The following is a 46424-nucleotide window of genomic DNA, read 5'->3' as shown; positions in this document are numbered from 1 at the left end:
TACTAAATCCGCACCTAACGACTTCACAAATTCAGTGTTATTTTCACTAGCAGTAGTAGCAACAAAAGCGCCAAATATTTTTGCTAATTGGATTGCAAAGATACCTACGCCACCTGCACCACCCTGGATAAGTATTTTTTGACCAGCTTCTAAATTGAGTTGTCTTAACATTTGTAAAGCTGTTAAGCCTGCCAGAGGAACTGCAGCTGCTTCTTCGAAACTAATATTTTCAGGCTTCAACGCTAGTTTATCCTCTTTTACAGCCGTATATTCTGCATAAGATCCGTTCGTACCAATAGGATCTATATCTGGCCGAGCAAATACCTCATCTCCAATTTTAAAGCCTTGTACTTTATCTCCCAAAGCAACAATTTTTCCAGCTAAGTCCCAACCTAATACTACTGGAAATTGCCATTTAAACATTGATTGAAGTAAACCTTGACGAGCTTTATAATCAATCGGATTTATACTACTAGCAAAATTTTTTACTAACACCTCATCCTCTTTTAGGATAGGCTTATCTATATCAGTAACCTCAAGTTGAGTTACATCACCATATTCTTTAATAATAGCTGCTTTCATTATTATTCTCCTAAGCTAAATACTGGGCAATCATAGGCAACAAGATACCAGAATGTGTCGGAAAGGCAAAAATTTGATTTTGAATATCTTCAGAAGTGTATTGATGATTTATTACCTGAACAAGATCATTAATGATCTCTGGCGCGAAATCGCCAATTATCGAAGCACCTACTAATCTTTTGTCTTTATTGAGAATAATTTTTATCTTGGCATTTTCATCATTCAAAGTCTGAAAACGCATAAGTTTACCATATGGTATTTCGTATATCTTTAATTGTTGGTCATTTTTTGCCATACCAACTGTGACACCAACTTGAGCTAATCGCGGCAGGGTAAACGCAACCGATGGCACAACAGGATATTTTATAGGATTAGAATCACCTAATAAAATTCTAGCAATGTAGTTTGATTCAAACGTTGCAGTTGGTGTAAGGCGCGGTATTAATTTATCTATAACGTCGCCACTAGCATAAATATTTACATTAGACGTTTGTAGATAGTCGTTAACAGCGACACCATGATTGTTATATTCAACGTTAGCAGCATCTAATCCAAGATTTTCAATATTAGGTATACGTCCAGTTGTATCCATCACGTATTCAGTCGTGTACTTTTTTCCTTGAGCTGTTTCAAGAATATACTGATTATTTTCTGTCGAAATTACTTGAGAAACACGCTGATTAAAGTCAAATTTAATACCCCTATTAATCATATCTCTCACAACTTCTTGCGAATATTCACTATCAAAACCAGAAAGTGCATGATCACTATATTCAACTATAGTCACCTCACTACCGGCAGCACGAGCAATTGATGCAAATTCCATTGCAATATACCCTGCACCGATAAACACAATTGAATGTGGCATTTCTGATAATTCCAAAAAATCAGTACTATCATGTAATAATTCATTACCAGGAATAGGTAATTTTGCAGGTTTTTGTCCTGTAGCAATAACAAATTTATCTGCTTGGTATGTTATATCATTTACCATCAATGTTTTTACATCCGTAAATTTGGCATGTCCTGAAATAATATCAATACCATCTACTGAAAGCATATGTGCAAGGCCTTCGGACAACGGATCAATTACCTTATGTTTGTATGCCATTAATTCTGGCCAAATAATATTTGGTGTTTCATCAATTCCTATTCCATGATAGTGATGCAAATGATGGATTAATTCTGCTGGACCATCTAGCAAGATTTTAGCGTTACATCCAAAGTTGGTACAAGTACCAGCAACTTTATTTTCTTCTACCAAGGCAACTCTTTTACCAGCTCTTGATAAGGTTTGTGCTCCGTGCCATGCTGCATGACCACTCCCAATAAATATTACATCATAGTTATCCATTTAATTGATCCTCCCGTTTACGAGCTAAAATCATTTTCTGTAATGTCTCGTTTAAAACTTTATTTTCAGAAATAATTGTAGATACTGGTTTGGTACTAGTTGCAATCAATTCATCTCGTATAATTGCAATATTCAATAATATTTGTTCAAAAACTAAACGCTTTGATTCTGATATTTTCAAATATTTTACACGTCGATCCACTTCACTAGGTACCTTGATAAGCCATTTTTTACTAACCAATCTATCAATTACTGGTGTAAGTGTATTACTTGATAGATCTAATGCTTTACCGACATCCATTAACTTAGCAGATTTATTTTTATAAACGATAAGCAATGACATATACTGCAAGTAAGACAAGTCATAATCTCCTAGAACCTCTCCATATAAATGATGAAAATAACGATTTGTAGTATATACAGACAAACACAATTCATCATACAGTGTATCTTTATTAGACATATATGATCTCCTTTCTGATAATTATATCGTACACGACATAATCATCAATATCAACTTTGTAACAAACCGTTCTTATAATTATTTAAAATGCTTATCTGATTTCTTCTAAAAATACTGATATTTAATATCTTCTTATAAAAAAAAGCCCACTAAGTCATTCTTTCAGAATAACCTAGTGGGCTTGATTTTATTTAACTTCAGTTAGTGTTCCTGCATCCTCCCACACGTTGCCATAACGTGTTCCAAATGCAATTCCGTTCTTATCAACACCAAGTACTTCAATCCGATCAGAATGTAGTCGGAAGTAATCGCCAACTGCCAATTTTTGACTAGCAGTTTTCTTACCATTCTTGTCGACCTTATCGACTGATGCAACGCCTAGTCCATTAGTGATCCAATTGATATCCTTACCGCCAGCAAGTTCATAGTTAACAACCTGCCACATACCATTGACATATTTCATGGCATCTACTCGATATGCAGGACGACCCTTGAAATGCTCACCAACATGTAAGACCTGATCGGGCTGGTTCACAGTTGGCTTAGCACCTGGTTTTGTAGTCGCTTGCGCCTGAACAGTTTTTTCTGACCAATCAAGAAGCAATGTTGAACCGTCCAGTCCTAATGACTTCCAATTGTTAGTGTATTGCCAAGCAATCACCCCGTCTACTGATGGGAAGTAGTTAAAATCTGGATATGACGTTCCAGGATAACCAGCTATCCAAGTTACATTAGGAAATGCTTTATTAACGGCAGCATGGTTAACATGTTCATTAATGAAGTACTTACCAGTGTAGAACCATGGAATAAAGCCAGCATTCTTAACGTCTTGCATAAAAGCAATAATTGCATTGGCATTGGCGTTCTTATTGGTACCGGTTGTGGCAGCATCTTCATAGTCCAGCGCCAAGATTGAGCCCTGAGCTAGTCGTGCCTTTGCTTGTGTAAGGAAATACTTAGCTTCAGCATGAGCATTTGCAACATTGCAACCAAACATTGCGTAATGATAACCGGCAGTTTTTAGTCCTGCTTGATCAGCGTGATTCACTTGATTAGTTGCTTTAGGGTTAATGTAGCCTGTCCCCTGTGTAATTTTGACAATTGCTGCACCAGAGCCCTTAGCTTTCAATCCTTGGAAGTAAGCCAATGTATCGGGTTGATAATTTGCCACATCATTAAATTCAAATTTAGTCATTAGTCTTACCTCCATGTAATGTTGAAACTGCCAATTCAATTACTGCATCCAATTGCTTACTATCAAATTTTAATCCCAGCTTATTAGCATTCAGTTTGTTAGTTAAGAAATTCAAAGCAGATTGTTTCTTTTCTGCTGATCCTTGTAAATGTGTTTCTGCATATTGCACCGCCTGCATTGCCCACTCGTTCAATAGTAACAAATTTTTATTTTTCGTATGGGCAACAAAAAAACGGCTTGCTGCGTGTGCAACTGCCGTTAATACTCCCGTGCTCCAAAGAGCTAACACCCATTCACTAATATGATTAATGTTCATTTTCTAACTTATCCTCCAATTCTTTAATGCGTTGCGTCAATTTTTCAATAGATGCATGTGCTTTTTGCAACTCTGCTGTTAGTTCAGCATTTTGTTCAATCAGCTTATTGTTTGATTTCATCAACTCGTTATACATCGTAATAAAATCTTTATCAGCTGAGACAGTTTTAGCGACATTCATTTTCCAAATGGCCAACACTCCAGCCACTGAGGCGGAAAGAAAGCCCAATAAAGCTGTCCAAGTAGCTTGACTCATTAACCTACCTCCGTACTTTAAACAATGTATTGTCAGTCAACAAATCAATCAGTATTCTGACTAATAGAAACATCAAACCAAGCGGAACCAATGTAATGTGAAGTATGTTCAGATCACTCAACAAAAATGCACTCATCATCATGCCCACGACGCCTGCTGCAGCTAATCGTGTCACTTCACGGATGTAGTACCAAGTAATGTCCCAAACCGATTGCACTATCATTGCTACACCAATTGCTATAACTATTAAACGAAAGCTAGGTTGCGCCACCAATTGAAATGATGCTGGAATATGGACATCCAATACAGAAAAACCGATACTAAACATAAACGCAACGGTTATCAGCTCAGCACCGGTTATTATCCAGAATCTATTTTTTATAATATGTTTAATCATCAAATTAAATGTTCCTTTCATGTTACTTGATCCAATACGTCGAAGCTCTTGGCTCGGTCCATAAATTGTTAAATGCATCAGTCTTATTAGTTAATGTATGACCGGCGTAAATGCCAACTTCACCATTTGTATCGAACACGAAATCAACATGTACTCCAGTGTTGTTTGTCACTTTATCTACACCAGAAGATGATGCAGATGAAGCATAAGTTATAATACCTGGATTAGTAATATTGCTAGGAATGTTACCAATTTTAAGGTATGTAGCTCGACTTTTTGCAGTTAAATTGTCAAACGCACCATGTATCGATACCTGTACGCCAACAGCTGTTTCATAGAATTCAACAATGACGGATTGATATTTAATACTAGCAGATGTAGCATTACTACGACTTGATACATTGCCTTGCAAGACGACATTATTTTTAAATGTTGTGCTTCCAGAAAATGTATTGTTACCGCCAATAGTCTCGTTACTAGATTTGTGGACGATATCTGAATCATTTGAGGCTTTGACGTTTATATCTCCCGTTCCGTTAAAATTAACACCATTAATTTTACGTGCAGTCTTCAGTTTATCTGCGGAACCTGCATTTCCCGACACGCTACCACTAATAGTTGAACTAAATGTTTTAGTGCCTGTTATATTCTCATTACCCGAGTTATGAACTACAGCTGAATCTTGCGCAACAAGGCCACTATTACTAGGTAATACATTTACCCAACTTTTCCCATTATAGTTTTGTAAGTATCCACCTTGGGTCATTCGCCACATTGCATTATAACTATTATTATTTTGAAAGTTAGGTAAGAAATAAATAGATTGGTCAGATGCCACAATCATGTCTTCAGAACCAGGGTTCACGGATGGAATAGCAGTTGAATCTATGGTTCCATCTTTAATTTTATTAATAACATTAAATGGAGATTCACCACCACCTATAACTGTTAATCCACCTGAACTTAATGCGATACCTGCACCATAACTATCTTGTGCATAATATGAACCCATTCTTCTGACAATCGTTGAATCGCCGCTTGAATCTTCAAATTCAAGTATTGCAGTCTCATCTGTAGAAGTTACCTCTTTATAAAAATAATTAGCTTTTGAAATACCATTAACAGTCAAAGTATTGTTGAATGTCTTATAACCAGAAATTGATTCATTGCCAGATTGGTGAACAAGGTTACTATCATTTGCTGCATTAACACTGATATCTTTTGTTCCATCAAATGCAGTTCCATTTACCTTGCGAGCCACTTGCAATTTAGTTGCTGATGCTGCGTTTCCTGTGGTGTTTTGATTTCCAGCAGTATTAACTCCTGGTAGATTGATGTTACTGCCACCATCGAAACTAACACCACCAATTGTCCTAGCAGTACGTAATTTATCAGCCGTGCTTGCGTTTCCGGATAAATTACCGTTAATAGCGGAACTGAAAGTTTTGGTACCAGCCAATGTCTCATTTCCAGATAAATGGACTAATTCCGCATCATTAGCAATCTTTTCCCATTGAACAGTACTGCCTGATGTGTAGCCTATATAAGCATCCATAGTTTTTAATCCATAAAGCAATAAAAGGCCACCATCTTCAGAATTATTATATGGAATCACCTCCATAACTCCCCACTGGTTATCACCAATTGGCAGCCCACTCACTTGACCAGTATAAATTCTCCACTGACCTGCATATGTTGCCATTTTAGTAATTAAATCACTTAACTCACTAAATGGAGCAGTTCTATTCGAAAAAGCTCCTTCAATTTGTTTACTAAATTTTGCGGTATCTGAAAATGTTTTAACGCCTGATATAGACTCATTACCAGTCTTATGAACTGCAGCACTATCAATTTTGTTATCTGCATTAGTACGATTAGTAGTTTCAGTTTGCACTTGTTTTTGGGTATCACTAACTGCTTTTGTTAGAGTTGCATCTGCAGATGAACGAGCCACACTTTCACTGTTCAATCCACTATTCACGGTATTAAATTGATTGGTTAGCCCTACATCTGCAGCTGATCTAGCACTTGCCTCTGAGGCTAAATTATTTGAAAGACTTGTATCTGCAGCTGAACGTGTTGTTTTTTCAGTATTAAGGGCAGCAGTGGCTGAACTATCCGCTTGCGAACGTGCGGTAGCTTCAGCTTGAATAGCATTTGCATTTATAGCGTCCCCACTTTTACGGTCAGAAACTTCTGTTGTTAGAGAATTGTTAATAGTCTTGTCTGCATTAGTACGATTAGTGGTTTCAGTTTGTAAATCAGCCTGAATTGCCACTGGCTTACTATTAACAGTTGGCACTTTAGTGAAATTAAATTGTGCATTTAATGTTTGATCAATGTCTTCAATAACAACCTTCCAAGATGTAAATGTATCAGATTTAATGTAATTACGTATATATGTTTTATCCGTCTTTATATCGTTAAATACTTGAATATTACCGGTGGAAATAAGCGTGTACTGTTCTGATGTTCCACCTGGCTTATTGCTGGTAGTCTTCGTCTCTAAAGTCGATAAATAGTTACCATTTGTAGTCAGAGTATTTAAATCAATATTTGCAGTAATTTGGTGAATATTAATGTAATCAACTGTATTGGCATTGCCCGATATCGAACCAGTAATTTTTTGCTTGAATGTCTTAATACCATCAATGATTTCATTGTTAGTTAAGTGAACAACCTTTTTATCTACTGATAATGGTGCCACTTGGTCTTTAATATAAGCAACCAAAGCATTGTAATCAGCAACCGTCAACATTCCAGCAGTTTGTGTGTTGATCGTGATAACAGATGTATCAGAAATTGCAAAAGAAACATCTAAGGCAATTGTTTGAACCTGATTTCCACTGAATGCTGGCACATTGGTAGCTTCATTGGTGTTAATATAACCTAACACGAAATTAGTCTTGTTAAACGTCCCTACAAGAGCGATTCCTTGTAGATTATAATCAGATGTTAAATCCGCATTATCAATCTGCAACCGAGTTTCAACCGTGTTGCTTTGTGCTGATACAGTTCCAACTGACTTAATTTGCTTAGGACCTAGTGATGAAAGTTGCGTGAATACCAAAGTATCCGTTAACTTTGTCGCAAAAGTATAAACCTGTGTGATATCAATACTGCCTTTTGCAGCAAGTACTTCAGTTAAGGTATCTTTACCTTCAGTGGTGAATTTAAAATTCGTAAATTTATTTGCCATCTATTACTCCTCTCCTTTGACCTCGTATGTGACAGTAGCAGATGTTAAGCCACGAACAGATAACACAGCATTAGAATTATCAACAAAACTCACTTCATCTACTCGGACACCAGCAGCAACACCATTTTTAATTCGTTCCAAAATATAATTTTGTTCAAAATCAGAGCGGGCCCATTCTAGTGGAATATTGCTAATTCTAATTGCCAATGGCTCACCGTCATTCAGAGTACCGTTTTCATATTGTCGCAATGATTCAATTCGAATTTTATCTGGCTGAATGTCTAACGAACGTGCAATCATATTGATTAAGCCATTGATCGTTGAATTACCCATATTGGTCGCTTGCTTAGACCTAATCATGATACGGTAAAAATCATCATCTGCTGATCCACGTTGCTGATTAAATTGATCACCAATTCTATCTAGCGCCTTACCGTTTGCTTTATTGATGTCTCGAAATGCTTCAATTGTTTGATACAAACCAATTAGTTTTTGAAATGTCGCATTTAGCCATTCCGCAAAAGTAATTGTATCTGCCGCAAATCTATTAATTGGACCAGGTAATTTTGATAAAAACAACTCTTTAAAATCATGCATTTTCTGTCACCACCAAACTATCTGCAGTTGTTACTGGAATAGCAAATTGCTGTAATTGAACATCAGCCATTGCTAAGTCATCCTTGCTTGAACCAATTCTCACTTCAATAACATCAATTCCGGGAACTTTGTCATAAACGTATTTATACAAATATGAAAATCTAACAATGCCCCCCATTGGCACTTTGGTTAGATAATCATTAACTGCATTTTTAATTTGTTGAATACCGTCTGTCTCAAAATCTAGATTAGTTTGCGCATCAATTGACACGTAAATCGCGCTTTGTTGTGCATAATCAAAAGCAATGACGTTATCGCTAAAGCCAGCGTTATCCGTCATTGCTTTCTGTTTAGATCCAACTGTTTGAATACCTGCTGACACAGAATTAAACAGAGCATCAGCAATCTTTTCTTCATCTCCGCCATCGACATACACATGAATCGTCTTAGGTGGATTACCAAATTCATCTTTAGTTAAAGTATTATTCTGAACCACTTGCACCGTTTTGACACCATTGACGGCCATAATAGCTGAAATAATGCCATTGGCTGGACTTGATGGTCGTGTATCATTCGCAATTCTAATTCGATTGGCCAACTCTAAATCTGTTTCAGAATCTGCACCGGATTCGACAGGTTCAGTATTGGTAACAGAAATAATATCCGAAGTTGGTTCAACTTGATAAATAATCGTATTAGTTGGTACATTGTAGGTTTTACCAACGTCAGCTGCATAGGCAATAGTAGTACCTGTACCATCAACTGAAAATATTAAATCATCAGCCGTCTGAAATTGAATACCTTCTGCCGTTTTAAATAGTGTATTAGCCGGCAAAATATAGCCTGGAGTTCCAGTGAATGTTAATTCAGTTATGGCTTGTGCTGCTGGATTACGATAAATCCCGTAGTTAGCTGCTAACTTATCCAAGGAAACACCTGTTGCTGTGCTTAGAAATTGGGCATTATAAACTTTTTCTGCAAGTTGATAGAGTATATTCATAAAATAAGCAATCAATCTAATAAAGACACCAGCAACTGAATGTGAACTTGTATCAGAATCACTACCAAATAGTTCTAACCATTTTGCCGTTAAATCGCTTATCAGCTCTTCATATGTGGGCCGAGTAAAACCATTATCATCCAACATTTAGCGCTACCTCCGTTTTTTTCGCTTCCCCATCAACAGTTAAGGTTAGTTTGGCCAAAGCTGTACGTTTATAGAAATCAGGCACTACCTCAACGCTTAGTACTCCAATACGATTATCTTGTTCTAATGCATCGTGAATAGCCTGCGTTGCATATCTCGCATTAAAATTTTTCTCTAACAAATCAGTTCGATCCAACCCTAATTCTGGATCACCAATAAACTCGCCTAATTTTGTCTCTAGAATTATTCGTATCGATTGCAATACTTCATCTGATCTATCAATAATCGTTTTAAAATCTAGACCACCATTTTTGTCTAAATAAATATCTCGCATTAATAAACCTCCACAATAAATGAATCATTCAAATCATGCAGTCGCTTTGCAGACAATTTAAATGTGTTACTAGAACCGTCAAAATTAGCGATTGATCTGTCCATGAAAAGCACCACTACAACATCCCCAATTTCTATAAAATCTCGCTTTGTTTTACCTACATGAACACCAATTAATTGGGCACGTTTTTTACCTTCAGACGTAAGTGCCAATGGTTGAACTTCTGCCTTCTTTTTATCATCATATAAACGAGTTACTTTACCTAATTGCGCAACGTTTAGCGTTGCTTTAATAGTGTCTGGTAAAACTTTTAAGAAAAAAGCGACATCATTGTCACGCATTTTTGGCCTTTGTCCAGTATCTGCCATTTACTTCACCCCTAACTCTAATGATGTAGTGGGACTTTCACCATCAAATGTATGTTCACCACTCAGTACTGCTGCCCAAACATCTACAAATTCACTCTTTAAATGAATATGTTCACCAGTTGTGATGCGATAATTCAAGATTGAATCCGCTGAATAACTGTATCGACCTAGCCCATCGTTGTCATCATCTTCCACCCAATCATCATCACGTCTTTCCATTGTTGGGGATGAGATAAGGCCAGTATTATTAGCCAGGTAAAAATTACCCGTCACTTTATCGTCATATAGCCAGCGCATAGTTAATTGACCACGTCGATAAAATAATGCTGCTCGTGCTTGTTCAGCTACGTCACTAAGTGCATCAAAAGGTGAACCGTCTACCGTGTACCCCTCTTTGAACACGTAATTACGTCCTAATGAGACGAAGTTCAAATTAATACCTGTTGTTTGCACGATTTTATTGATGATTGTCTTAGCAGTGGTTCCTTCACCGAACGTTAACGAAACATGCTTTAGTTTGCGATACTCTTTGCCTTCAACCACTCGCAAAGTGTAATTTAAATCACCACCTTCACGACTTGGTACGGTTGGCCTGAATATTTCGCCGTCAAAAATAACACCCACATCACCATGGTAACCAGCTTTAATAACAATTCGATTTCCCTGAGCAATGCGATTAAAACTAATTTTGCTCATGTTCCAGATGGTTACTTCCCCAACGCTTCGATCACTTGTATTATCAAATGGCAAACTAAATTCAATATCCATTGATTGGCTTGAATTATTGTTATGAACATATTTCAACGTTCCGCCATTGGTGTATATTTCAACATACACTTCAAACAAATATTGCATTGTCACAGCCATTACATCACCTCATCATCTTCAAAAGTCATCAGGTACAAGAATACCGTCCGTCCAAAATTATCAGACGTGACGGTATTTTCTTTGTGTGAAATATCAAAGGGGACAATATCAACTTGTGGTATCTCTGGCTTGGTAAAATCTCGCCATAAGCGCTGACCATATACTAAGCGTTCACCAGTAATGATTGGTTCATACGCATTGTTGAATAGATCAACAGTATAAAACTGACCTTCATCATTAAAGTCAAAACGTAAATAAACATTATCACCAGCTAACTCAATTTCAAATTCCTCAGGTAGATTATCAATATCTACATCAATATATGAACGTTCTTCCATTATTTAACCCTCGCTCTAACACCAATCGGAATACGTCTATCTGGCCAATGATTCCAATTTCTAAGCGTTTGAATTGGTGTGCCATATTTCACCCACCACCCCCAATAAGTGTTACCAGGTCGAACAGTGACATATACAGCACCACTTGGCTTAGCTTGCTTTTTCCCTGAATTTTTAGCCTTTTTCCAATAAACATTGACGGTGTAAATCGCAATCAAGGAAATGTTGAATTTAACAGCATTCTTATAACCACCTTCATCATAGGTCTTTTCCAAATGGCTAATTAACATATTATTATGACGAATCGCACCTCGAAATTGTAATAACGTACTTTGGTGGAACCAGGTTAATAACTGCATATATTTATCATCAACTTCTGATTGATTTTTACCGATAATTTTACCGCTAAATTCAAAAGTTTTACTTTCCATTTGCGCATGATCTGTTATTGGCGACCCATTTTCAACAGGATGCGTAGCAACCGTATTTTCTAATTGCTCATTTTCGGTTTCAACAGACAATACAACGGTTTTACCTTTTGCATCAGTTAATTTTGCCATAACTACACCTCCTAAATCGTTTGTGCTGGCATAATTGTCAGTAACTTTTCACCAATAGTATTAGCAATCATGTTGGCATCATTTGCCGAGGCATTACCATTAATATTGACAGTCACGTTAATCGTGCCACCTTGTTTAAAAGGCTTTGCACCACCAGTACCCTTTGCATAATGTGGGAACATCTTCTTTGTGTCATCCCCATTTAATACTTGTGTACCAGTTGGCAATGGCACTGTTAAGTTACGTTTCTTAGGGAAGATACCTACTAGTCCGTCAGGTAACATAAAGGCTTCACGCCAATTAGATGTCTTAGAATCGTTAACCAAAGCTAATCCACCTGGATGAGCACCACTCTTATTAGTTCCTTTAGCATAATGCGGTGTTAATGAAGCAAATGCACTTTTGGCACCAGTTGTACCTTTGGCTAATTTACTTGCTCCCTTTCCTTTTACATTAGCTGTGATTGTAACAGTTTTTGAGTGCAATGAATTAATTGCTGAGGCTAATGAACGAACCTGTGATGCTGCCGAGCTAGCACTTGAACCAATTTTGCTCATTGATGATGCAATTCTTGAAGTTGCTGACTGAGCTGCCGATACGGCACGGTCAAACCCTGATTTGAGTGCTGTACTAATTTTATTAGCACCAGACTTTGCCGAACTAGCTGCTTTATTCATACCACTAGTAATCGTGTTAGTTAACTTGTTCATAGCACTAGTACCAGCAGTAGAAGCCTTTGATAATCCACTTTTAATTGCAGATGATATTTGATTAGCACCAGAACGTGCTGCACTCTTAGCTTTGCTCATTCCACTCGTAATAGAACTACTAAACTTACTCATAGAGCTACGGCCAGCAGATGAAGCTTTATTCATTCCTGATCTAATTGAACTAACAATACCATTTGCACCAGAACGTGCTGCTCGCTTGGCTCGGTTCATGCCACTTCTTACTGAACTTGCTAATCTATTGAAACTACTTTTTCCTGCATTTCCAACACCTCGTAGACCTGACTTTACAGAATTAGCTATACCTCTTGCTCCTGAACGAGCTGAGCGCTTAGCTTTATTCATGCCACTTCTTACTGAACTTGCCAATTTATTAAAGCTACTCTTGCCAGCATTTCCAACACTTCTTAAACCAGATTTCACAGAACGTGCTATACCCTTAGAACCAGAACGTGCTGCTCTTTTAGCTTTATTCATGCCTGACTTAACACTTGATGAAAGTTTATTAAATGAACTCTTACCTGCACGACTTACACCACGTAACCCTGACTTAATTGATCTAGTAATTCCCTTAGACCCACTTCTAGCGGCTCGTTTAGCCTTATTCATACCACTTTTAACAGATGAACTTAGCTTATTAAAAGCTGACTTAGCTGATTTTCCAATATTCTTAAACTTCAACGCACTAGTAATGCCCTTTGCACCTGATTTGGCAGCGCGCTTGGCTTTGTTCATACCTGATTTAATGCTTGAAGCAATTTTGCTCATTGAGCTTTTACCAGATTTTCCAACACCCTTAAATGCTTTACCGACTGACTTACTAAACTTACTTGTTGATTTGCCAGCCTTATCAAATGCCTTTTTAAATGAACTACCAATTGATTTACCAGAATTTTTACCATTCTTACCCGCATTTTTTAAATGCTTAGAAGATGCCTTGGTCGACTTGTTAGCACCATCAGTTTCCTTCTTTGCTTTATTAGCACCTTTAGACCAGCCAGTGATTTTCTTTAACCAATTTGGTGCTTTCGGAAACTTAATTTTAGGCATTTTAAACTTCTTAAACGGGCTGCTCTTCATAAATTTTGGTAATTTAAAGTTCTTAAATGGATTTTTAATTTTAGGCATCTTAATCTTAGGCATCTTCCATCCCTTAAATGGATTCTTAATGTTTAGCTTTGGTAGTTTCAAACCTTTTGTGATATTAGGCATTTTGAAACCCTTAAACGGATTGGATAGTTTTGGCATTTTAAACTTAGGTAATTTAAAATCCTTAAATGGATTACTAATCTTAGGAACCTTTAGTCCTTTAGTAATATTTGGTAGTTTCAAACCTTTGAACGGATTACTTAGTTTAGGAAGTTTAAAGTTCTTTAGTGGGTTACTTAGCTTAGGCATTTCAAATTTCAATTTAGGTAACTTAAAACCTGACAACTTGTCTTTTATATCCCAAAATTTAATACTTGCTTTTCCAAATAAATCAGAGGCACCCATCTTGGTTTTATCCCATAAACGACCAGTGCCCTCCTTTAATCCACTCCATTTGTCACCTACCCAGTTTTTACCTTTATTATAGCCACCACTGATTTTATCTTTCGTATCCCAGTAAGCAATGCTGGCTTTACCATACAGGTTAGAAGCACCCATCTTGGTTTTGTCCCACAAGCGACTAGTGCCCTCTTTAATACCTGTCCACTTACTTCCAACCCAAGAGCCAGCCTTACCGCCTGCCCATGATCCTAAAGCACCACCAGCTATAGTTCCAACTGGTCCCAAGAAAGAACCTAATGCAGCACCCAATGTTCCACCAACACCGCCACCAATACCTGAACCAACACCTTTGTATCGTCCTGTAGTACCTGCTTTGTTATTCTTTAGAGCACTGAAAACATCAAAACCGGCAAATAAGGCATTTAAACCACCAGCACCACGTTTACCAATAGCACCAAGTAATTTACCTGAACCACCCAAAAATTTACCAAGTCCTGTTTTACCGAATTTTGAAAGTAACCCAGCTCCGCCAAGTGATAACTTACCTATTCCTGAAGCACCACCCATTAGTAATTTCCCAAGACCGCCTTTAAGACCACCTTTACCTGCAAGTGATGCACCCTTTAAGAAAGTTTTATCAATAATTGAACTAAACTTTGAATTAGCCAACTTCTGGCCAAGCGTAAACTTGCCAGTTCCTGATACTGCGGATCCATTGACATAATCACCACCAACTCCTGTACCATAACCATTACCATTCATTTTATTTGCCGCTGACATCATTGTATTAGCTGCGTTCATCATAGTACCTGCGGCAGTATTCTTAGCACCATTACCAAAAATTTTTGATAAAAGGCCACCAATTACAGGCACTTTACCTAACAATTTACCCGCTTGACCAACGACACCCTTGAACAAGTTCCCAACCACAGGCAATTTAGAAGCACCTTTTAGAGCTAGCAACAAGGCAGATACTTTACCAGCACCATTACCAAAGCTGTCCATTATCTTACCACTACCTTTTGGCAACATGCCTTTGAACTTGTTGATAGCTGAACTAACGAATTGACCTGCACTTGATAATGCGTCACCTATGCTGTTAATTTCTTTCATGAAACCATGAGCGAACCCACTAGCTAATGGTTTAATGGTACTCCATCCACTTTTTGCAACACTTGCAATGGCACTAATTCCGGTACCAAGTGAATTAGCTACCGAAGCTAGTCCATCAGCTGCACCATCTGCCATTTTTATAATACCGTCATAATTGGTAAACGCTTTTGATAAATTACCAATTAAGTTACTGAAACCACCACCTTTACCAACGGCTTTACCAAAACGATCCATAATTTCAGATCCAGCGTCTAACGCTGCGTTAGTACCAGAACGTAACATACCGGGTAAAGTCGAATTGTAGCGTTCAGAAGCCTTACCAATACCACCAGAATTACCGTACTTATCAATCGCACGAAATGCTGTTTTCGCAGAAACTTGTTTCCAATCATAGTCACTACCTGTTTGGTTTTTGCCCAGTTTGTGTCCGGTTTCCTTTTCGTATTGCTTACGAATAGCACGAACCATTTTACCATCAAGCAAACGCAAAGACTTAATTTGCATACCTGACACTTTACCAGTATCTCCAATATTACCAACAGCTGTTCGGAATCGTTGCATTTCACCTTGCGTTAAGGCGTTCGCATCTTGGATGTTGAACATTCCTTTCAACATTGAGTTGGTTTTTTTAGTGTTACCAGAATATTCACCAGCATCCGATGAATAGATTTGCTTGGCAATTGCATTACCTTCTTCAAAACTATTACCCGCTTTTAAACTGGTTTTCATGATCGCGTTATTGGCAGCTACTGACTGTTGAGTTAATCGCTTACCAGAGATACTACTATGTGCATCTTGAATTGATGTTGCCCACATTGCTTGACCGTTCTGACGTTCTTTTAACACGTCGAAACTTCCAGTTGCTAACTTGCTAACACCGCCTGCTGCTGCCATTACGCCACTAGCAATTAGCATTGAAGGACCAAACATTGATAAGCCAGTGCCTAATGCTTCTCGAATGCGACCAGGCTTCTTAGCACCTGCTCGGCCAGCAATCATTGCACCATTTGAGCCACCAGCGCCGTACATAGCAGCTTGTTTATTAATCTGATTAGTTTGAGCAGCATATTTTTGAGTTAAAGCTAAATCTTTTTGTCTTGCTGATGCCAATTTGTCAGCTTGAGCAACTGATTTAGCAATTGCCGCTGTTTCTTTTTCTTGGGCACTGGCAGCACGAACAGCATATTGTTCAGCCTTAGATTGCGCTTGTGCTACTTTGGCCAATCCTTCAGCTTGTCGTGATTGTGCAGTTGTAGCTTTAGCGGCCATTTCTGCTGTTTTTGATTGTGCTTGTGCCAACTTTTCAGCATTTAGTAAAGACTTTGTTGAAGCTGAATCACCTTGTTTGGCTGCGCTCGATTGTCTCTTATAAGCTTCAGTAACTTTATTTATATTGTTAACTTGATTACCGTATGTATCAGCGGCAGAAGCCCTTTTTTGTACTTCTGTCGCTGTTTTTGCTGCGCTTGATACTCGTTTATATGCATCAACTACTTTATTGGCTTCTGTAACGACCTTACTAAAGCCTGATGCCATATTTGAGGCACGAACAGAGCTCAGTGAACGGGCAGCTTCGTTAAGTTCTTTAATAGCAGAACTAGCTTTCTTCAGTTCTCCTAATCCACTTACTTCAGCTTGTGCTTTAATTGTTGTGGTATATCCCATTAATTCCACCACCCTTTCAATATGTGTTTAATCTTTAGGAAACATAACGTTAGCCATTGCGTTTGCAATTGCATTAGCTAATGATTCTTGCTTCCTATCTGCTAATCCGTTTAAAAACTGTAATTTTTTAAGCGTTGCTTGATCAACTTCTTCAGCAGTAGCAACGCCCTGATAAACAGGCCATACAAAAGCCCATTCTTCATCTAAGTCAGATTCTAATAATTGATCATTTAAATATTTTTTACTGCCAGAATTCGCCAAGAAATTCATCAGCTTCATCAATCAATTGATTGATTCCCTCACGCTCATCAAAGTCATCAAGCGTTAAGTTAGCTGGTTGAACAACAACATGTTCTAGTAATTGATCCGCAAAAATTGAACGTGCCATTTGACCATTTGGCATAGTTGAATTATCAATAATTTCCATAGACTTACGAATGCCAGGATATTGCAACAAATACTCATCCATTCCACCATCTGCACGCTTGATTTCAACCTTTTTTTGTTGACCAAACTTTGAAACTGGCTTAGCAACCTCTGGAATTTGTACCGGTTGTTGTGCTTGTGCTGAAACTGCTTGTTGTGCTTGTAATTCTTCTGCCATGATTTAATTCCTCCAAAAATGGGCACCAGCCCTGTGTAAGTTAATGTTTGCGATTGCAAACTAAAAGCGCTTAAGGAATCGAACCTTAAACGCCTGAAAAATTATGCAGTTACTTGAACATCCATATCCAAAACTTCAATGGTGTAAGTACGCTTTGGTGTTTGCTTACCAAATTGTCCATCAGCAGGCTTAGCAATAATTGCTTGATTACCTGATATTTTTTCACTAGGTGTCTTAATGACAATTGGTACTACCTTGTTAGAGTTTGCCAAACCATTAAGATACTTATGTGATGCTGAATTTCCCGATAAGTTAATCGTAATTTGACCTAATCGATTGTTATTAACGGCAATTGATGGCACACCTTGCGCATCAACTTCTGTTTGCACACGATCTTCCTTAATCGTATATGAAATCATATCACCATCTTGGAAACCTTGGACAACAACACTGTTAATTGTTAGAACAACGTCTTTTGCATTATAAACTGGAATATCTGCCATTATTTATCACCTCACTTATTAAACGTTTGAAATAGTTCCATGAACAGTGACATCATGAATTGCACCAGCTCGTGTGTAATCAAATGACAAGCCCTTGTAAGAACGACTAGCAATATCAGTAGCTGCTTGTTCCTCTCGTGAACCAGCAGTTACCGTAAACTTTCCCGAATTTGTTTCAGGGTCAATTAAGATGACGCCGTTTTCAGTTGCTGTACGCAAGACAGTTGTGACAGCCGCTTCTAATTGGGCGATACCTTGTGCACCATACGGTAACTTATCAGTTGTTTGCAATAGATTTTGGATTGACGATTCAATTTCAGCGCGTACCCAGTCATCTGAATGCAAATTATCAATGTACTCAAGCCCTGTTGTTAAGCCTTCTGATGTTTGAGGCATACCAGCCTTGTAAACATACATCACTGCACCAAGTTCTGTTGCTTTAGAAACGACAGTACCATTTACTTGGGTAGCGGTAATGCCCTTTAACTTCTTAAACTTCCAAGTAATTGAGCCAGGTTGTAGGTTTCCTAGCGCACCAACTAATGCACCAACACCCTTAAACTTTTCATTAGCACCTGCTTCACGATTGCCAAGGAATACAACAGTGCGTTCATTGCCGTAAAATGGTGCATCAGTAATTGATTCAATATCACTTACCTTTGCCGTTGATAAATTAACATCCATCCCCAATACGGCTAACTTACGTCCATATTGCTCGATAGCATTAGTTAACACTACTGTGTCTAATGATGTTGCTGAAATCATCGTTGCAAATTCCCAACCATCCGTTAGAGTAGATTCAACCTTTTCCTTGGTAGTTGATTGATCAACAGAAGATTCAATACCGTATAGATAAATCGTGTCACCATGATTAGGTTGCGCAAAAAATGACTTCACAATTTCTTCAGTTGCTGTATTAACTGCCAATCCTAAATTAGCAATATCAGCAGCTGCATGTAGTTGTACGTCTGGTAAGGTTTCTTCAGAATTTGACTCATCTGAGACGACGTAAACTGCCAAGTTCCCCAAATTAACTGGGGATGCAGGATTAACAACGTCCAAAATAACTTGAACGTCTAAGTTTTCATTAACCATTTAGGTTACCTCTCTTTTCAATTTCTACATCACTGATTGAATCAATGGTGCCATCTGTATATGTTTCTTGTAAGCGTAGCCGAACGTCAAAGCCAACCATGTGTTTGTCAAAAACTTGTTCTGGAATAGAACGGATATTAGTAGGCATTATTTCCGCAATGATGATGCCTTGTTGTCGCAACTGAATATCCACATCAAACTGTGTCAATGTTTTACGCCATGCTTGTGCAGCAAACAAAGCGTTGGTTTTACTGATATCGAACAACGTAAAACTAACAACAGCTTCAAACGCTTCTTCCTGTGTCACATCAAAGAATTCATCAATGGGAATATACGGACTGATTATGTCAAATGAGATAAACGTTCCTTCTGGTTGCTTACCTCCACCATTGGCTTCAGTTAAAACTAAACCTAAGTGATCCATGGCAATTGACGAAAAAACTTTATTTAATTTTGAATAATCAAAACTATTGATTTCATCAAGTTTGCTCATTGTTTGGACTCTCTTTCTTTAACTCATATTCCAGGACGTTTGAATAATCACTATAATTTTGCTTGCCGGTAACCCGATAAAACTCATCATTGTGTTTTACCCTGGTCCCGATGACATAATCATTTTCAGAAAACCAATAAGCCTTATCTGTATCAAATTCACCCGTCTCAGCAGGCATCAATTGACCGGACAATAGTGTTGAGTTGATGTTGAACGTTAGGAATGGCTCATACAAATCAATTTCCTTGCTTTCTGTTTGATGCCAAATACCTTCTACCCATTCACCATCATCACTATTGGCCAATACTGTTAATTTGGTGCCAAACATGTCGATTAGCGCACTCATATCTAAATAAAAAGCCATATTTAAATCTCCCTATGTGTGATTGCACCGTACATGTCTCCAGTATCAACCAACGGCTTACTGCTGCCCTTTTTAGCAATTGTGACTGGACTAAGCGGTGCAAAATTACCAGCATCAATTGTTTTACGAATATCCTGAACCATGAGTACCCCAAGTTTTGATAAGACAGCACTGCTTGATAACCCACCTTCAAATACTTGAATAATATCTTGGCCAATTTTCTGACCCCACTGATTTTCATTCTCGTATTGTGTGTTGCGCAAAAAAGGACGTGCAGGTATGCCCCTACTCGTCCCATATTCTTGCCATGTTGCTTTTTTAGCAGCAAAGCCACCAAATAGTCCTGCCTCAGCTGTCTTGCCGTCAAGTTGCTCTAAACGGGCGATTGCCTCATCTAGCTCATCAACATTCGATTCAACCTCTGTACTAAAACTAATATCCATAAGCTCACATCCTAAATGAATTCCACTTGATTAGATCCACCATTTAACAAGTCCCGCATACGTTCATATTCAACTAAATAAGTTGAGGAACCGTCAGAGCTTTGATATTCGATAGACATAACAGCCAATGTTTGCTTTTTAATATTGCTATTTGCCCCACTAATCAGTGAAGCAAAATGAGAACCCAACCAACCTGCAGCTATTTCTAACTTTGGTCCAGTAAAACCATCAGCCGTTGCATTATCAATGGCATCTTGTGCAATTTCAGCAAGCAATTCTTCATCATCAAGCTTTGTATTGCGTTTAATACGCTTAATCACATTTTGAACATCGACCATATGACCACGCTTTCTAAGATAAACGAATCACACGACCAGCTGACAATACATTAACAGTTAAGCCATTTAACTTTTTCAATCGTGCCAAACTCATCATATGTGCTGTTGCAATATCTGCTAACGTTTCACCAGCTTGAACCGTGTAGGTATCAGTTGTAGGTACTGGATAAGGTGCACTCTCATGATTGATTAGCATAATCTCCCATGGTTGCAACTCAGGTGCAGTTGGCACTGGTTCAGTGACAGTTACTGGGACTGCCAGAGTGGTGCCATCGTCACGAGAGTTCCAATGAATGGTTGTTGATCCAGCAGCTAAGAAACTAACAGTATATGTGCTATCACCGTTGTCCTGCACGCTAACAATTGAACCGTCATCCAAAATTGCCTCAACCGTCTTATCGGTAGCATTGGTTGGTTGGATATTTGACAAAGTCACGACTTCAGTACTACCAGCTTCGCCAGATAATGACGTTTTATCGAGGTCAAACGATGATACCTTAATTGGTTCTGCTGGTTGCTCTGGTTCAATTGGTTCATCCCCAGAATCTGTATCATCACTTGGCGCTTCGCTAGTTGTATCAGTTGGTTCTGCGCCATCTTCTTGTGCAGGTACTAATGCCAACAAATCAGCTTTAGTTGCGCTAGAAGAGTAAGCGATATTGTGTGCATCTAGATACGCCTTAATTTCTGCAACTGTATTTTGATCAGTTACTGTATCCATTTAGCCCACCTCCTTATAAAACAGTGGCTTGGAAAATATTATCAGCTTGCGCAAGCGTTGGCACAACCATAGTTGATGCCTTAATGATCGTACGAATTGGGTCATTAGTTTCGTCAAACATTTCAGTAAAGATATTCCCTACTTGTGAAGCTTGAACAGCACCATCAGCAATGGCACGAGACTCTTCAGGAGTAATACCGTAAACAGTTTCACCAACAGTCCCGTCAGCAAACATGGCAAATTGATTATCAGCCACATAATTTGAAACTGTACGCTTACCCTTTGCATCAGTATCAGCATACTTACCACGATAAGCACGTAATACTGGCAACCCATTCGCTTGCATAAATGCATCCAAGTCAGATTGCAACACTGTACGACCATTGTTTGAACCAAAGATATTAGCCACAACATGTGGGTTCTTACGCAATGACATTAATGCCTTAGTAGACATAATTGCACGAGTTGGTGTGATATCAACCTTGTCAGCCCATGCCAAAATTGTTTCGATTGGGTCCACTGATTCATCAGCAAAGTTAGTAGAACCTTTTTGATTGGAACCGATACCATAATCAACCTTATATGAACCACCTTGAGCATCTTTAACAGTAATCTTACCTGACATCAAAGCTTGCATACGCATTAATTCAGTAGCGGCATCCAGTGACTTAATCAAGTTGCCCATGTCGTCATAAACAGTGCCTTGAATATAAGCTTGTTCTTCAGGTGTACGTGGTTTGCGTAACTTAACCAAATCATCTTCTTTAAGCGCAAACTTCTTCTTTAGGAAGAATGGTTCAGTTTCTGATACTTGCGCTGTACGATCACCAAGCTCTGCCTCAGTATCGAATGCATGAACATGAGCAATGACTGGTGTCTTAGTTCCCGATGTTAAAATCTTAATATCATTTGATTGCACCTTACGTGCTGGAAATAGCTCCGCTCCTAGCAAATTAGGTGTTGCCACCGCCTTGGTATAGTCCAAGATATCTTGGTGTGGAAATAAATCAAAAATACTTGCCATAATTTAAATTACCTTATCCTTCCGATGGTGCTGTAGCAGCTGCAGGAACATCCCCACGGAATTTAATTCCAACAGCTTTCAAGGCTGTTTTGTCGTCAGCAGACAATGTAGCAGGCAAACGATCTTCTAGTACCCAACCCTCAACCATTACTGCAGCGGGCATTGGGTCATTAGTTGAGCCCTTAACGTCATTTAAGACTAATCCAATGGCCACATTGTCCTTCTTGAACACATCACCACTCACATATTCAGCATCAGCTGATTCCGTAAACGATTGCAAATGTGTCGATGCTAACCAACTAATTTGATCAGCAGTAGTTTTCGTATACTTCATGCGTATATCCTCCTTTTACTTGGCTTTTGTGCCAAAGAAATCATCAGCAACACCGCTGAGAGAACGACTGTTAGACTTTTCAGCCATTTGTGCACCAAAGGACTTACCTTGTCCCTGACTGGCACTCGCATTGTTGGGGGTTTGTCCATGCAAAGCTTCTTGTCGCTTAGCTTCCACTTTGTCATCAACAAGCTTTGCAAATGCTGTCACTGCCTGGGTCGTATCCTCTGCTGTGTCACGAACAACAAAGTTTAATGTCTCTTCATCAGCCGTAAAGCCCTTATCAGCCAACATCTTACTTGCCTCATTTACCATATTGGTATGGTTTAGTTCAGCACGTAATTTATCCGCCTCAGCTTGTGCTTTATTCAGCGCTTCATTAGATTTCTCTTGCTCATGTTTTTGACGTTGCTTATCAGACATGTTGGCAATATCAGCTGCTTCCTTTTGCTCTTCGTCCCACTTAGCACGAGCATCATCAAGTGCTTTTTGTAGCTTTGATTCGTTTGCCTTATCAGCACGAGATAGACGATCAGCAATCAATGAATCAACATGGGCTTGTTGCTCATCTGTAAAAGTTACGCCATTGTTGTCTGCATCAGAACCTTGTTGTTGTCCCTGTGCACTAGTATTCTCTTCAGCCATGTTTTTACCTCCGTTTTAAGGCCGTCGCCTGTAATTTCCTTGCACAGTTTTAAGCCATAAGCACGTTTTGGGCATAATAAAAACGCCTAGTTGCGATAACTAAGCGTTTTAGTAGATTTATTTAATTATTAACTAACATTCCAAAATATTTGTCATGGATATACTCCATTCTATTACCAATATCAGTAATTTCATATTCTGGACTAGGTGTCATGCCATAATGGACAATTGCACCAGAATAATCTGCGTCAAAGGCATTCCATTGCTCAACATCCTTGAATAAAACAAAAACATCATCTTTTGACTCTTCTATACCACTAGAAAAATCAAAAATATCATGTCCAACTCCTTCTAAAAAGTCGTAGTCATCTTTTTTTAATTTTAATTTCAACATAACTACTCCTTTCCAACAGGATTAACTTGAATTAAATTACCAGTTTCTGTATTAAAAGTTACCTCAACTGGTGGTAATTTAATGACCAATACATTTCTATCACGTCTGTCAGGAACAATAGTACCTTTTTCTAACGCAACCTTAATGTCCTCTATTTTAACACCTGAACGGCGACCTTTCCACGGTTCACTATTTTTATTTTGCCAGCCACCACCAATTGCACGATCGATAAAGTGATTTGAAAAACTTTTTACCTCTACACCATTGCTTAACCGTAAACCAACAATCTCTTTTTGTAATCTTTTTCGCATATCAACATAATCTTGTTTAGTTGTTAATGGCGACAAATTTCCAATTTCAATCATATCAGCAATTCTTGCTTCATCAGCAGCATCTTGTTTACTTTGCTCTGATTGAGCAACTGCAGTCGTTACTCCAGCAATCACAGAATCAAAGTCGCTTGTATCTCTAACAATAGTACAGCGACAGTTGTAATGAAACGGTACTAAACTCTTAGCTTCTGCCAATGTGTAGTCACTGCCGAGATATGGCAAACACTTACTACAAGCACCAAATTCATTCATGATCGTGACTTTGCTCTGATAATAGGGATGCTCCTGATTAATCTTGTCATCAGCCGTTTCCCAAGCCGTTAACTTAGCCTGTTTATCAGCAACTGCAGCATAAGTTCGAATATTACGAGATGAAGCAGCGCTAAATGCTTGCAAATACCACCAAACACCCAGAAACCCACCGACCATTTCGCCTAGATGTTGCTTTAATTCAGCATTATCTTCTGCCTGTTCCGCATCTCGTTGGTCCGCATAAGCATTTAAATCAGCCAGAAAATCATCATCGGTGTAGTTATCGTATTTATCTTCACTCATTACTACCTACCTCCGACAATCTTTGCCCAATTTTTCGCACTGACACCTTGCTGAACAGCTTTAATTAGCTCAATCGATAAGTTAGCCAGTATCTTGTCAAACGACTGCCAGAACGCATTCACGGGCTTTTTGTTGTCAAACGCTTGATGAGACAATTCCTGCATTTTTGCGGTAGTTAATGGCTTATCAATACCCAAATCGTCTGATTGGCGTTGATATTCGTCACGAAACTCATTTAACAACGTCTTTTCCATGATCTGAAAAGCATTATTAGCCATTGGCAGCATCATCAAACCCATTAATGATTGCAGGTACATTTCCATGTCTGTTGTACCCATACTTAAATACATCATTTTGCGCTTTTTAACGTTGATTTCGTTAATCTTGGATAATTCCTTAGCCAACGTCTTTAATTGCGTTAAATCGTGAATGGTGGGCGATTTACGCAAGATAGACGTGTCGATATGATCATCTTTTTCATGAGCAATAAAAAAGGCGCTTAATTCAGCGCTAATTCGTTTAATATGCTTGTCTGCTGCCCGTTCAAGGCCAACATTAATGTCGTAATCTTGCTTCATGGTTTCCAACATGTGGCGCTTTTCATCAATGGCTCGCATTACTTGTCACCACCTTTGAAATCATTCTCGCTAACATCCCCGAGAGTTGCTAAGGCATTGTTAGCATTGTTGCGTTGCTCCTCATCTCGTGCCTTGATAACGGCATCAGGATCATCAACTGTTGAAATCGCTGAAATAGCTGTCTTGCGGTCAACTACATCAAGCAATGTCTTAGCAGTTGTTGCTTCATCTTGGACGTTATGGGGAACGGTTCGTTTAAATGTCGCTTTGACGTTCTTAGCTAACTCGCCAGTCATATCAAGCGGCAACGTGGCACCAATCGCAAAGGCTAACTTAAATAGCTGCCTGATTGATAACTTGAACTTCCGCTCTTTCATATTTGCTGCATTGCTCATTGACTGCAGCTTAAACTCTAACGCCGTACCGGACGCATTACCAAACACATCATCATTGAAATTAGCAACGTTTGACTTGGTGTAAATGGCATCAATTGCACGGTCCAAGAAATGTTCCTGAATTAAATCAGCATCAGGTTTGTTTAGAAAATCAATATCGACTTGCCTATCAGAATCAACGGACGGAACATTGATTACTCGTTTATCAATCATCTCATCAATCGTTTCTTTTCTTAATTTAGCGTTGATGACTTTCATGATCGTGTTGCTAAAGTAGTCAATGTCGTTACCTTTGTTGCTCATTGCCATATCAACGGCATCAATCAAGCTAATCACTTGCTCAAATAGTCCTTGTCGTTCAATCGAGGCAAAGAATTCAACCAACGGCACGTTAGTGAATAGGTTATCTGTTACTTCGTCGTACTGAATACCAGCTGATGCACTACCATGGAACGTTACTACTGAATGTTTTGTGTACAGCGTGCCACTGATTGTGCCATTGCGTTGTCGTTGCGTGTAATACACGGCATATTCAATGGGCGCACCGATTTGTGTGCCATAAACCGCAAAAGCATTGCGTGGGTCGATTGGTGCCACTCTGGTATTGCTATCCTCATCTTGATAAAGCAACGTGTATGACCGGCCAAAGATATCAACCTGCTTGGCCAACTCGGCAATTGTATCGGTTAAATCATTAATCGCCACAAAATCAGCAATTCGTTGATCTAATTCATTGTTGTCGTGACCATTGTTATCATAATCAAACTTAACTGGCGTTCCAGCAAAGAACCCGACTTCATTATCGACTAATTCCTTAGCAAAGTTGATAACTAAGCGATTATCTGGCTTTCCTTTTGCTTTGGCCAACTTACGTAAAATACTATGTTTACCTAAATAGTAATTCATTAAGCGGTTATAGCGATTATTCAATCGATTAGCGTGCGCATTGATCAACTCATTTACATCAGTTTCTGCTGGTAAGTCATCCCCAATGCTTTCAGAATAAAAGACATGGTTTTCGTCAGACGACAACCGATCACTATTAAAATTTATCGCCATTAGAAAATTCCTCCAAAAATTTCAACTTCATTATCTTCACTGATATGGTTATGTATTGCATACCTCATTGTGTCCATTGCGTGGTCATTCTCTTTAATGGGCAATCCCTTTTTCTCATCCCAAACGTAATCAAAAATTTCATTCTCAAACTCTTTAGCTGCATCTCGCACAACAAATAAACGATTGGCTTTAATCATCTTGGCGACATCTTCAACACCCTTCATGATTTTTTTGTCAGCGTTACGTGCATCTAAATCTTCGTTAATGAATCTAGCGACATGTTCAGGTCGAGCAGAATCACACCAAAAGGGGATGTCACCATAACGACGTTTAACGTCTAACGCAATATCAGTCCAATAATCAATCTCTTCATGTTGTGATGCATGCTCTTCAACTAGGTAATATTTATGATCATCAGTTTCGCCCCAAACTTGAATAACGCCTGAGTGTTCATATCCCCAGTCAACGCCAGCGAAATAATTAGTGATATTTGGCACATCTTGAACATTAACAAAATGTTTCTTATCGTTAAAATCTCGATAAACAGCACCTTCACCATTAACCCACAAGCCTAAAATTTTACGATCATAATACATCCCCGTTGGCGTTTCAGCTTTCAAATGCTTCACGTAATCGGGAGATAAGAATGTATTATCATCAAGGACAAAATGCACTCGTTTAATACCTGCCTCAGGGTTCTTATTATCGATATACTCCTTTTTCAGCCAATGCGTTGGTGAATCCGGATTAGTATCTAGCAAGATATGTGAATTAGGCATTGAAACACGCGACAATATTTCATCAAAGACGGCACGATTAGCAAGGGACGCCTCATTAATATAAGCACCATATGCAGTCATACCACGAACAGCACCAACACCACGTTCAGAATTGGTAAAAGCAACGACAATCTTCACACCGAATAACTTAAAGCTACCGTGTTTATCGTATTTAGGCTCCCAACCGTATTTCTTAGTCAGCTCATTAATGACATTGTTATCTAACGTTTTACTTGAGTAACCAGCCAATATGTATTGGGGGCTGTAATCACCATTACTTTTAGCGATACGACTAACTCGTAACACGTCATGCAAAAACACATCATTATTAACCACTGTCTTACCAGTACGAACAGCACCGTCTAATATTAACGTTCTAAAGTCGTCTGACATGGCAATGTTCAATACCTGACGTTGTTTACGTGTGTATGCTTTTTTAAGTGTTAGTTTCTGCTTCATCATTTTGTTCACCTGCTTGTAGTGCATCCATAATCTTAGCCAACATCACTTCTTCACTCGATTGATCATCATCAACACGAGCTGCTTTTGCCTCAGCCAATATTGCTTCAGCTTTGGCACGTCTAACTTGTGCATCACTTAATGCATCTGGTTGCTGTTTATTCAACTCAGCTAATAAACGTGCCTGTGCAGCTTGTTTATCGTATAAATCAAGGACAACACCGTCACGACCTATCGATACCTTTTTAATTAGGCTCGTATCGACCTTTGACTTGTCTTTGAGTTGCACCCACGACATATGTTTAATCACACGATTACCATCGATATCAACTATTGGTTCACCCATTGCATCTTGTGCATATTCGTCATGCTCACCAAAATCTAAGTAACTCCCAATATCTGAAAACGACTGTTTCATCAGGTCAGTTAAAATATCTTGTCGATTAGCTCCTAAATCATGCAAACGTGCCTTTCTCAGCATTTCAATAGCAGATTTTAGGTTAGCATTTGTTAGCATTCTAGATGCATTAACCTTTGCCGTTTCATAGTCCACATCATACACATTTATATATGCCTGCGTTGCGTTGAAAAGTCTCACATACTCGATAACAAAGGCTTTTTGCTTATCCGTTAAGTCGCTATCAGCTAACTCATCAATCACTTGGTCCGCCATTTGAGACGTTGCAACGTTTTTGTGTTGCGTTGCATTTTTGTTGCGTTTTGTTGCAACACTTTTTGTTGCAGCTTTATAAACTCTATCTGAAACATCATCCCATTTGTAACGTGATTTCCATGAACGAATAGTCGAGGCAGATTTACCAATCTTTTGCGCAATATCTTTAATCTTCATACCAGCTAAGTAATCTTGCTTAGCCTGTTCTTTTAGATCCATTACATATCACCACCTCGTTTCTTTTTAACTGACTTGTGTTGCTTAATCTGAGCTTGTTTCTTTAATTCTTTTCGTTCTTGTGCATCCAATTTACCAATAATGGAGGCCTCAACATTTCGATACCATGGTTCCATTTCATATTTACTCCTGATTTTCTGCAAAATAAAAGACTAGTCCACATTTTTTGTAGACTAGCCCTAATTACTAGAATAGTTTTTATAATATTAAGTATGTAGCATCCACCTCATCAATTATTTTCTTATTAAGGTCATTGTAATTACTGGAGATTTTTTGAACTAAATTAATTGCTCTTTTTGAGTATTCATCATCTAATTTCAGCTTATTTTCATACATGGATTGCTTTAACTGATCATTTGTTAAAAATTTTTCTTCATCTAATTGACCAAATTTTTCCAAATTTTCACATAAATCATTGATATTGGAATGGAATTTTTCTCTTTGCTTGCTTGGAAGGGTATCTACTATCAACCTAATATCCCATGGCTCTGAAGTTAGATACGTTATTTCACCATTAATATCTTTTTCATTGAAGAAAACTCTTTTAAGATCTATTATTTCTTCTTGACTCAAACGAACGTTCCATCCTCTGTATAAGGGTGGAACAGTCCCATTATATCTATACTTTAATAACAAATTACGCATTTCACGGAGGTCTTTTATATATCTATCTCCGATAATTCGTTGCCTCTCTTTTTCATCACTATGATCTATTTCAAATTTAGCAACTGAAAAAGCAATAATTCCCGAAGATATAACTCCTAAATAACTACCCCAAAAGCTCATCCAATTTCCATGGTTACCTGGTGTTGCCCACAATGCTAATTTGTAAAAAACTCCCCAATGGCACTGTATTGCCAATGGTATCCCTATTATTAAAACGATAAAAACAATAAAATAAACATATTTGTATTTATTAAAATGTTCTTTCATAACCTACCTCTTTTCAAAGTAAATTATATCAAGAATTAAAAGTAAATTATCTAATTGTTTAAATCATTTATGCGCCGAACTGCAATTTGATAGAACTCTTTGTTTAGCTCAATACCAATAAAATTACGATTCGTTAACTTAGCAGCAACTCCAGTTGAGCCACTACCCATTGTGTTGTCTAGTACCAAATCACCTGGCTTTGTATAGGTTTTAATCAAGTAACTCAACAAATTAACCGGCTTTTCAGTTGGATGTACACCTTTACCATGCACTGATGGTTGACTATACTCCAATATATCGATTGGATAACGCTCACCTTTATTCTCCGTTACTACTGTTTTCTTAGTTGCCCGGTAATTACGTGCCAAACGTGGCTTAGTGACCGATTTATACTGTTTACCCTGTCGCATTTGGGGGTTGTAGGTAGGCAGCTTCTTATAGAAAATGAGAATTTCTTCTACAGTTCGTAACGGCATTCGTTTTGCATTTAAAAAGCCAACGGCTCGTGCTTTCTTCCAAGTCCATTTGTAGCGGTACATCTTCTCGTTTGACGAGATTAAATGATTGGCAAATATTCCTTGGCCAAACAACACAATCGCACCATGTTCTTTGATAATCCGATTATACTGTTCCCACAACTGATCAAACGGAATTAACACATCCCATTCATTAGCTGTTGTGCCATAAGGTAAATCTGCCAAAATCATATCAACTGATTCATCAGGTAACTTAGACATTTCTGTCAATGTTTCACCATTGATTAATTTCACTATTCAATTCCTCCAGGTAATCACAGCCTACTGCTGTCTTCTTTATCAATTATTCGACAATACCATAATATAACGATTAGTGCGCGCTATGTGGCTGACAAATGCGCGGTAAATGCGCGCTTTATGCGAACTAATAGCGAACTTTTTTATCATTTGTACTCTCGATAATCATATGTATCTGCAAATGCTTCTGCAAACCCTAAAAATGCTTCATTGATAATCTCTTGTCCACGCTTTGATGAGTAACCCGTACGTTCTTCAACTTCTAGCCACTTCAAACCTTTAAAATAACGCAATTCTAGGAACGATCTATGCGGCTGCTTCATCCCCTGACAAGCTTGAATCACATCATTTAACCATTTAGATGCTTGGGCGTGGATTGAATATTTATCATCACTTGCATTTCCAGTCATACCACCACTTGGCATCCCACTTATCACTGGCGACTTCACGTCTACAAAACTAATGTGTGCTCTGCTTTGAATAATTGGCCAATCGTGTTCAAAGAAACGACGGACATTCTCAATTGTTGCTTTTTCATCTAACTCAAAATCACCTAATAATCCTAACAACCCCATTAGAACAACCTCCACGTAAACTTTTATCTTATTTCATTTATTGGCATCCGTTAACCCAAACAAAACCGGCTTACACAATTTCTTGCATAAAACGGTTTTACATCTGCTACAATGTTCCAAAATATCCTAATATAGCTATTGCCAACAGCATTAAGAAGAATATAAACGTAATAAATTTTTCCATTTTTCTAATTCATCACCTCAATCACCGTTTCGCATATCACGCCAACAATTGTTACTAAGGCTATTAGAAGCATTGCTAATTTGACAGGCTTAATATTTTTCATAACTCAGCTCCCCTTGTTTCTTCGACTAGTTCCATATTTTCATGTCTGTTACCTATGACTTTTAAATTATAAATATCAGAATGTGATAAGAGAGGTAGAATATTATCTCGTACATTTTTATACTTGAAACAGAAACAAGCTTCTAAGAATGTAATTTCATCAAATCCAATACTTCTTCTTGTTCCTGTACGCAATACCTTAACAATATCCCCTTCATAGATTTCCGTATCGTTCATATCTTTTAACCCAGTCCACTGTTCAGCAACACAGCCTTGGTTATCTGGTACATCATCAAAATACTCGTAATCAGTACTTTCAATGATTCCACCATCCTCACCGATTGCATAAATACCTGCATGATCACTACTGAAATAGCAATGATACATCTCATTCCAAACTCTGAATTTAATTTCTCGTGTCATTTTTATACGGGCTCACAGTCGTCTCACCCTTGGCTGTTTTGTCTAACGAACACTAACAACTTTATGAAGTTCAATCATCATTGGCTCTTCATTGGGGATGGTTTCATCATTGAATTTGATTTGACGATCATTCACATAATCACCAACATGATATTTTTTCTCCAATTCATGAATCAAACGCATCATTTCTTGTCTGTCAATCTTAGTGTTATTCTCTTTTTTCTGTGTATATTCACTACTAGACCCCAAACTAATCACTCCAATCTATTTCTACTCGTGGATTGGCTTTATCAACGCCCCTGAAATCGTCATATGTCGCTACTACGAAGTTTAAGTTATCGTTTGGCATAAATACCTGACCACGTACCGAACTCGCCTGAAACGCATCAAAAATGAACTTATGCGTAAAGGTCCAGTTGTCTAAGTCTGTTCGTCTGTCAGGAAAGTACCAATCAAACTTAAATTTGGTATTTTTTTCAATCGGTGCTACACCGTTAACCATTGCTCGGTCAACTACTGGCATGATTTTGGCTTGAATTTGATGCTTACGTTTATTCGCAATCATTCGTCCAGCTTTCATACCATGAATCATGATCCAATTGTTTAAAGTCATCTTGACCATTCGCAGCTTACCTTGTTTTTTCATTGGCAAGATAAACGCCGTTAATGGTATTACTAGTTTTGTCATTTAAAACCTCTTCAAAACTTGGTGGCCTGTTGCTGTTAATCCAGTTTTAGCTTTATTAGCCATTCGTTCAGGCCGTGTATTTCGTAACTCAACTAACAAGTTCCATGAAGCCTTGCCCATTTCTTCAACAGTGTTATAGCCTAGCTGTTTAGCTAATTTCTCATTTTGCTTTTGAATTTGATCAGATGTAGGTATAAGAACGTTTGATTCTCGTTGATTATCAGTTGATCTTTCATTTCTGTTATTTTCAAATTTGACCATTTCATCAACACTAGTTAATCCATTTGCAATCCATGTATCAACATAATCTTTAACATAACCACCGGTCATTTTTTTATTAGTTGTCAGTCCTTTTTTCTTAACTAGCCTAATAGCTGAAATTAACATCTTTTTTGCTTCAAGATAGTCATGAGTTTGATTTTGTAGTTGAGATAAAAATTTAATAATGTCATTGTTTGAATAACCATTGTATTCAATGTCTGCTAACTTCCACTCATTTTCTACCTGTGAATCTGCTTGTTTATCCATAATTTATATCTCATTTTATGTGTGTTGGTGCTGGTGTTAATTGCTAACTTTATTCCCATACTTTGATAGCGGCTACTCCAACACCAGCGCCTTGATATTCTTAATAATTGATATTCTTATAATATTGATATTCTTAGGGTGTCCTTTTACTACATGTCGTTTTTAAGACATGTGGCTAACCCCGTCGTATCAACGTTTACCAGATGTCCCTTTTGCGACATGTGGTAATTCGTGTAAAATACGCTCCCATTCAACAATTTGACCGCGTTTATTTCGAACGGTGTTGCGGGTAATATAACCAGCTTTTTCAAGCTCAGAAATGTTATTTGAAACCCACCGAGCATTATGCCCTAAATCTTTAGCAATCTTACTGTTCCTAAAAATCCAATCGTCTGACATTGATAACATGTACATCAATAATCTAAATGCACTATTCGATAAACTTGCATCACGTAATGTCACATTTGGTATTTGGCTAAAATGACTTTTACGTCGTTCTCGTCTGATCATTATCAATCTCCTTCATTCGTTTATATGTCATAATTCCGAGTTGATTTAGCGTTTGAGCATTTAATTTAATGCCTTTGACGTGATATTTTTTCTTGAAAGTAGGCCAACCTAACTGATGTGCTTCCTGGTGGTGTTCTCTGCATAAAGCAATTAAATCTTTTTTTCTATGATCAACAAGAGCTCTATCATTTCCCATTCCTACCGTATCGATGTGATGAACATCAGCACGTTCCCCACAAATGACACAGGAACGATACTTCAATGACTGGTACATATATGCATCCAAATCGTCCTGATAAGTTAGTCCACTGTGCATCATTGGTATGTGATGTTTAATTGCATAATCTAACAAGAAAGTGATAAATTCTCTTGCTGTCGTCATATCAGCATCTGAAAAGCTAAAATAAGGATGTCCCGTCTCTGCTGTGAACAAATATTTCATCCACTCTTTGGCTTCTTCAGGTAAATATCCCGTGTATTTAGCAATCTCTCCCATCACGGCATAAGCTTTCTTACGTTGCAAGTTACTCAATTGTCTTTCATCTTGTACTTCAACGACCACTTGTGGTTGACCATCTTTAGTAAAAAGAGACAAATTAGCTAGCTCTTCACGATTTTCAAGATTAATAACCACTTGATTACCTTTGATGGCTGTAATTCGTCCCCATAAATCCATTTACAAAACTCCTACATGTTCTGGATCAACACGATAGGTTGACCGATATAATCGACTATATGTTTTTGCTTGAACAGGTTGTACTTCACCGTTGATTAATTTCACAATATGGTCTTGATTAGCTAGTATTTCACGCATTCCACTATCCAAAGTATCTTGGTCAATCTTATAAATATCAGCCAATGGCTCATCCTCTTTGCTTACAGCAACCACGTACACTTCAAAATCTTGACCCGTCATTTGCTTTAACATTTCTTGATATGCTGCCATTTGAATGTGATAACCACGACTAACAAAGAAATTTGTATATTCATTGTAGTAATCAGACCATTCACCACCAACTAAGCCATGGAATTCTTTCAACGATTTAACAGTTTTAAAATCTATAAAATACTGTTCTTCTAAATTGACTGCATCTAACTTCCCACGCCATGCAACTCCATTGATATCGCCATCAATCACATATTCTTTGTCAGGCGCTCCATTAACGAGCGCCATAATCACAGGGTCCAACTTAATTCGTTTAATCATCTTTTGAGTTACCTTAAATTCACTCTTTAACTCACCTTTTGACTTACCACGTTGTGAAATGATTTCTGGATGATTATCTTTAAATTCTTGATGTGCTTCTTTACTTTCAAAATATGAATGCAAGAAGTTGCCAACTAGTAAAGCTGTTTTATTTTCAAAAATGTCGTAAGTTCCTGCCATATTGGCAAGTGCTTCAGCTTCACCATTGAATAAAAAGTTTTTAAAGTTTGATGCATGCATGTGAACATATGCATCTTTTGGATCATAATAATTTAGTTCTTCTGCCATAACTATTCACCTTCTTTCGAATCATTAAACAAATCGCCTAGACTAAATCCACCATCATCATCAAGAATGATTTCTTCATCATCGTCTACTTCTTGTGATTTTTGGTACTGATCTACAATTTCTAGCAATTCATTCTTGGTTAAACCTTGTTGATACGGAATTTGATGACTATCTAACCAGCTTTTAATTTCAACTACCGTATTCTTACCATCTACTGTCTCAGGAACGTCTTTCACAGGTTCTTCAGGTATTTGTTCATCTTCATGTGAAACGTCATTAGAAGTTGATTCTGGCTGTTCTACAGGTTGTTGTTTTTCATCATTTTTTTGTGGTTCAACTTGCTTTTGTTCTTTTGGGTTTTCAGCTTGCTTAGGCGCAGCCTTAGCCATTCGTGACAAAGCATTTTGTTTTGGTTTCTCAACCGTTTGTGGAGTAACATCCTTTGGATCATCACCAAATTCATTTGCTGTCGTACCATTGATTGCAGCAATCAAATTATCATCATCACTAGATGTGTTAATGATATTCTTCGCAGCACGATTGATAACGGTACGTTTAGCCATTTCTTCAGGGAACTTCTTGTGCACGTTATTAGTCCGTGCTTGTGTCCAAGATGTGTCGATTTGTTTCTTAGTCATGACTTCATATTGCTTATGTCCGTCAGCCTTAGTGATAACTGCATATGCACCAATGATTTCGTTATCTAACTTCATGAAATCAGTGTGATGAGCTACCACTACTAGCCCACCATTGTCATCATAATCAACATCAAACTGTTCATCCTTACGAACAACATAAGCTTGAATATCTTCAATATCCTTCAAGCGTTTTAAGACTTGTTGTGTTCCGAAATAAGAACGTTGCATTTGTAATTGATTGCCGTAAGCGATGAAATAGACTTGAGTTTTAGCTGGACTTAATCCCTGTACAACCATATCGAACAATGTTTTCTTAATTGAATCAGCTGAAACTTTGTTAATTCCATTGACTGTTGGTAACATTGCGACTGCCTCTTGCAAAGCATTAGCAACATGATAACCATCAGGAACTTTGAAACCTTGTGATTGAACCAAGCCCTTAAAATCGGCCGTTACTGAGTTTGCAACTAGTTGTTGTGATGCTGTATTTGCGATATTAAAAGTCTCTGTCATTTTGATATTCCTCCGTATTAACTGCACTTCCGTATGAGATTAAGTAAGCCATTGCTTTCTCAAGGGGAATATATTCATTGTCGATTTCGACAACGTCATCCCCAATTACGATTTCATCACCTTCAAAATCATAGCCCCAAGGCTCTTCATCATCTGGTGGATCTACCAAGTCATTTGGCATAAGCGCCTCCTTATGTTAAGTTAGAAGGGTAATTGAGCTTCTAATTCAAATTACCCAAGCCATCACTCACGCCAATGAGTAGATGGCTATTTTTATTTAAAAATTGATATAGATTATTTGATAACCATGGTGCTACCAAAGCATCTGTTCTCAATGTCCTAAACATTCGAATAGCATCCGTTTCTGTTCCAAGCTCTAATGCAAGCTCTTCATCAGTCATGCCAAGAATGCCTGCAATCGCAACAACTCTTATAAAATTTATACGAGACATCATGTTATTTTGAATTTCCATCATCTCTAATTCCTTTTAACCGCTCATTTGCAACTTTTTTACCGTCAGTTAAAACAAAAATAAACCAGGCTACCATCAAGAATCCTAAGCTGATAATGCGACTGATAACTTTTAAAACCAGTGCCAATTCATCCCAGAAAAAGTAAATCAATCCAAGTAACATAAGAACTGCTATCATTGGAGCAATGAAATTATTAAATGCGATTTGTAAAGCTAATAGAAAATCTTTCGTTCCTGTTGACATATTATTGTTGCCCCCTAAATTACTTTGCCGATTACCTATCTTCTTTTATTTGTAACTTCCGCAGCATGTTCTGCAATGTACTGTTGAACTTTTCTACCGTGATATAAAAGTTGTCTCTCCCCTTTCGGAATTGTCAATCCTGGCTCAGCTTCAACCCGTCTACGCCAGTAAAGATTGAAATCGTTCAAACTCATGCCACCCAAGTAATCTTCTAAAGTCCGTTTGCTTTTTGGCGTTTTATTTGTCCGATTTAATTGAACAAATTCATCATGATGTAGAATATTTTGTTCTGCTAATGCAACTGCTTGTTCAACAACTGACTCACTCAAATGTGTCAGCATTTCTATTGGCAATTGTATTGTTGCTCCTTCTGCCATTATCTATACCTCCAAATAATTCTTAATTAACATCACTAACCAATTTTCATTTGATCATCACTTGCAAGAAACTTATTAACAAAATATTGCTGTCCCTTACCGGTAACCTTGGTTGTAAAAGTTAATCGAATTGACCCATCCGGATTTGTATGAGAACTCTCTTTCACTTCGAATAACCCTTGGTCAATGTAACGTTGCGTTGGACGGTTGCACTGACTACCCGATTTGTGTAAATAGCCATTATCACGTAGATATGCAAATAACCTGTTTTGCCCGATTTTCACACCATTTTGTGAAATCAACTTAGCTAAATCACCAACCAGAATTGATTGCTTACTTGTATTTACTGCATCAGCAAATACTGCTTTAGGTTTCATCTCTTCAATAATTTTGTCCTTGTGGTCTAACATCATTTGAGCTGACTTCAAACCCATTGCCATTTGCATTCGTGGATCCGACATTAACGCTTTGTGGTCCTTCTCAACTTGGATGAAATAATTACGAATGTCTTGTCCTTTTTTGGTGCGACTCATCATTGACAGTGACTTTGCCATTTCGATAGTTATTTCAAAGTCATCAAGCTGAAGGACGGCACCATTGTTAACAACCGTACCCGTTTTCACAGTTGTAAAATCAACGTCTCGAATAAACAGCTTTGAGTTTGTGTCAAACCAAGCGCTAAATCGTTTCTTAATTTCCAGAGCTTTATACAAGTCACGGGCACTAACTCGTTGCTCACCTTGTTCAGTTTCATGAACTTTAATTAATTCATTATTCATTTTTACTTCTCCTATATTCTTTCTTGCTATAATTTAATTTGTGAGTGTCGCAATTCTCTCTACATTGACGAAAGGAGCAACTAACTCATGAGCGACAATTTTATTAATTTTAATGTTGAAACATCAGGATTTGATGATGTTCTTGCTCACCTAGAAGCAATTCAGCAAGTTTTAGGTGAACATAAAGCATCTGAATTCTTTACACCAGAATTTATGCAAAAACATAATTTTCAGCAAAAAACTTTTATTGAGTTTTTAGATTTCAATAATTTCAATTCTGATATTGATGATATTTCAGACGATGCCATGGACCATGCCATCAATAATCAATCCGATTTTAATAATTGGTCAGATGCACTAGATAGTGCTGTGGATGCCTTTATTGAACGTGCACAAAAGCTTTAAAAGATTCAATTTCGTTTAAAGTTTTATTTAACTCCTCAATTTGTGTTGCAGCACGATTGAGGAGTTTTTTTAATTCATCAACATTTTGTGTAACTTCAACAGAATTTATTGCCATTTTATATACCTCGTTCAATTGGATTTCGAGATTGAAGGTTAGATAGTGCTTTCAACCCTTCTTTGGTAATATTCAAACTCATGCCACGAGTTTGAATTTCCAAAGTTTTTAATATTTCAGAAATAGCTAAATTTAGTTCATTCTCGGATGTCTCATCAACTAATTCGCTGATGAGACTTTTTATTTGCTCAACTTTTCCGTTTAATTCTTTAACCTTTAGTCCGTTAAAAATTTGAATATTATTTGACATAGTTTTTCCTCCTTTAAAAACTTTTAACAATACCCATTAAATGGGAAACGGCTAGAAAAAAATAACATCCTCAAAATTAACATGAAACAAATTCAACAATCTAACGATTTGATCGGCTCTTGGTTGAACTCCTTTATTCTCCCAAGATTGCACCGTACTTACTGATACACCAATCTTTTCAGCTAGTTGAGGCTGTGTCATGTTGTTATTTGCTCGGAGTGCTTTCAATGTTAATTTAACGCTCATTTTGAAACCTCCTTTTACTTGATGTGATTATTATATACCCATTAAATGGGTAAAAGCAAGGTAAAATACACTTTTAAATAGGAAAGTCCCATTTAAAAACTTGAAAAACTACGTAAAAAGCAGTAATATCAACGTATCGAATAACTAATTAAGAAAATATTAAGAGGTTAAAAATGGCTAATAAAGCAACTGAAATAATGGCAGAGAACATAAAGCTCTACCTAAATAAGAATGGCAAAACTCCGGCCAATCTAATAGCTGATCTTGGCATTAAAAGATCAACTGTCTACAACTGGTTGAATGGCGTATCTTACCCCCGCATTGACAAAATAGAACTTCTAGCAGGCTACTTCGGAATTACTAAAAGTGACTTAGTAGAAGATAAAACAGAAACAAATAAAAAATCTACCAGCGATGAGCCAGTAGATCTAGATAAAGCATTGTCAGAAGAAGGCATGGCTATGTTTGATGGCCAACCATTATCAGAAGAATATAAAAGAGCCCTTCTTGCTATGCTTAATACCATGAAAGATAACGGTAAGTAAGCTTATGCACGAAGAACTTTTAAGGCAGTTATTAGCTATGGCTGAAAAGTCAGGCATTGTAATAACTGATATTTTAGGCGGGCCAAATGACCCAGACGTTGCTTTTTGCAACGATAGAATTATTAACATAAATCGTAACTATAATTCACGTATTAGCGTTGCATTTAGGTTAGCTCATGAGATTAGTCACATTGAATTCTCTAACCCGTCATTCCTATACAGGTTCTCCCCTTACATCAAGAATAAGGAGGAACGAGAAACTAATGAACGAGCTATCCGCATAATTGCAAGGCTAGTATACATAGATACACCTAATGAATATCGCAACTGGTCAGATTTTATGACCGAATTTAACCTACCTAGTTGGTTTGAGCCACTGGTTAAAGATTTGATTTATGAGTAAACAAAGAAACCACTCGTGAAGATGGCTACGGAGGATTTAAAAATGTCCAATAGTAAATCGAACATGCAGATATTACGTGAACTAAGTGAAAAGCCTCATAATGGTGATTTTACTGATGAAGAACATCAAAAGATGAAGCAGTGGAAAAAAATATTTGATGAGACTATAGAAGAAATAAAAACGGGCGCTTATAAAAAATAAATATTAGGAATTATCGAATAATCATTATGGAAAAAAATAAAATAAAAGTATCTACATTCAACTTTTTAAAAAAAGCGATTAACATTGTATTTCTAGTTTGGATGATATTAATCTTTATCGGTTCAATTAGATCCACTCATTTAAACATAGCCGAAGTGTCTCCAGAACTGTTTACACTTATTTCACTATTTGCAATATGCATAGTTATATATTTTGCATCAAACAACATTAAGTCATTTATCAAAAATAAAGTAACGCCCCTAGTGTTGGGTTACAAATTAACTTTGCTATCTATTTGGTCACTTTTATTAATAATTGGGCAGATAGTTTTCATAGCCCAAACAACCACTACAATTGGATTTGACGTTGGTGGTGTAGTTGGTCAAGTAATTTATGGTACTTCAATGCCTAACTATTTTAGTTATAATCCCAACAATTTACCACTTCTATTCTTAGAAAATTTTTGGGGCAGTCATTTCGGGGCGAATTGGGTTTCATTTAATGTCATGTCGTTATTAAGTACTGATTTAGGATTTATAATCACTATATTAACGGCTAGATATATTAACAAAAATAGTATGTACACAACCTGGTTACTATCTTTACTGCTTTTAGGTTGTTTTCCTTACATAATCGTCCCATATACCGATGTATTAGTTTTGCCGTTAGTAAGTCTGGCATTTTTAGGATACTTAATTGCTAAGAAAAACAATAATCTATATATAAAATTATTAGGTTCCTTATTAATTGGAATTTTTGGAACACTTTCATTTTTACTCAAGCCATCATCTGTAATTTTCATTATCGCTATTATCTTTGTTGAAATATTTTATTTATTATTCAAAAATAAAAAAGTAAAGGTATTCTATATTATTTCAATTTTGTTAGTTAGCTTTGGTTCCGCTTTTGGTGTTAAACAAATATATAACTCTTACTTGCATGACCAACAATATATTAAAGTCAATCCTAGTATGAAAAAACCACCAGAATTATTCCTTGCTATGGGTATGGTTGGTAACGGGGGTTATAACACAATGTTAACAAACACGGTAAACTCATTGAAAACACAACATGAAAAGAAGACATTTGCAGTAAAACAAATCAAAGATACTCTACACAGTTATGGTATTTTTGGTTACCTACAATTTTTGCTTAAGAAAAATACAAATAATACTTCAAATGGTGCTTTCGGTTGGTTACAAGAAGGTAATTTTATACTTGCTCCTGCAACTAACAGGTTACAACAGCTTGTTTACCCGAATGGTTCACATTTACTTGATTATTTTTTTATTTCACAGATTGTATGGATCATCTTGCTCGTAATTTTAACCTTGGGATATAAATCACCCCAAAAATTAGAATCTATCATAATGATATTAAAATTATCAATTATTGGTTCATTAATGTATCTTCTACTCTTTGAAGGTGGCAGAAGTAGATATTTAATTCAATTCTTACCACAAATAATACTGTTATCTGGTATATATTTAAATGTTTATTTTACAGATAATATGTTCGTAAAAAATAGTGATTAATAAAAAAGCCACCCTATTGGTGGCGTACATATACCCACTGAAAGGAAATATAATGAGGCTATGGCATGAAAAGTTAATACCTAAATTACCCAGGCAACAATTGCTTGGCTAACATAGAGAATGCTGTGCACTTCGTGGTGGTGGCTGGGGTAAGAAACACCGAACGGTCGATTATGTATTCACCCACTCACCCTACAAGTTATTTCAGTTCCATGAAAAAGTGATACATGAAATGCAGAGTCGAGGCTACCAGCCTAATGAGCTTTGGCTAGATCCATTATATCGAGGTACTAAAGTGCCGCCATATGATTCATTACCAGCTGTGAAGCTAGCATCACCCATTTATCCTGAACATGATGATACCTATCTTAACGAATGCATTGAAAATTTGGCAAGTAAAGGTATTGAGATTTAATAGTAAGTCCACTAATTGGTGGCATACATATACGTGCAGAACGGAACCACGTTAAAAGCTTTGGGGAATTTACTATGTTTGGAATAGAATTTGGCTTTAATATATCTTCTAGTGTTACTACTGCCTCTAAGAAAGTCAAGATAAGAAATAAGGGAAAATTAAAACATTTCTTTCCAAAAGATTACACGGTCATTGATATAGAAACAACTGACTTATCACCTGAATGGGGAGCCATAATTGAAATTGGCGCAGTTAAAGTGATTAATAATGAAATTGTGGATACGTTTGATAAACTCATTAATCCATGTTTCCCTGATAATTATGATTTACCCAGTTTCACTAGTGAATTAACAGGAATTTCAAATGATGAAATTAATAACTTTGGTCACTCTAAATCAAATGTGTTAGAAGAGTTTTTAGACTTCGTTAGCGATTCTATCATAGTGGCACATAGAGCATCTTTTGATATTAATTTTATTTATGATGAAATATTAGAAGAATTTGATATTGAATTTAAAAATAACTATATTGACACATATAATTTAGGGCACTTCTATGCATTTAAAAGTCCTGAAATGAATAGACATCGAGTTATTGATTTTATTAAAAAATACAATTTATCTAATGAGGATGGTTTTAATCACACTCATCGCGCTTTAAATGATTCATTGTTCGAAAAACAAATTTTCGATTTAGAAAGAGAAAAATTAGGTGATGACTGGTCCGTTCAACATGGTACTCATAATAATAATAAATACGAGTATAAAACATTTAACGCTAATCTAGATGCAGATGAAACAAATTCATTTTATGGTCTAAATGTCGTTTTTACAGGTACTTTAGAAAAATTTACAAGAAATGATGCTCATGAATTTATAGCCAATTTAGGAGCTACACCACAAAAAAATGTTAGAACTGATACTGATTTATTAGTTGTTGGTTCTTACCAAAACAACACCAAAGAAGATAATAAGTCATCAAAACAAATTAAAGCTGAATCTTTTAATAAACAAGGAAAATCTGAAATTTCTATTATTTCAGATGAGGAGTTTTTAAAAATGGTTGCTGAAACAATAAATAAATAAAACACGCGTATCCTGCTCTGTGGGACATGTAAAAAAGCCACCCGTTTTGAATGAGGGATAGACAAAATGTTGGTAAATTAATATGCAACATTTATGGTCATTAATTTCTTTGATATATATGTCGGGCTTTCAGAAAAATTCAAAATTTTAATATATAACGTTGCGTTACTAACGTTAAGAAATCGGTAAATTTTATCTTTTATAATTATTTTTAATTCGTTTTTAACTAGTTAAAACAGGAATCTTGAATTTATAATTCTTTTTTACCTCAATTCTAACATTCACACCCGAACGTTAGAATTGACAAAAAAGCAATGTTAATATATATTTATCACATAGATCAAGTTTGGAGGGCCCTGGGAGTAGGTTCCGAACTACCAATTTGCTAGTCTTTGTGAAAACATGGACTAGCTTTTTTTGTACTCGGAGGTACGCAATGGCAAACAACAAACCTTTTAAAACACATCGCCAACAATTAAACATCTTACGTGAACGAGGTCTCAATATTCCAAATGGAAGTCCTGCATTACGTGCACTAGAACACTACGGTTACTACGCTATAATAAACGGCTACAAATGGTCCTTTTTGCAACGAACATCTACTGGTGATGTTGTTCGTCCAGAGCAATTTGTGCAAGGTGCAAATTTTTTAGAAATTAAAGCACTATACGATTTTGACCGTGAACTTAGAGCAATTTTATTTGAAGCCTTGCTACGTTATGAATCAACGCTTAGTGCTACCCTTGCTTATCGTTTTTCCGAAAAAAATCAAGCAGAACACTCTTACCTTGCAATTGACAATTACCGTCCTACTTCTAATGCTGAAACGATGAGAAATATTGTAACGACAATCAGCAACCTATCAAATACGATTAAAAAACAATCAACAAAAGATACGGCTATAAAACACTATGTAAAAAACCATGGTCATGTCCCTCTGTGGGTTCTTGTTAACTACCTTAGTTTTGGTGATTATAACTATTTTTACCGCATAATTCCAGACGACTTACGATTGATAATCGCTAAGGATTTTAAAAAAACACAGCGTCGATCATATGGTAACGAGAGTTTCACGCATGGAATTCGACCGGATGCCTTAGACACCATAAATCATTTGGTAAACATTTTCAGGAATTCTGTTGCTCATGATGAGGTTACATTTTCAAAGAAAATAAAAAAGCCTTCTACGATTGGAGAAATAAAGCAAAGTTTGGGGATTGACTACTCATTTCCAACTAAATCCGGTGTTTTTGAACTAATACTTTCTCTACATGTTGTACTCGAAAAAAAGGACTTTAAGCGTTTGTCAAAGAGAATAATCGAACTATTAGATGACTATTCCAAAGAATTCACATCAATTTCGTTCAACTCAATTTTGAACGACATGAATTTTCCTCAGCATTATAAAGACTATCTTCTCTAACAAAAAACATGCACACTCCCGCCGGCAAGCTAGAAGTGTAGGTGCATATATATTAACAAGCGTTTTTGTTTACTTCTCTCAGTATAACATGACCCAGACAAGTCAATAAACTGTCTAATTTTAAACAAGAAAGGTTAGGTTTAAACTAATGGCAAGCATTTATAAGCGTGGTAAAACTTGGACTGCCAACGTTTTCGTATTGAAAGATGGAGAACGCCGTAGAAAAACAAAATCGGGCTTCAGAACAAAATCAGAAGCGCAGGGCTGGGCAAATGAAATAGAAGTAGCAAAACAAAAACATGCAATTACTTTTAATACGAAAACACCACTTCCCGTTTACTTTGATAAATGGTTTGAAATATATAAAAAACCATTCGTAACGTATTCGACAATCAAGTGGTATGAATTAACTAGTAAGCATCTACACAATGCATTTGAAAATGTCACAATCGAAAATATGACTAGAGCTCGTTTTCAAAAGTTTTTAAACGAAATGGGAGAAAAATATGCAATAGAAACAACTAAAAAAATAAAAATGCACGTTCACCAAATGGTTAATTCAGCTATTGTAGAGGACGTTATAATAAAAGATTTTACTAAGGGTACAAATACAACAGGACTTGATGGTAAAGATAGTGGCCTAAAGTTTTTAGAAGCCGATACAATGAAGTTATTAGTCAATAATTTAGTATCTCGTCCCGTTGATGAACGTCCTGTTACAGATATGATGATTTTAACAGGTCTTCACACAGGATGCCGTTATTCTGAAATTGCAGCACTAGAATGGTCAGATATTAATTTTACTAATAATGTTATTTCAATCAATAAAACTTGGGATAGTCCACGTAAATTATTTAAGCCAACTAAAACAAAAACATCAACTAGAAAAGTTGATGTTCCTGACGTATTAATTAAAGATTTAACTGAATGGTATAAACTACATCAAAATACCACATTTGTATTTACTGGATCTAACAGTTATCCCCCAACAAATGAAGCAGCTAATAAACAATTAACACGTAATCTAAAAGAAATTAACTCTGATAAAATAATTACATTTCATGGACTACGTCACACACATGCTAGTTGGTTATTATCTCAAGGGGTTGATGTGAAATATGTCTCTGAAAGACTTGGTCATTCGAGCATAGATATTACACTTTCAGTTTACACTCATTTACTACAAACTCAAAGAAATGACCAAACAAACAAGTCAATGGCACTACTAAATAATCTTTAGTGCTACAAAAGTGCTACAAAACAAAAAAATACTCTTACAAATCCCTTGATATCAAGGGTTGTAAGAGTCATCGCATGCCGACTGGGGGATTCGAACCCTCGACCTACGGTTTACGATACCGTTGCTCTACCAACTGAGCTAAGTCGGCAATTACTCCGAATGTCGGGCTCGAACCGACGACAGCACGATTAACAGTCGTGTGCTCTACCAACTGAGCTAATTCGGAATGATATGCATCGCGACGTCCTATCCTCGCAGGAGGCGATCCTCCAACTACTTTTGGCACTACTGAGCTTAACTTCTGTGTTCGGTATGGGAACAGGTGTGACCT

The 46424-nt window shown here is 37.1% G+C and carries 62 protein-coding genes, 2 tRNA genes, 1 rRNA gene and 2 pseudogenes; 9 read left to right on the top strand and 58 right to left on the bottom strand.

Features of this window, described 5'->3' with window-relative positions; all coding sequences use genetic code 11:
- From FFM55_RS08965 to FFM55_RS08720, 52 genes and pseudogenes are all read right to left on the bottom strand, one after another.
- A partial coding sequence (locus FFM55_RS08965; RefSeq protein ID WP_137600961.1) for an NADP-dependent oxidoreductase occupies positions 1 to 582 on the bottom strand: 582 nt, incomplete at its 3' end.
- A gap of 10 nt (positions 583 to 592) precedes the next feature.
- Positions 593 to 1936, bottom strand: a complete 1344-nt coding sequence (locus tag FFM55_RS08960; protein WP_137600960.1) for a dihydrolipoyl dehydrogenase family protein — start codon at positions 1934 to 1936, stop codon at positions 593 to 595.
- Positions 1929 to 2399 carry a transcriptional regulator, SarA/Rot family gene (locus tag FFM55_RS08955; RefSeq protein WP_042493123.1) on the bottom strand — a complete coding sequence of 157 codons (471 nt, stop codon included), beginning with the start codon at positions 2397 to 2399 and terminating at the stop codon, positions 1929 to 1931. The genes FFM55_RS08960 and FFM55_RS08955 overlap by 8 nt, the downstream gene beginning before the upstream one ends.
- A gap of 187 nt (positions 2400 to 2586) precedes the next feature.
- Complete coding sequence (locus tag FFM55_RS08950; RefSeq protein ID WP_170999688.1) at positions 2587 to 3594, bottom strand: GH25 family lysozyme; 1008 nt, start codon at positions 3592 to 3594, stop codon at positions 2587 to 2589.
- Positions 3587 to 3910, bottom strand: a complete 324-nt coding sequence (locus FFM55_RS08945) for a phage holin, LLH family (RefSeq protein ID WP_137600958.1) — start codon at positions 3908 to 3910, stop codon at positions 3587 to 3589. Before FFM55_RS08945 ends, FFM55_RS08950 begins: the two co-directional genes overlap by 8 nt.
- Positions 3900 to 4166, bottom strand: a complete 267-nt coding sequence (locus tag FFM55_RS08940) for a hypothetical protein (RefSeq protein ID WP_042493126.1) — start codon at positions 4164 to 4166, stop codon at positions 3900 to 3902. Before FFM55_RS08940 ends, FFM55_RS08945 begins: the two co-directional genes overlap by 11 nt.
- Positions 4167 to 4170: 4 nt before the next feature.
- Positions 4171 to 4494: a hypothetical protein gene (locus FFM55_RS08935; protein ID WP_137600957.1), complete on the bottom strand. Its 324-nt coding sequence runs from the start codon at positions 4492 to 4494 to the stop codon at positions 4171 to 4173.
- Between the two features lie 91 nt (positions 4495 to 4585).
- Entirely contained in the window at positions 4586 to 7762 is a 3177-nt protein-coding gene (locus FFM55_RS08930) for a pyocin knob domain-containing protein (RefSeq protein WP_137600956.1), read from the bottom strand.
- Between the two features lie 3 nt (positions 7763 to 7765).
- Complete coding sequence (locus FFM55_RS08925; RefSeq protein WP_137600955.1) at positions 7766 to 8359, bottom strand: hypothetical protein; 594 nt, start codon at positions 8357 to 8359, stop codon at positions 7766 to 7768.
- Positions 8352 to 9506 (bottom strand): baseplate J/gp47 family protein, encoded by a 1155-nt coding sequence (locus FFM55_RS08920; RefSeq protein ID WP_137600954.1) that lies wholly within the window; start codon positions 9504 to 9506, stop codon positions 8352 to 8354. Before FFM55_RS08920 ends, FFM55_RS08925 begins: the two co-directional genes overlap by 8 nt.
- Complete coding sequence (locus tag FFM55_RS08915; RefSeq protein WP_042493130.1) at positions 9496 to 9840, bottom strand: GPW/gp25 family protein; 345 nt, start codon at positions 9838 to 9840, stop codon at positions 9496 to 9498. Before FFM55_RS08915 ends, FFM55_RS08920 begins: the two co-directional genes overlap by 11 nt.
- Positions 9840 to 10208 (bottom strand): hypothetical protein, encoded by a 369-nt coding sequence (locus FFM55_RS08910; protein ID WP_042493131.1) that lies wholly within the window; start codon positions 10206 to 10208, stop codon positions 9840 to 9842. Before FFM55_RS08910 ends, FFM55_RS08915 begins: the two co-directional genes overlap by 1 nt.
- Entirely contained in the window at positions 10209 to 11075 is an 867-nt protein-coding gene (locus FFM55_RS08905) for a phage protein (RefSeq protein WP_137600953.1), read from the bottom strand.
- Complete coding sequence (locus tag FFM55_RS08900) at positions 11075 to 11413, bottom strand: phage baseplate plug family protein (RefSeq protein WP_042493132.1); 339 nt, start codon at positions 11411 to 11413, stop codon at positions 11075 to 11077. The genes FFM55_RS08905 and FFM55_RS08900 overlap by 1 nt, the downstream gene beginning before the upstream one ends.
- Entirely contained in the window at positions 11413 to 11973 is a 561-nt protein-coding gene (locus FFM55_RS08895; protein ID WP_042493133.1) for a LysM peptidoglycan-binding domain-containing protein, read from the bottom strand. The genes FFM55_RS08900 and FFM55_RS08895 overlap by 1 nt, the downstream gene beginning before the upstream one ends.
- An 11-nt stretch (positions 11974 to 11984) precedes the next feature.
- Positions 11985 to 16970: a hypothetical protein gene (locus FFM55_RS09985; protein ID WP_240006021.1), complete on the bottom strand. Its 4986-nt coding sequence runs from the start codon at positions 16968 to 16970 to the stop codon at positions 11985 to 11987.
- Between the two features lie 27 nt (positions 16971 to 16997).
- The gene (locus FFM55_RS08885) at positions 16998 to 17231 is read right to left on the bottom strand and encodes a hypothetical protein (protein WP_137600952.1); all 234 of its coding nucleotides are present in this window, start codon (positions 17229 to 17231) and stop codon (positions 16998 to 17000) included.
- The gene (locus tag FFM55_RS08880) at positions 17212 to 17574 is read right to left on the bottom strand and encodes a hypothetical protein (protein ID WP_052348418.1); all 363 of its coding nucleotides are present in this window, start codon (positions 17572 to 17574) and stop codon (positions 17212 to 17214) included. The genes FFM55_RS08885 and FFM55_RS08880 overlap by 20 nt, the downstream gene beginning before the upstream one ends.
- Positions 17575 to 17675: 101 nt before the next feature.
- Positions 17676 to 18077, bottom strand: coding sequence for a phage structural protein (locus FFM55_RS08875; protein ID WP_042493138.1), 402 nt, complete (start codon positions 18075 to 18077; stop codon positions 17676 to 17678).
- Positions 18078 to 18095: 18 nt separating this feature from the next.
- A complete protein-coding gene (locus tag FFM55_RS08870) occupies positions 18096 to 19172 on the bottom strand; it encodes a DUF3383 family protein (protein ID WP_137600951.1) in 1077 nt (358 codons plus the stop codon).
- Positions 19165 to 19665 (bottom strand): phage neck terminator protein, encoded by a 501-nt coding sequence (locus FFM55_RS08865; protein ID WP_137600950.1) that lies wholly within the window; start codon positions 19663 to 19665, stop codon positions 19165 to 19167. Before FFM55_RS08865 ends, FFM55_RS08870 begins: the two co-directional genes overlap by 8 nt.
- Entirely contained in the window at positions 19652 to 20029 is a 378-nt protein-coding gene (locus FFM55_RS08860) for a hypothetical protein (protein ID WP_042493145.1), read from the bottom strand. Before FFM55_RS08860 ends, FFM55_RS08865 begins: the two co-directional genes overlap by 14 nt.
- A 2-nt stretch (positions 20030 to 20031) precedes the next feature.
- Positions 20032 to 20472: a phage virion morphogenesis protein gene (locus FFM55_RS08855; protein ID WP_042493147.1), complete on the bottom strand. Its 441-nt coding sequence runs from the start codon at positions 20470 to 20472 to the stop codon at positions 20032 to 20034.
- Between the two features lie 11 nt (positions 20473 to 20483).
- Complete coding sequence (locus FFM55_RS08850) at positions 20484 to 20810, bottom strand: hypothetical protein (protein ID WP_137600949.1); 327 nt, start codon at positions 20808 to 20810, stop codon at positions 20484 to 20486.
- A 13-nt stretch (positions 20811 to 20823) separates the two neighbouring features.
- On the bottom strand, positions 20824 to 21432 hold the full coding sequence (locus tag FFM55_RS10150; RefSeq protein WP_373863715.1) for a LysM peptidoglycan-binding domain-containing protein: 609 nt from the start codon (positions 21430 to 21432) through the stop codon (positions 20824 to 20826).
- A pseudogene (locus tag FFM55_RS09975) lies at positions 21421 to 21519 on the bottom strand (HeH/LEM domain-containing protein); the annotation flags it as partial. The gene FFM55_RS10150 and the pseudogene FFM55_RS09975, both read right to left, overlap by 12 nt.
- 25 nt (positions 21520 to 21544) lie before the next feature.
- Positions 21545 to 22555, bottom strand: coding sequence for a major capsid protein (locus FFM55_RS08840; protein WP_042493152.1), 1011 nt, complete (start codon positions 22553 to 22555; stop codon positions 21545 to 21547).
- A 13-nt stretch (positions 22556 to 22568) separates the two neighbouring features.
- Positions 22569 to 22889, bottom strand: a complete 321-nt coding sequence (locus FFM55_RS08835) for a hypothetical protein (RefSeq protein ID WP_042493154.1) — start codon at positions 22887 to 22889, stop codon at positions 22569 to 22571.
- 15 nt (positions 22890 to 22904) lie between these two features.
- Positions 22905 to 23534 (bottom strand): DUF4355 domain-containing protein, encoded by a 630-nt coding sequence (locus tag FFM55_RS08830; protein WP_042493156.1) that lies wholly within the window; start codon positions 23532 to 23534, stop codon positions 22905 to 22907.
- 121 nt (positions 23535 to 23655) lie between these two features.
- Positions 23656 to 23928, bottom strand: a complete 273-nt coding sequence (locus FFM55_RS08825) for a hypothetical protein (RefSeq protein WP_042493157.1) — start codon at positions 23926 to 23928, stop codon at positions 23656 to 23658.
- A gap of 2 nt (positions 23929 to 23930) precedes the next feature.
- Entirely contained in the window at positions 23931 to 24815 is an 885-nt protein-coding gene (locus FFM55_RS08820) for a hypothetical protein (protein ID WP_137600947.1), read from the bottom strand.
- Positions 24816 to 24817: 2 nt separating this feature from the next.
- The gene (locus FFM55_RS08815; RefSeq protein WP_042493159.1) at positions 24818 to 25432 is read right to left on the bottom strand and encodes a hypothetical protein; all 615 of its coding nucleotides are present in this window, start codon (positions 25430 to 25432) and stop codon (positions 24818 to 24820) included.
- Positions 25432 to 26847 carry a phage portal protein gene (locus FFM55_RS08810; RefSeq protein ID WP_052348419.1) on the bottom strand — a complete coding sequence of 472 codons (1416 nt, stop codon included), beginning with the start codon at positions 26845 to 26847 and terminating at the stop codon, positions 25432 to 25434. The genes FFM55_RS08815 and FFM55_RS08810 overlap by 1 nt, the downstream gene beginning before the upstream one ends.
- Positions 26847 to 28088 (bottom strand): PBSX family phage terminase large subunit, encoded by a 1242-nt coding sequence (locus FFM55_RS08805; protein WP_240006020.1) that lies wholly within the window; start codon positions 28086 to 28088, stop codon positions 26847 to 26849. Before FFM55_RS08805 ends, FFM55_RS08810 begins: the two co-directional genes overlap by 1 nt.
- Positions 28063 to 28977, bottom strand: coding sequence for a terminase small subunit (locus FFM55_RS08800; RefSeq protein ID WP_137600946.1), 915 nt, complete (start codon positions 28975 to 28977; stop codon positions 28063 to 28065). Before FFM55_RS08800 ends, FFM55_RS08805 begins: the two co-directional genes overlap by 26 nt.
- Positions 28977 to 29111: a hypothetical protein gene (locus FFM55_RS10080; RefSeq protein ID WP_257787095.1), complete on the bottom strand. Its 135-nt coding sequence runs from the start codon at positions 29109 to 29111 to the stop codon at positions 28977 to 28979. The genes FFM55_RS08800 and FFM55_RS10080 overlap by 1 nt, the downstream gene beginning before the upstream one ends.
- Before the next feature lie 82 nt (positions 29112 to 29193).
- On the bottom strand, positions 29194 to 29928 hold the full coding sequence (locus FFM55_RS08795; protein ID WP_137600945.1) for a hypothetical protein: 735 nt from the start codon (positions 29926 to 29928) through the stop codon (positions 29194 to 29196).
- Between the two features lie 50 nt (positions 29929 to 29978).
- Positions 29979 to 30698, bottom strand: coding sequence for a DNA-methyltransferase (locus FFM55_RS08790; protein ID WP_240006019.1), 720 nt, complete (start codon positions 30696 to 30698; stop codon positions 29979 to 29981).
- Between the two features lie 149 nt (positions 30699 to 30847).
- Positions 30848 to 31276 carry an ArpU family phage packaging/lysis transcriptional regulator gene (locus tag FFM55_RS08785; protein WP_137600944.1) on the bottom strand — a complete coding sequence of 143 codons (429 nt, stop codon included), beginning with the start codon at positions 31274 to 31276 and terminating at the stop codon, positions 30848 to 30850.
- A gap of 283 nt (positions 31277 to 31559) precedes the next feature.
- The gene (locus FFM55_RS08780; protein ID WP_137600943.1) at positions 31560 to 31985 is read right to left on the bottom strand and encodes a YopX family protein; all 426 of its coding nucleotides are present in this window, start codon (positions 31983 to 31985) and stop codon (positions 31560 to 31562) included.
- Between the two features lie 42 nt (positions 31986 to 32027).
- Positions 32028 to 32234, bottom strand: a complete 207-nt coding sequence (locus FFM55_RS08775) for a hypothetical protein (protein ID WP_137600942.1) — start codon at positions 32232 to 32234, stop codon at positions 32028 to 32030.
- A gap of 1 nt (position 32235) precedes the next feature.
- Positions 32236 to 32673: a dTDP-glucose pyrophosphorylase gene (locus FFM55_RS08770; protein ID WP_137600941.1), complete on the bottom strand. Its 438-nt coding sequence runs from the start codon at positions 32671 to 32673 to the stop codon at positions 32236 to 32238.
- Complete coding sequence (locus tag FFM55_RS08765) at positions 32674 to 33201, bottom strand: hypothetical protein (protein WP_092463962.1); 528 nt, start codon at positions 33199 to 33201, stop codon at positions 32674 to 32676. It abuts the gene before it with no gap.
- Positions 33202 to 33390: 189 nt separating this feature from the next.
- Complete coding sequence (locus tag FFM55_RS08760; protein ID WP_137600940.1) at positions 33391 to 33711, bottom strand: helix-turn-helix domain-containing protein; 321 nt, start codon at positions 33709 to 33711, stop codon at positions 33391 to 33393.
- Positions 33689 to 34387 (bottom strand): putative HNHc nuclease, encoded by a 699-nt coding sequence (locus FFM55_RS08755; protein ID WP_137600939.1) that lies wholly within the window; start codon positions 34385 to 34387, stop codon positions 33689 to 33691. Before FFM55_RS08755 ends, FFM55_RS08760 begins: the two co-directional genes overlap by 23 nt.
- Positions 34388 to 35206, bottom strand: a complete 819-nt coding sequence (locus FFM55_RS08750) for a PD-(D/E)XK nuclease-like domain-containing protein (RefSeq protein ID WP_137600938.1) — start codon at positions 35204 to 35206, stop codon at positions 34388 to 34390.
- A gap of 2 nt (positions 35207 to 35208) precedes the next feature.
- Positions 35209 to 36357: a recombinase RecT gene (locus tag FFM55_RS08745; protein ID WP_137600937.1), complete on the bottom strand. Its 1149-nt coding sequence runs from the start codon at positions 36355 to 36357 to the stop codon at positions 35209 to 35211.
- Positions 36341 to 36538: a YqaI family protein gene (locus tag FFM55_RS08740; protein ID WP_137600936.1), complete on the bottom strand. Its 198-nt coding sequence runs from the start codon at positions 36536 to 36538 to the stop codon at positions 36341 to 36343. The genes FFM55_RS08745 and FFM55_RS08740 overlap by 17 nt, the downstream gene beginning before the upstream one ends.
- 40 nt (positions 36539 to 36578) lie before the next feature.
- Positions 36579 to 36833, bottom strand: a complete 255-nt coding sequence (locus tag FFM55_RS08735; protein WP_137600935.1) for a hypothetical protein — start codon at positions 36831 to 36833, stop codon at positions 36579 to 36581.
- A complete protein-coding gene (locus FFM55_RS08730; RefSeq protein WP_137600934.1) occupies positions 36814 to 37074 on the bottom strand; it encodes a hypothetical protein in 261 nt (86 codons plus the stop codon). Before FFM55_RS08730 ends, FFM55_RS08735 begins: the two co-directional genes overlap by 20 nt.
- A gap of 35 nt (positions 37075 to 37109) precedes the next feature.
- Positions 37110 to 37451, bottom strand: a complete 342-nt coding sequence (locus FFM55_RS08725) for a hypothetical protein (protein WP_137600933.1) — start codon at positions 37449 to 37451, stop codon at positions 37110 to 37112.
- A 35-nt stretch (positions 37452 to 37486) separates the two neighbouring features.
- Positions 37487 to 38230: a phage antirepressor KilAC domain-containing protein gene (locus FFM55_RS08720; RefSeq protein ID WP_137600932.1), complete on the bottom strand. Its 744-nt coding sequence runs from the start codon at positions 38228 to 38230 to the stop codon at positions 37487 to 37489.
- Between the two features lie 87 nt (positions 38231 to 38317).
- On the opposite strand from FFM55_RS08720, the gene FFM55_RS08715 reads away from it, so the two are divergent.
- Complete coding sequence (locus FFM55_RS08715; protein WP_137600931.1) at positions 38318 to 38635, top strand: hypothetical protein; 318 nt, start codon at positions 38318 to 38320, stop codon at positions 38633 to 38635.
- On the opposite strand, the gene FFM55_RS09865 is transcribed toward FFM55_RS08715, so the two are convergent.
- The 3 genes from FFM55_RS09865 to FFM55_RS08705 are packed head-to-tail and all read right to left on the bottom strand — an operon-like array spanning position 38610 to position 39246.
- Entirely contained in the window at positions 38610 to 38750 is a 141-nt protein-coding gene (locus tag FFM55_RS09865) for a hypothetical protein (protein ID WP_170999687.1), read from the bottom strand. The two genes, FFM55_RS08715 and FFM55_RS09865, sit on opposite strands and share 26 nt — an antisense overlap.
- Before the next feature lies 1 nt (position 38751).
- Positions 38752 to 39000, bottom strand: a complete 249-nt coding sequence (locus tag FFM55_RS08710; protein ID WP_137600930.1) for a hypothetical protein — start codon at positions 38998 to 39000, stop codon at positions 38752 to 38754.
- Positions 39001 to 39051: 51 nt separating this feature from the next.
- The gene (locus tag FFM55_RS08705) at positions 39052 to 39246 is read right to left on the bottom strand and encodes a helix-turn-helix transcriptional regulator (protein ID WP_137600929.1); all 195 of its coding nucleotides are present in this window, start codon (positions 39244 to 39246) and stop codon (positions 39052 to 39054) included.
- Positions 39247 to 39419: 173 nt separating this feature from the next.
- Between FFM55_RS08705 and FFM55_RS08700 the strand changes: the two genes are divergently transcribed.
- From FFM55_RS08700 to FFM55_RS08670, 8 genes and pseudogenes are all read left to right on the top strand, one after another.
- A complete protein-coding gene (locus tag FFM55_RS08700; protein WP_137600928.1) occupies positions 39420 to 39791 on the top strand; it encodes a helix-turn-helix domain-containing protein in 372 nt (123 codons plus the stop codon).
- Positions 39792 to 39828: 37 nt separating this feature from the next.
- On the top strand, positions 39829 to 40194 hold the full coding sequence (locus tag FFM55_RS08695) for a M78 family metallopeptidase domain-containing protein (protein WP_137600927.1): 366 nt from the start codon (positions 39829 to 39831) through the stop codon (positions 40192 to 40194).
- A 42-nt stretch (positions 40195 to 40236) separates the two neighbouring features.
- The gene (locus FFM55_RS09860) at positions 40237 to 40395 is read left to right on the top strand and encodes a hypothetical protein (protein ID WP_165314717.1); all 159 of its coding nucleotides are present in this window, start codon (positions 40237 to 40239) and stop codon (positions 40393 to 40395) included.
- A gap of 26 nt (positions 40396 to 40421) precedes the next feature.
- The gene (locus tag FFM55_RS08690) at positions 40422 to 41930 is read left to right on the top strand and encodes a glycosyltransferase-like membrane protein (RefSeq protein ID WP_137600926.1); all 1509 of its coding nucleotides are present in this window, start codon (positions 40422 to 40424) and stop codon (positions 41928 to 41930) included.
- Between the two features lie 52 nt (positions 41931 to 41982).
- A pseudogene (locus FFM55_RS08685) lies at positions 41983 to 42345 on the top strand (TIGR02328 family protein).
- A gap of 74 nt (positions 42346 to 42419) precedes the next feature.
- A complete protein-coding gene (locus FFM55_RS08680; RefSeq protein ID WP_137600925.1) occupies positions 42420 to 43430 on the top strand; it encodes a BRCT domain-containing protein in 1011 nt (336 codons plus the stop codon).
- Positions 43431 to 43866: 436 nt separating this feature from the next.
- The gene (locus tag FFM55_RS08675) at positions 43867 to 44853 is read left to right on the top strand and encodes an Abi family protein (protein WP_137600924.1); all 987 of its coding nucleotides are present in this window, start codon (positions 43867 to 43869) and stop codon (positions 44851 to 44853) included.
- A 148-nt stretch (positions 44854 to 45001) separates the two neighbouring features.
- Positions 45002 to 46093, top strand: coding sequence for a site-specific integrase (locus FFM55_RS08670; protein WP_137600923.1), 1092 nt, complete (start codon positions 45002 to 45004; stop codon positions 46091 to 46093).
- Between the two features lie 75 nt (positions 46094 to 46168).
- Here the strand turns inward: FFM55_RS08670 and FFM55_RS08665 are convergent.
- The 3 genes from FFM55_RS08665 to rrf form a co-directional block, all read right to left on the bottom strand.
- Positions 46169 to 46241 (bottom strand) — tRNA-Thr (locus FFM55_RS08665).
- 5 nt (positions 46242 to 46246) lie between these two features.
- A tRNA-Asn gene (locus tag FFM55_RS08660) sits at positions 46247 to 46319 on the bottom strand.
- A gap of 7 nt (positions 46320 to 46326) precedes the next feature.
- A 5S ribosomal RNA gene (gene rrf / locus FFM55_RS08655) occupies positions 46327 to 46424 on the bottom strand; the annotation flags it as partial.

The sequence above is a fragment of the Weissella sagaensis genome, from assembly GCF_005405285.1.
GTDB lineage: Bacteria > Bacillota > Bacilli > Lactobacillales > Lactobacillaceae > Weissella > Weissella sagaensis.
Note: the sequence above shows the minus strand (reverse complement) of the source record. Positions and strands in the feature narration are given on the sequence as shown.

Excerpts from the sequence above, each read along its gene's own strand:
- FFM55_RS08950 (WP_170999688.1), bottom strand. The coding sequence starts at position 3,594 with ATGACTAAATTTGAATTTAATGATGTGGCAAATTATCAACCCGATACA.
- FFM55_RS08875 (WP_042493138.1), bottom strand. The coding sequence starts at position 18,077 with ATGGCAGATATTCCAGTTTATAATGCAAAAGACGTTGTTCTAACAATT.
- FFM55_RS08870 (WP_137600951.1), bottom strand. The coding sequence starts at position 19,172 with ATGGTTAATGAAAACTTAGACGTTCAAGTTATTTTGGACGTTGTTAAT.
- FFM55_RS09865 (WP_170999687.1), bottom strand. The coding sequence starts at position 38,750 with ATGGCAATAAATTCTGTTGAAGTTACACAAAATGTTGATGAATTAAAA.
- FFM55_RS08825 (WP_042493157.1), bottom strand. The coding sequence starts at position 23,928 with ATGTTGAAATTAAAATTAAAAAAAGATGACTACGACTTTTTAGAAGGA.
- FFM55_RS08830 (WP_042493156.1), bottom strand. The coding sequence starts at position 23,534 with ATGGCTGAAGAGAATACTAGTGCACAGGGACAACAACAAGGTTCTGAT.
- FFM55_RS08865 (WP_137600950.1), bottom strand. The coding sequence starts at position 19,665 with ATGAGCAAACTTGATGAAATCAATAGTTTTGATTATTCAAAATTAAAT.
- FFM55_RS08930 (WP_137600956.1), bottom strand. The coding sequence starts at position 7,762 with ATGGCAAATAAATTTACGAATTTTAAATTCACCACTGAAGGTAAAGAT.
- FFM55_RS08850 (WP_137600949.1), bottom strand. The coding sequence starts at position 20,810 with ATGGTCGATGTTCAAAATGTGATTAAGCGTATTAAACGCAATACAAAG.
- FFM55_RS08795 (WP_137600945.1), bottom strand. The coding sequence starts at position 29,928 with ATGAAAGAACATTTTAATAAATACAAATATGTTTATTTTATTGTTTTT.
- FFM55_RS08840 (WP_042493152.1), bottom strand. The coding sequence starts at position 22,555 with ATGGCAAGTATTTTTGATTTATTTCCACACCAAGATATCTTGGACTAT.
- FFM55_RS08735 (WP_137600935.1), bottom strand. The coding sequence starts at position 36,833 with ATGATGGAAATTCAAAATAACATGATGTCTCGTATAAATTTTATAAGA.
- FFM55_RS08760 (WP_137600940.1), bottom strand. The coding sequence starts at position 33,711 with ATGATCAGACGAGAACGACGTAAAAGTCATTTTAGCCAAATACCAAAT.
- FFM55_RS08675 (WP_137600924.1), top strand. The coding sequence starts at position 43,867 with ATGGCAAACAACAAACCTTTTAAAACACATCGCCAACAATTAAACATC.
- FFM55_RS08960 (WP_137600960.1), bottom strand. The coding sequence starts at position 1,936 with ATGGATAACTATGATGTAATATTTATTGGGAGTGGTCATGCAGCATGG.
- FFM55_RS08905 (WP_137600953.1), bottom strand. The coding sequence starts at position 11,075 with ATGGCTGTGACAATGCAATATTTGTTTGAAGTGTATGTTGAAATATAC.
- FFM55_RS08785 (WP_137600944.1), bottom strand. The coding sequence starts at position 31,276 with ATGGGGTTGTTAGGATTATTAGGTGATTTTGAGTTAGATGAAAAAGCA.
- FFM55_RS08710 (WP_137600930.1), bottom strand. The coding sequence starts at position 39,000 with ATGTCAAATAATATTCAAATTTTTAACGGACTAAAGGTTAAAGAATTA.
- FFM55_RS08910 (WP_042493131.1), bottom strand. The coding sequence starts at position 10,208 with ATGGCAGATACTGGACAAAGGCCAAAAATGCGTGACAATGATGTCGCT.
- FFM55_RS08935 (WP_137600957.1), bottom strand. The coding sequence starts at position 4,494 with ATGTTTAGTATCGGTTTTTCTGTATTGGATGTCCATATTCCAGCATCA.
- FFM55_RS08705 (WP_137600929.1), bottom strand. The coding sequence starts at position 39,246 with ATGAGCGTTAAATTAACATTGAAAGCACTCCGAGCAAATAACAACATG.
- FFM55_RS08750 (WP_137600938.1), bottom strand. The coding sequence starts at position 35,206 with ATGGCAGAAGAACTAAATTATTATGATCCAAAAGATGCATATGTTCAC.
- FFM55_RS08715 (WP_137600931.1), top strand. The coding sequence starts at position 38,318 with ATGAGCGACAATTTTATTAATTTTAATGTTGAAACATCAGGATTTGAT.
- FFM55_RS08730 (WP_137600934.1), bottom strand. The coding sequence starts at position 37,074 with ATGTCAACAGGAACGAAAGATTTTCTATTAGCTTTACAAATCGCATTT.
- FFM55_RS08855 (WP_042493147.1), bottom strand. The coding sequence starts at position 20,472 with ATGGATATTAGTTTTAGTACAGAGGTTGAATCGAATGTTGATGAGCTA.
- FFM55_RS08955 (WP_042493123.1), bottom strand. The coding sequence starts at position 2,399 with ATGTCTAATAAAGATACACTGTATGATGAATTGTGTTTGTCTGTATAT.
- FFM55_RS08690 (WP_137600926.1), top strand. The coding sequence starts at position 40,422 with ATGGAAAAAAATAAAATAAAAGTATCTACATTCAACTTTTTAAAAAAA.
- FFM55_RS08895 (WP_042493133.1), bottom strand. The coding sequence starts at position 11,973 with ATGGCAAAATTAACTGATGCAAAAGGTAAAACCGTTGTATTGTCTGTT.
- FFM55_RS08680 (WP_137600925.1), top strand. The coding sequence starts at position 42,420 with ATGTTTGGAATAGAATTTGGCTTTAATATATCTTCTAGTGTTACTACT.
- FFM55_RS08725 (WP_137600933.1), bottom strand. The coding sequence starts at position 37,451 with ATGGCAGAAGGAGCAACAATACAATTGCCAATAGAAATGCTGACACAT.
- FFM55_RS08860 (WP_042493145.1), bottom strand. The coding sequence starts at position 20,029 with ATGGCTTTTTATTTAGATATGAGTGCGCTAATCGACATGTTTGGCACC.
- FFM55_RS08915 (WP_042493130.1), bottom strand. The coding sequence starts at position 9,840 with ATGCGAGATATTTATTTAGACAAAAATGGTGGTCTAGATTTTAAAACG.
- FFM55_RS08670 (WP_137600923.1), top strand. The coding sequence starts at position 45,002 with ATGGCAAGCATTTATAAGCGTGGTAAAACTTGGACTGCCAACGTTTTC.
- FFM55_RS08940 (WP_042493126.1), bottom strand. The coding sequence starts at position 4,166 with ATGAGTCAAGCTACTTGGACAGCTTTATTGGGCTTTCTTTCCGCCTCA.
- FFM55_RS08770 (WP_137600941.1), bottom strand. The coding sequence starts at position 32,673 with ATGACAAAACTAGTAATACCATTAACGGCGTTTATCTTGCCAATGAAA.
- FFM55_RS08920 (WP_137600954.1), bottom strand. The coding sequence starts at position 9,506 with ATGTTGGATGATAATGGTTTTACTCGGCCCACATATGAAGAGCTGATA.
- FFM55_RS08780 (WP_137600943.1), bottom strand. The coding sequence starts at position 31,985 with ATGACACGAGAAATTAAATTCAGAGTTTGGAATGAGATGTATCATTGC.
- FFM55_RS10080 (WP_257787095.1), bottom strand. The coding sequence starts at position 29,111 with ATGGAACCATGGTATCGAAATGTTGAGGCCTCCATTATTGGTAAATTG.
- FFM55_RS08740 (WP_137600936.1), bottom strand. The coding sequence starts at position 36,538 with ATGCCAAATGACTTGGTAGATCCACCAGATGATGAAGAGCCTTGGGGC.
- FFM55_RS08745 (WP_137600937.1), bottom strand. The coding sequence starts at position 36,357 with ATGACAGAGACTTTTAATATCGCAAATACAGCATCACAACAACTAGTT.
- FFM55_RS08820 (WP_137600947.1), bottom strand. The coding sequence starts at position 24,815 with ATGAGTGAAGATAAATACGATAACTACACCGATGATGATTTTCTGGCT.
- FFM55_RS08800 (WP_137600946.1), bottom strand. The coding sequence starts at position 28,977 with ATGGATCTAAAAGAACAGGCTAAGCAAGATTACTTAGCTGGTATGAAG.
- FFM55_RS08815 (WP_042493159.1), bottom strand. The coding sequence starts at position 25,432 with ATGCGAGCCATTGATGAAAAGCGCCACATGTTGGAAACCATGAAGCAA.
- FFM55_RS08900 (WP_042493132.1), bottom strand. The coding sequence starts at position 11,413 with ATGGAAGAACGTTCATATATTGATGTAGATATTGATAATCTACCTGAG.
- FFM55_RS08835 (WP_042493154.1), bottom strand. The coding sequence starts at position 22,889 with ATGAAGTATACGAAAACTACTGCTGATCAAATTAGTTGGTTAGCATCG.
- FFM55_RS08810 (WP_052348419.1), bottom strand. The coding sequence starts at position 26,847 with ATGGCGATAAATTTTAATAGTGATCGGTTGTCGTCTGACGAAAACCAT.
- FFM55_RS08765 (WP_092463962.1), bottom strand. The coding sequence starts at position 33,201 with ATGGATAAACAAGCAGATTCACAGGTAGAAAATGAGTGGAAGTTAGCA.
- FFM55_RS09985 (WP_240006021.1), bottom strand. The coding sequence starts at position 16,970 with ATGGGATATACCACAACAATTAAAGCACAAGCTGAAGTAAGTGGATTA.
- FFM55_RS08925 (WP_137600955.1), bottom strand. The coding sequence starts at position 8,359 with ATGCATGATTTTAAAGAGTTGTTTTTATCAAAATTACCTGGTCCAATT.
- FFM55_RS08695 (WP_137600927.1), top strand. The coding sequence starts at position 39,829 with ATGGCTGAAAAGTCAGGCATTGTAATAACTGATATTTTAGGCGGGCCA.
- FFM55_RS08880 (WP_052348418.1), bottom strand. The coding sequence starts at position 17,574 with ATGGCAGAAGAATTACAAGCACAACAAGCAGTTTCAGCACAAGCACAA.
- FFM55_RS08805 (WP_240006020.1), bottom strand. The coding sequence starts at position 28,088 with ATGATGAAGCAGAAACTAACACTTAAAAAAGCATACACACGTAAACAA.
- FFM55_RS08700 (WP_137600928.1), top strand. The coding sequence starts at position 39,420 with ATGGCTAATAAAGCAACTGAAATAATGGCAGAGAACATAAAGCTCTAC.
- FFM55_RS08720 (WP_137600932.1), bottom strand. The coding sequence starts at position 38,230 with ATGAATAATGAATTAATTAAAGTTCATGAAACTGAACAAGGTGAGCAA.
- FFM55_RS08755 (WP_137600939.1), bottom strand. The coding sequence starts at position 34,387 with ATGGATTTATGGGGACGAATTACAGCCATCAAAGGTAATCAAGTGGTT.
- FFM55_RS08945 (WP_137600958.1), bottom strand. The coding sequence starts at position 3,910 with ATGAACATTAATCATATTAGTGAATGGGTGTTAGCTCTTTGGAGCACG.
- FFM55_RS09860 (WP_165314717.1), top strand. The coding sequence starts at position 40,237 with ATGTCCAATAGTAAATCGAACATGCAGATATTACGTGAACTAAGTGAA.